Origin of the sequence: Streptomyces brasiliensis (genome assembly GCF_014647875.1) — a bacterium.
Classification (GTDB): domain Bacteria; phylum Actinomycetota; class Actinomycetes; order Streptomycetales; family Streptomycetaceae; genus Streptomyces; species Streptomyces brasiliensis.
In genome coordinates this window covers 1-54,542 of record NZ_BMQA01000045.1, presented here as the reverse complement: position 1 = coordinate 54,542, position 54,542 = coordinate 1, and the positions used below count along the sequence as shown (strand labels likewise).

The following is a 54,542-nucleotide window of genomic DNA, read 5'->3' as shown; positions in this document are numbered from 1 at the left end:
CCAGCCAAAGACCATCACCCTTCTGCCTCGATTGGTTTAGAACTCAAGCAACGGCATTGGGGCGCCCCCTCTCGGAAGGGGCGCCCTCATAGTCGTACGCGCGCTGTCAGCCCATGAACTTCTTGAACTCGTCCGGCAGTTCGAAGTCCTGCCCGCCCTGCTGCGGCAGCCCGAAGGCGCCGCCCTGGGCCGCGGCCTCGCGGCGCTGGGCCTCCTCCAGCTCCTGCTGCTTGCGCTTCATCGGGTTGCCGGAGCGCTGCTTGCCCTTGGCCTTCTTGGGCTGCTTCTTGGTGCGGCCGGGACCACCACCCATCCCCGGCATACCAGGCATCCCCGGCATGCCGCCGCCCTGGGCCATGCGGGACATCATCTTGCGGGCCTCGAAGAACCGCTCGACCAGGCCCTTCACTGCGCTGACCTCGACACCGGAACCCTTGGCGATACGGGCGCGGCGGGAGCCGTTGATGATCGTCGGGTCCTGGCGCTCGCCGGGGGTCATCGACTTGATGATCGCGGCCGTGCGGTCGACGTCGCGCTCGTCGAGGTTGTTGATCTGGTCCTTGATCTGACCCATGCCGGGCAGCATGCCGAGCAGCTTGCTGATGCTGCCCATCTTCCTGACCTGCTCCATCTGGGCCAGGAAGTCGTCCAGGGTGAAGTCCTGGCCCTTCTTGGACGCCAGCTTGGAGGCCATCTTCTCGGCCTCTTCCTGGCTGAACGTCTTCTCCGCCTGCTCGATCAGAGTGAGCAGGTCACCCATGTCGAGGATGCGGGAGGCCATCCGGTCCGGGTGGAAGGCGTCGAAGTCGTCGAGCTTCTCGCCGTTCGACGCGAACATGATCGGCTTGCCGGTGATCTGCCGGATCGACAGGGCGGCACCACCGCGGGCGTCGCCGTCGAGCTTGGAGAGCACCACGCCGTCGAAGCCGACGCCGTCACGGAAGGCCTCGGCGGTGTTGACCGCGTCCTGACCGATCATCGCGTCGACGACGAACAGGATCTCGTCCGGCGAGACCGCGTCCCGGATGTCCGCGGCCTGCTGCATCATCTCCTGGTCGATGCCCAGGCGGCCGGCGGTGTCCACGATCACGATGTCGTGGACCTTGGTCTTGGCGTGGTCGATGGAGTCCTTGGCGACCTTGACCGGGTCACCGACGCCGTTGCCCCGCTCGGGCGCGTAGACCGCGATGCCGGCACGCTCGGCGACGACGCTCAGCTGGTTGACGGCGTTCGGGCGCTGGAGGTCGGCGGCGACCAGGAGCGGCGAGTGGCCCTGCTCCTTGAGCCAGTGGCCGAGCTTGCCCGCGAGGGTGGTCTTACCGGCACCCTGCAGACCCGCCAGCATGATCACGGTGGGGGGCTGCTTGGCGAAGCGCAGCCGCCGGGTCTCGCCACCGAGGATCGTGACCAGCTCGTCGTTGACGATCTTCAGGACCTGCTGGGCCGGGTTGAGCGCCCGGGACACCTCGGCGCCGAGGGCGCGCTCCTTGACGTTCTTGATGAAGGTCCGGACGACAGGCAGCGCCACGTCCGCTTCGAGGAGGGCGATGCGGATCTCGCGGGCCGTGGCGTCGATGTCCGCCTCGGACAACCGCCCCTTGCCGCGCAGGCTTTTGAAAGTCGCTGAGAGGCGATCGGAGAGAGTATCGAACACGGCGGCGTCGGTCCTCGGGGTCGGAGATGGCTGAAGGAATCGCCCTCCAGGGTATCCCGGCCGCGCGAAACCGGGTCACGGTCGTCCGCGTGACGTCATCGCGCCGTCCGCGAGACGCCGTCGGTGCCGTCCACGCCCCCGTAGGGGGCTGTCTTGACACGCTTGGCTTCAAGCGCCCTGAAGAGGCGCGGGGAACTGCGCGGTCAGCCACGACGTCGCCGCAGACGGTCGACGGCCCGGCGCGGCACTTCCAGCGGAGCGCAACGTCACGGCGCTCACCCCCGCAACGTCTCCTCCAGCTTGCGCGCCACCCCCGCCGCGTCGTCGCCGGGCAGCGGGGAGCCCTCCGTGCCGGTGACGTAGAAGGCGTCCACGGCGTTGGCGCCGAGCGTGCTCACATGGGCGCTGCGGACGCGTACGCTCGCGTCCTCCAGCGCCCGGCCGATCCGGAACAGCAGCCCGGGGGCGTCCTGGGCGCGGACCTCGATCACCGTGGCGTGCCGGGACGCGGCCGGGGCGACGGTCACCCGGGGCGGCGGGGCCACGACACCCCGGCGGCGCGGGTAGGCGGCGTCGCGTTCGGCCAGGCGGGCTGCGATGTCCAGGGAGCCGTCCAGCGCCCGCACCAGGTCGGCGCGCAGCCGGGCCGCCTGGGGCAGCGAGCCGTACTCCGCCGCGACGCGCCAGTCCAGCAGTAGGACCGAGCCGTCGTCGACGTCGTCCGGGAGCCGCAGGGCCCGCAGCTCGGCCGTGCGGACCGTGAGGCGGTGCACGGCCAGGACGCCGGCGACCGCGGGCAGCACGCCGGGCTGGTCGGGTACGGCGATCAGCAGCTCGACGCCGAGCGGTTCGGGCTCGTCGGACGCTTCCTCCGTCGGCGGCTCGGTCTGGGCGCGCAGGGCGAGCACCGGGCCGCCCGTGCGGAACGCCTCGATGGCGAGACGTTCCTGTTCGGCGGTGGGTGCGCCGGGCTCGGGCTCGTCGGGGGCGTCGCCGGCGAGGACCGCTGATACACGTTTGACCAGGTCGGCAACGAGGGAGCCTCGCCACGAGGACCAGGCGGCGGGGCCGGTGGCCAGCGCGTCCGCCTCGGTCAGGGCGTGCAGCAGCTCCAGCGTGCTCTGCGTGCCGACTGCCTCGGCGACCGAGCGCACGGTGGCGGGGTCGTCCAGGTCACGACGGGTGGCCGTCTCGATGAGCAGCAGGTGATGGCGTACGAGCGTGGAGAGCACGCCCACGTCCGCGCGGTCGAAGCCGATGCGGGCGGCCACGTCCTTGGCGATGATTTCGCCGGCCACGGAGTGGTCGCCGGGCCAGCCCTTGCCGATGTCGTGCAGCAGGGCGGAGACGAGGAGGAGGTCGGGGCGGCTGACGTGCCGGGTCAGCTCGGAGGCGCGGACCGCCGTCTCGATCAGATGCCGGTCGACGGTCCAGATGTGGACGGCGTTGCGCTGCGGACGGCAGCGCACGCGCTCCCAGTCGGGCAGCAGCCGGGTGATCAGGCCCTCCGCCTCCAGCGCTTCCCAGACCTCCACGGTCGGGCGGCCGGAGCCCAGCAGGGTCACCAGCTGTTCGCGGGCCTCGGCGGGCCAGGGCGTGGGCAGGGGGCGCACGCCGGCGGCCATGCGCCGTACGGCGTGCAGGGAGAGCGGGAGGCCGGCCTGGGCGGCGGCGGCCGCTGCGCGCAGGGGGAGCACGGGGTCGCGTTCGGGGCGCGCCGCGCGGGCGAGCACCACCTCGCCGTCCTGCTCCACCACGCCCTCGGCGAGAGGCGAGCGCTCGGCGACCGGTTTCCCGCCGCCGAGCATGGCGCGCAGCCTCGTCCGCACGGCGCGCGATCGCAACACGCGCCCCACCTCGCGCCAGGTGACGTCACTGGCGTACGAGATCACGCGCGCGGCCTCGTACGCCTGCCGCAGGAGCGTGTCGGCGTCCAGCAGGCCCAGCTCGGCCGCGACCTGGTCCTGTTCCTGGAGGGAGAGGCGGTCGGTGGCGCGGCCGGTGGTCAGATGCAGGGCGTCGCGCACGTCGAGCAGGCGTCGGCGGGCGTCGGCCAGGCCCTCGCGCGGGGCGTCCGCCAGCCAGGAGGCGGCGACGGCGCGCAGGGCGGTGGCGTCGCGCAGGCCGCCGCGGGCCTCCTTGAGGTCGGGTTCCAGGAGGTACTGCAGCTCGCCGTGCCGCTCGGCGCGCTCGGCGCACAGCTCCTGGAGTTCGGGCAGGCGCTTGGGCGCCTGGTTGCGCCAGTCGGCGAGGACCGCCGTGCGCAGTCCGGTCGTGAGGCCGAGGTCGCCCGCGATGTGGCGGGCGTCGAGGAGGCCGAGCTGGACCTTGAGGTCCTCGCCGGCCGTCCTGCGGGCCTCGGCCGGGCTGCGCACCGAGTGGTCGAGGGCGAGGCCGAGGTCCCAGACGGGGTACCAGATGCGGTCGGCGAGGGCGGTGATCGCCGCAGAGTCGCCGCCGTCGTGCAGGAGCAGGAGGTCGAGGTCGCTGCGGGGGGACAGTTCGCCGCGTCCGTAGCCGCCGACGGCGACGAGGGAGACACCGCGCATACCGTCGGCCGCCGCGTCGAACAGACCGGACAGCCAGCCGTCGGTCAGTTCGGCGAGGGCCGCACGGCGCGGCGGCCCGGACCGCGCCCCCTCACCGAGGAGGCGCAGCCGGGCCGCCGCGTAGCCGCTGGGTCCCGAGTCCTCTGCGCCGTTCCGAACTTCCGTGCTCGTCACCCAGCGACTCCTGTCCTTCTTCTGTTCACCGGCGCCCCGGTCAGAGCGCGTCGGGGCCGCGCTCGCCGGTGCGGACCCGTACGGCCGTCTCTACGGGCAGGGACCAGACCTTGCCGTCACCGATCTTGCCGGTCCGGGCGGCCTTGACGATGACGTCGATCAGCTGCTCGGCGTCGTCGTCCTCGGCCAGCACCTCGATACGGATCTTGGGGACCAGGTCGACCGTGTACTCGGCGCCGCGGTAGACCTCGGTGTGTCCCCTCTGACGACCGTAACCGCTCGCCTCGGTGACCGTCAGGCCGTGTACGCCGAAGGCCTGCAGGGCCTCCTTGATCTCGTCGAGCCGGTGGGGCTTGACGACGGCGGTGATGAGCTTCATGCGTCCACCTTCTTGCTCTCCGCGGCCAGGGCCGGCGCGGCGGAGCCGACGAGGCCGCCGCCGGTGCCGCTGAAGTCGTATGCGGTCTCGGCGTGCTGCGCCTGGTCGATGCCGGACACTTCCTCGTCCTCGGGAACCCGCATGCCGATGGTCTTGTCGAGGAGGAAGGCGAGGACCGCGGAGGCCACCAGTGAGTAGCCGAGGACCGCGAAGACACCGGCGCACTGCTTCCAGAACTGGTCGAGGCCGCCGCCGTAGAAGAGGCCCTCGACGTCGGACTGGCCCTTGCCGCTGGCGAAGAAGCCGATGAGCAGGGAGCCGGCGATACCGCCGACCATGTGGACACCGACGACGTCGAGCGAGTCGTCGAAGCCGAACTTGTACTTGAGTCCTACGGCCATGGCGCACAGGACACCGGCGATGACGCCGACGGCGATCGCGCCGAGCGGGGAGACCGCACCACCGGACGGGGTGATCGCGACGAGGCCCGCGACGGCACCGGAGGCGGCGCCCAGCGTGGTGAACGCGCCGTGGCGGATCTTCTCGTAGACGAGCCAGGCCAGCATGGCGGCCGCGGTGGCGATCTGGGTGTTGACGAACATCAGCGGGCCGACGCCGTCGTCGTTGCCGAGCCACGAGCCGGCGTTGAAGCCGAACCAGCCGAACCACAGGAGACCTGCGCCGAGCATGACCAGCGGGAGGCTGTGCGGACGCATCGGGTCCCTCTTGAAGCCGACGCGCTTGCCGATGACGAGGATCACGCCGAGCGCCGCGGCACCCGCGTTGATGTGGACCGCCGTACCACCGGCGAAGTCGATCACACCGAGGTCGAAGGCCCAGCCTCCGGTGCCCCAGACCCAGTGGGCGACCGGGAAGTACACGACCGTGACCCACAGGATCAGGAAGAGCGACCATGCCGAGAACTTCACGCGGTCCGCGAGGGCGCCGCTTATCAGGGCCGGCGTGATGATCGCGAACATCAGCTGGAAGACGGCGAAGACGAAGACCGGGATGGTGTACCCGGGCCACAGGTCTTCCTTGCCGATCCCGCCGAAGCCCACGAAGTCCGAGGTCCAGCCGACGATCGAGCCGTGGTCGGTGCCGAAGGCCATCGAGAAGCCGTAGAGCACCCACAGGATGGTGACGATGCCCAGGCTGATGAAGCTCATCATCAGCATGTTCAGGGTGCTCTTGACGCGGACCATGCCTCCGTAGAAGAAAGCCAGGCCCGGTGTCATGAGCATCACCAGGGCGGAACAGATCAGCATGAAGCCTGTGTTGGCGGACGACAGCTTGGGTGCGTCCGCCGCAAGCATGATGGCTGGTGCCATCGGCGTCTCCTCGTCGGTTGGTACGGCCCCGTGCGGGCGAAGCCTGAGAGGTCCGGTCAGTGAGGGGTGGGCCGGTTATGCGCCATGAGATTGGCGCAGCGCGGTTTCGGTCGACGCCCCTCGTTGTTTCGCCGGAGTGACGAAGGCACCCTGCGTGTTACGCGTGGATGAATTGCCGGATGTACGCCTGCGGCATCGTTTTCGTGGCGCAACCTTCTCGGGAGGAGAGTATCCGGCCGCGGCAGGCCTTCCGATGACCTGGCATGGGGGGAGCCGAGTCGGGCAGTTCGGGAGGGCCGGCCGCGGCCGGGGCTTCGCGGGTCAGACCGCTTCGGCGGTCTCCGGGAGGTCCACGGCGAGCTGGTCGGTGAGGTCGACGACCGCCGCGAGATCACCGAAATCGCGTACGGCCGTGTCGACGGTCCTGCGGATGCGTGTGTTGACCCGCTCGGAGCGGACCTTCTTCGCGATGCCCATCGCCTGGGAGACGAGGACCGTACTCTGCTCGGGCTCGCGGCGCAGCAGATGCACGGTGGCCAGGCCGATGAGGTTCAGCGCGTACGACCGCTGGTACTCGGCCTCGTTCGCGAACAGCTCCACGGCCCGCCGCATCAGGGGCTCGGCCATGGAGGCGTAGGTGGGGCTGCGGCCGGCGACGTAGGCGAGGTCGCGGAAGGAGTGGGAGTTCTCGCCGTACAGCTCCGCCTCGGAGAAGAAGCGGATCCAGTCGGGGTCCGGCTCGTCCCACTCGTCGGCCTCGGCGAAGGTGTCCTCGGCCATCCGCACCGCCCGCTTGCACCGGCCGGGCTGGCCCATGTTCGCGTACGCCCGGGCCTCCATCGCATACAGCATGGACTGGGTGCGGGGGCTCGCGCAGTCACGGCTGCCGTACTGCGCGAGGTGGATCAGCTCCAGGGCGTCGTCGGGCCGGCCGAGGTGGATCATCTGCCGGCTCATGCTGGAGAGGACGTACGAGCCGAGCGGCTTGTCGCACGCCTCCTTGGCGGCGTGCACGGCCAGGACGAAGTACTTCTGGGCGGTCGGCTGGAGCCCCACGTCGTAGCTCATCCAGCCCGCCAGCTCGGCGAGTTCGGCGGCGACCTTGAAGAGCTTGACCGCGGTGGCCGCGGGCTGCGACTCCTGGAGGAGGTCGGTGACCTCGTGCAGCTGGCCGACGACCGCCTTGCGGCGCAGGCCACCGCCGCACTGGGCGTCCCACTGGCGGAACATCCGCGTGGTGGACTCGAGCAGGTCCAGCTCGGGCTTGGACAGCCTGCCGGGGCGGGGCTCGGCGGGCTCGGGCTCCGGCTGCGGGGCGGCGGGCGCGGGGACGAGCCAGCGCTGCATCGGCTCGATGAGGGACGGGCCCGCGGACAGGGTCAGCGAGGTCCCGAGGAAGCCGCGCCGCGCCAGCATCAGGTCGCTGCGCGAGAACTCGCTGAGCAGGGCCACCGTCTGCGGACCCGTCCAGGGCAGGTCGACGCCGGACACGGAGGGTGACTGGCGGGCGGCCCGCAGACCGAGGTCCTCGACCGAGACGACACAGCCGAACCGCTCGGAGAACAGCTCGGACAGGATCCGGGGGATCGGCTCGCGCGGGTTCTCGCCGTCCAGCCAGCGGCGCACGCGCGAGGTGTCCGTGGAGATGTGGTTGGCCCCCAACTGGCGGGCCCGGCGGTTGACTTGGCGGGCCAGCTCGCCCTTGGACCAGCCGCTGCGCACGAACCACGAGCCGAGCAGCTCATTGGGGCGCTTGTCAGCGTTCGCTCCGCTGCCGCCGTTGTCGCCCACTGGAACGCCCCCATCCCTGAGACCACTTGTCGCCGAGTGCGCCAAGCCTTATCAGAATGCCGGTAAGTACGGCCGCCCGTCCGGTACTTCTCACCCTTCGAACGGGATACCGAGTTGCCCACGGCATATCCGAGAGTGCATGTGCCCCCAGGACTCGTGCACTCAAAGTAATCCTACGATCACCCGCCCAGCCACGACGATCCCGGAAACGCCACCATTCGCCACCCCTTCGAATGAACTCACGGTTGCCCGGGCGCGATTCACTTGACATAGGACGGCCGGAAGTGGGCGGAGCGGTGCACTCAGGGGCGCGCGCCGCCGGGCGCACCACCCGTGGCACTCCAGGGCGCTGCCCGGACCTTGCGAGCGTGGGGTAGGGCAGAGCCGTGAGGGTCACGTTCCGCTTCTGCCTCGTTCCGCGTCGTAACCACCGGCGTGCTGGACCCGTTGGAGGGGGCATGGGCTTCACGATCGGCGGCATTCGCGAGATCCGCTCCGGCACGCGCCGGCGCGGCCGTTCGTCGGAGTGCACTGCCGTCGCCGAGTTCACCGGCCTGTGGGGCTGGGACGTGGTGCCGGGCGCGCGTGCCGTTGCGGGCGTATGTTCCTGCGGCCGGGCGGACTGCCGTGCGCCGGGCGCGCATCCGCTGGACTTCGCGCCCCAGATCTCCGGCGGCGCCACGCTCGACGAAGTCACCAAGGCCTGGGGCGAGTCCCCGGGGGCCGCGGTGATGCTGCCGGTCGGCCGGGCGTTCGACGTGATCGAGGTCGCCGAGCCCGCCGGGCGCCGTGCGCTGGTCCGCCTGGAGCGCATGGGCCTCCCCCTCGGCCCGGTCACCGCGACCCCCGACGGCCGGGCGCAGTTCCTGGTCGCCCCGGGGGCCGCCGTCGAACTCCCCGCACTGCTCTACCGCATGGGCTGGGACGACCCGACCTCCCTGGACCTGCGCGGCCTCGGCCCCGGCGCGTACATCACGGCTCCGCCCTCGGACCGCGGCGGCCGCGGCCCGGTGCGCTGGCTGCGGCCGCCGGCCCTGGACTCGGTGTCGAGGCCGCCGGCGGCAAGGCTCCTGCTGGGCACGCTGGCCTACGTGGCACACCGCTCGCGCGCCTAGTGCTGCGACCGGGAAGGTTCACCGGCTCGCGACGCCCGGCAAACCTTCCCGGCCACAGCACTAGCCGCCCACAGCGAAGCGCCCGCCCCCCAACTGCACCTTGGGGTACGGGCGCTTCTTCACGCGCACGCGCGGGCGGTGCTCAATCCCCGATAAGGGCGTCAACGAACGCCTCCGGCTCGAACGGTGCCAGGTCGTCGGCGCCCTCGCCGAGACCGACCAGCTTGACCGGGACGCCCAGTTCGCGCTGGACCGCGATCACGATGCCACCCTTGGCCGTGCCGTCCAGCTTGGTGAGCACGATGCCGGTGATGTCGACGACCTCGGCGAAGACGCGGGCCTGCACCAGGCCGTTCTGGCCGGTGGTGGCGTCGAGGACGAGCAGCACCTCGTCGAGCGGGGCGTGCTTCTCGACGACGCGCTTGACCTTGCCCAGCTCGTCCATGAGGCCGGTCTTGGTGTGCAGGCGCCCGGCGGTGTCGATGAGCACCACGTCGACGCCCATCTCCTTGCCCTCCTTCACCGCGTCGAAGGCGACGGAGGCGGGGTCGCCTGCCTCCGGACCACGCACGGTGTAGGCGCCGACACGCTCCCCCCAGGTCTGCAACTGGTCGGCGGCGGCGGCACGGAAGGTGTCGGCCGCGCCCAGCACGACGGTGCGGCCGTCGGCCACCAGGACGCGGGCGAGCTTGCCGGTGGTGGTGGTCTTGCCGGTGCCGTTGACGCCGACGACCATCACGATGCCCGGCTTGCGGTCCTCGGGCTCGGTCTTCACGGTGCGATCGACGTCGGTACCGACCAGCTTGAGCAGCTCCCCGCGCAGCAGGCCGCGCAGCTCCTCCGGCGTGCGGGTACCGAGCACCTTGACGCGCTCGCGCAGGCCCTCGACCAGCTCCTGGGTGGGCTGCACACCGACGTCGGCGGTGAGCAGCGTGTCCTCGATCTCCTCCCAGGTGTCGTCGTCGAGGTGCTCGCGCGACAGCAGCGTGAGCAGGCCCTTGCCGAGGGCGTTCTGGGAGCGGGAGAGGCGGGCGCGCAGGCGGACCAGGCGTCCCGCGGTGGGCTCCGGGATCTCGATCCCGGGGGCCTCGACGGCTTCGGCGGTGGGGGGTTCCTCGACGGCCGTGGGGGCCGGGCCACCGGGGAGGTCCACCTCCTCGATCGTGCGGCGCGGTTCGTCGCGCGGCGTCTCGGCCTCGTCGCCGACGTGCGGCTCGGCCGGGGGCGCGGTGATGTCGGGCGCGGCGGGGGGCGGCGGGGGCAGCGACTTCTTGCGCCGCGTACCGACGACGAGCCCGCCGAGCGCGCCGAGCACGACCACGGCGATGACTACAGCAAGGATGACGGTTTCCATAACCCGTCCAGTATCCATCCCTGCCCCGCCGCGGCTTTGTCGCTGCGGGGCGGATTTTCTGTAGCTTCCTCCAGGAAACGTGGGGAGTTTTGGGGTGATTCGTTGTATCAAAGTACGATGATGCCCTATGAGCACCACCGGCCGCCACGATGGCGCCCTCGAGACTCGCGGCATAGAACCGGTCCCCCACCCCGAGCGCACCGCGCGAACCCGCGGACTGCTGCCGACCTGGATCGCCGCCAACATCAGTGTCCTGCTGCTGACCATGGGCGCGAGCCTGGCCGTGACGTACGGGCTGAACTTCTGGCAGGCCCTGGTGGTCGGTGTCACGGCGCCCATCGTGTCGTACGGCCTGGTGGGGATCGTCGGCATCGCCGGCAAGCGTGGCGGAGCCCCCGGCATGGCGCTGTCCCGGGCGGTGTTCGGCCAGCGCGGCAATCTGCTGCCGGGCTCGCTGATCTGGATCGCCCGCTGGGGCTGGGAGACGATCAACGCGGTGACCGGCGCCTATGCGGTGCTGACGGTGCTGGACATCCTTTTCGGCGTGCGGAGCAACACCGTCCTGATCGTCGTCACGCTGCTGTTCTTCGTGGTCGCCACATTCGCGATCTCGGGCCTGGGCATCGGTGCGGTGCGGCGCTGCAACACGTGGGCGACCTGGTTGTTCGGCGCCTTCTCCGTGCTGGTCCTCGGTTATCTGGTGGTGGAGACGGACTGGGGGAAGGTCTTCGAGCGGGGCGCCGGGTCCACGGCGGCGATGATCACCGGCATCGGTCTGGTCGCCGCGGGCGGCATCAGCTGGGCGCCGACCGCGCCGGACTTCACGCGCTATCTGCCGCGTACGGCGTCGTCGGCGGCGATCGTGCGCAACACGGTCGGCGGTGCGGGTGTCGTCGTCCTGCCGATGGTCCTGATGGGCGCGGTGATGGCGACGTCGACCCCCGACCTCGCCACCGCGAACGATCCGGTGTCCTTCCTGGGCGAGATCCTCCCGCTGTGGCTGGCGGTCCCCTACCTCCTGATCGCGTTGATCGGCATGCTGCTGATCAACGCCATGTCGATGTACTCGGCCGGGTTCACCGCGCAGACCCTCGGCATCCGGGTCCCGCGCCACTGGGCGGTCTCGGTCAACGCGGTGATCTCGCTGGTGTTCGGCGGCGTCCTGATGCTGGTGGCGACGTCCTTCATGGGCTCCTTCATCGCCTTCCTGTCGCTGCTCGCGGTGGCCTTCTCGGCCTGGGTCGGCGTCTTCGGCACGGATCTGCTGCGCCGGGGCGGCTACGACGCGCGGGCCCTGCTCGACACCACACGTACCAGCGCCTACTGGTACCGGGGCGGCTTCTCCCCCGCCGCGGTCGCCGCCTGGGCCGTCGGCCTCGGCTCGGGGATGCTGTTCACCACGTCCGACTGGTTCACCGGCCCGCTGGCCACGAACAACCCCGTCGGCGAGTACGGCCTGGGCTGGGTGGCGACGATCGTCGTCTCGGGTCTGCTGTACGCGGCCCTGCCGAAGCCGGCGGTGGCGGTGGCGACGGCCGGCGAGCCGGTATCGGCCGGCGTCGAGGAGCCCGAGGGTATGGCTGTCTGACGCTCCGTCAGCTACCGTCCCCTTCGCATCCACCGTGTGAAGGGGGACATCCCATGCCCGTCACGGTCGTACGTTTCAACCTCGTCGAGCCCGGGGCCACCCCCGCCTCCCTCGCCGCGCGCTACCGGGCGGCCCTGGAGATGGCCGCGTACGCCGACGAGCACGGGATCACCACCGTGCAGACCGAGGAGCACCACGGCGTCGAGAACAACTGGCTGCCCTCGCCGTTCACCTTCGCGGGCGCGGTGTTCGGGGCGACACAAGGAAATTCAGCGGCGCGCGGCGCCTCGTCGAGGGGCGGTGGCCGGGCGACGGGCGGGCGGATCGCCGTCACGGTCCCGGCGGTCATCGGCCCGCTGCACGACCCGCTGAGACTGGCCGAGGACATCGCCGTGCTGGATCTGCTCGGCGGCGGCCGCCTGGTCACCGTGGCCGGGATCGGCTACCGGCCCGAGGAGTACGACCGCTGCGGCGTCGACTGGAAGCGGCGGGGCCGGCTCCAGGACGAACTGCTGGAGACGCTGCTCAAGGGATGGACCGGCGAGGAGTTCGAGTACCGGGGCCATACCGTACGGGTCACCCCTCGCCCGGCCACCGAACCGCACCCCCTCCTCCTGGTCGGCGGCTCCTCCCGGGCCGCGGCCCGGCTCGGCCTGCCCTTCTTCCCGAGCGCGCATCTGCCGGAGCTGGAGGCGTACTACAAGGAACGGCTCGTCGAGTACGGCACCGAGGGCTGGACCATGATGCCCACGGCCGAGACCCCCCTCCTGCACATCGCCGAGGACCCCGACCGCGCCTGGGAGCGCTACGGGCAGCACTTCCTGCACGAGGCGCGCACATACGCCTCCTGGCAGTCCGGCGACATCCGCTCGGCGGTGAGAACGACGGCCACGACGGTGGACGAACTGCGCACGGAGGGCGTGTACCGGATCCTCACACCGGAGGAGTGCGCGGCGCAGGGCCTCGACAACCCCGTGCTGCATCCGCTGGCGGGTGGGATGCCGGTGGAGGAGGGGTGGCGGAGCCTGCGGCTGTCCGCGGAGCAGGTCCTGCCGGTGCTGGACTGCCGACCCGCGTCGTAATCCGCTGGTCCGGCCCCGTCCGGCGGTGCTCCACTGAGGCCATGAGTCTGAACGTGGATGTCGTCGTCCGGGGACCCGCCGGTGGGTTCGACGTGCTCGACACTCCCGAGGGGTGCGACGACTCGGCGGGCTTCGAGGTCTGGCGCCAGAAGGTGTGGGGCTCGGACGTGGTGCGCTCGCTGGGCGCCCGTTACCTCCCTCTGCTCGACGGCGACTGGATGGAGGTCGCCACCGAAGATCTGCCGCTGTTCCTTCAGGAGATCCTGCTGTTGCGGGCCCATCTGGACCTGATCGCCACCACGGTCGGGGTGCACCCGGACGGAATCGAGAGCCGCCTGGACAACATCGAGGCGGCGACCCTGCGCGCCCAGCGGCTCGGTGCCCGCGTTCTCATCTGGTGACCGGCACCCCGACGCACGAAACCGCCGCCCCCGGCTCGGGCAGTGGGCCGAACCGGGGGCGGCGGGAGGTTACGAGGAGGGGGGCAGCGGGGGGCCCGGCCCGTCTCCTCGGGTGCGCGGGCCTCGTACAGAGGCTCAGCCCATCTCCTCCAGCGCCTTGCCCTTCGTCTCCTTGACGAACTTGAGGACGAACGGAACGGAGAGCACCGCGAAGACCGTGTAGATCACGTAGGTCACGGACAGGTTCCAGTCGGCCAGCGACGGGAAGCTCGCCGTAATGGCCCAGTTGGCGATCCACTGCGCCGCGGCGGCCACACCCAGGGCGGCGGCACGGATCTTGTTCGGGAACATCTCGCCGAGCATGACCCAGACGACCACACCCCAGGACAGGGCGAAGAAGAGGACGAAGATGTGGGCGGCGACCAGGGCGATCCAGCCCTCCGCGGCCGGGAGCTTGCCGCCGACCAGGTCGGACGAGAACGCCCAGGCCTCCAGCGCGAGGCCGACCGCCATGCCGATGGAGCCGATGAGCGCGAGCGGCCGGCGGCCGATGCGGTCCACGAAGATCATCGCGATGACGGTGCCGACGATGTTGATGATCGACGTCGTGAACGAGTAGAAGAACGAGTCCGCCGGGTCGACGCCGACCGACTGCCACAGCGTGGACGAGTAGTAGAACGCGACGTTGATGCCGACGAACTGCTGGAAGACCGACAGACCGATGCCGACCCAGACGATCGGCTTGAAGAAGAAGCCGCCGCCGAGCAGGTCCTTGAAGGCGGACTTCTCCTCGCTCTTCATCGCGTGCTCGATCTCGGCGACGCGGGAGTTCAGGTCGATGTCCTCGCCCTCGACCTCGGCGAGGATCTCACGGGCGCGGTCGCGCTGGCCGACGGAGAGCAGGAAGCGCGGGGACTCGGGGATCGCGAAGGAGAGCAGACCGTAGAGCACGGCCGGGATCACCATGACGCCCAGCATGACCTGCCAGGCCTCGAGGCCCATGATCAGACCGCGCTGGTTGCCGTCGGCGGCATTGAGCAGAGCCCAGTTGACCAGCTGCGAGAGGGCGATGCCGAGGACGATCGCGGCCTGCTGGAAGGAGCCCAGTCGACCACGGTAGGCGGCCGGGGCGACCTCGGCGATGTAGGCGGGGCCGATGACCGAGGCCATGCCGATGGCGAACCCGCCGATGATCCGCCAGAAGGCGAGGTCCCACAGCGCGAAGGGCAGCGCGGAGCCGACGGCGCTGATGATGAACAGCACGGCGGCGATCTGCATGCAGCGGATGCGGCCGATCCGGTCGGCTATGCGGCCGGCGGTCGCGGCACCGATGGCACATCCGATCAGGGCGATGGCGATGACCTGGGCCAGCCCCGCGGACCCGACGTCGTACCGGTCCCGGATGGCTTCGACGGCGCCGTTGATCACGGAGCTGTCGTAGCCGAAGAGGAAACCGCCCATGGCGGCCGCCGCCGCGATGAAGATGACGTGCCCGAGATGTTCGGGGTGAGTCGACCTGGCTCCTGACTGCTGTGCCTGCACTGTGCTGGTCACGTGAAACTCCTCGGGCCACCGGCAACATCACCGGGGTGGGGGGGCGAGCCCTTGCAGGTTTCCGGTGGCGCACAGTTCACGGCGCTCACACCTGAAGGTAATAGCAACGTTGCGAGACTATGCCTTCAAGTTTCGAAGTCAATCCATACCAGATGTGACAAATGTGATACAAAGGAGATCGACTGTGTCCAGCTCTTAAATGGTTGGTCACCGCAATCGCTGCGAGATGACCTTCGACACACCGTCCCCCTGCATCGAGACGCCGTACAGAGCGTCGGCGACCTCCATCGTGCGCTTCTGGTGCGTGATCACGATGAGCTGCGAGGACTCCTGCAACTCCTGCATGATACGGATCAGCCGCTGCAGGTTGGTGTCGTCGAGGGCGGCCTCGACCTCGTCCATCACATAGAAGGGGCTCGGTCGGGCCTTGAAGATGGACACGAGCATCGCGACGGCGGTCAGCGACCGTTCGCCGCCGGACAGCAGCGACAGCCGCTTGACCTTCTTGCCCGGCGGGCGGGCCTCGACGTCCACGCCCGTGGTGAGCATGTTGTCGGGGTCGGTCAGGACGAGCCGGCCCTCACCACCCGGGAACAGCCGGCTGAAGACGCCCTCGAACTCCCGGGCCGTGTCCCGGAAGGCCTCGGTGAAGACCTGCTCGACGCGCTCGTCGACCTCCTTGACGACCTGGAGCAGATCCGCGCGGGTCTTCTTCAGGTCCTCGAGCTGCTCGCTGAGGAACTTGTGCCGCTCCTCCAGCGCCGCGAACTCCTCCAGGGCCAGCGGGTTCACCTTGCCGAGCTGCTGGTAGGCGCGCTCGGCGGCCTTGAGCCGCTTCTCCTGCTCGGCGCGCACGAACTTCCTCGGCTGGTTGCGGGGGTGCTCCGGGTCCTCCGGGAGGACCTCGCCCTCGGCGGGCGGGGACGGCGGGACGAGCTGGTGCGGACCGTACTCGGAGACGAGCCCCGCCGGTTCGACGCCCAGTTCCTCCAGCGCCTTCGTCTCCAGCTGCTCGATGCGCATGCGCTTCTCGGCACCGAGTACCTCACCGCGGTGCACCGAGTCCGTCAGCTTGTCGAGTTCGGACTTGAGGTCGCGGCCCGTGGTGCGGGCGGCGGCCAGTTCCTGCTCGCGCTGCGCCTTGGCCGCCTCGGCGGCGGCGCGCTCCTGGTCGGCCCGGCCCAGCGACACCTCGACGTGGGCGAGCAGCTGGCGGGCGCCGGAGGCGACGGCCTCCGCAACGGAGGCCTCGTAACGCATGCGCGCGCGCCGCTGTTCCGCACGCGCGCGTGCCTCGCGCTCGGCGCGGGCGCCCCGGTCGAGCGCGTCGGCCCGTCCCGCGAGGCCCTTGACCCGCTCCTCGTGCGTACGGACCTGGAGGCGGGCCTCCATCTCGGTCTGCCGTGCGTTGGCACCATCGGCCGCGAGCCGGTCGCGCACGGAGGTGTCCGGTTCCTCCTCGACCGGCATCTCCTCGGCGACGGCGAGCCGCTCGGCGAGTTCCTCGGCCTCCTGGACAGCCTTGTCGAGGGCCTCCTGCGCACGGGCCGCCGCCGCGGTGGACCGCTCGGCCTCACCTGCGGCGCCGCGGGCCTGGCCGGCGAGCCGTCCGAGCTGCTGGGCGACGGCCGACTTCTCCCGGTCGGCCGCCCGCCGCCGCTCCCCCAGCTCCTCGACGAGCCCGGCACACTCCTTGCGCCGCTCCCCCGCCGCCTGCTGGGCCTCGGTCAGCGCCGCACACCGTACGGCCAGCTCCTCCAGCTCGGCGGCGGCCTCGTCGACGGACGCCTGCACCTCGAGCAGACTCGGCGCGCCGGCGGATCCGCCGTGCGCGAAGTGAGCGCCGAGCAGGTCGCCCTCGGCGGTCACCGCGGTCAGCTCCGGGCGAGCGTAAACCAGGTCCTCGGCGTCCTCCAGCGTCCCGACGACCACGATCCCGCGCAGCAGCCGGCGTACGGCGGGCATCAGTTCGGCGGGGCCGCGGACGAGGTCGGCCGCGAGGAGGTGTGAGCGGGGTTGTCCATCGGCTGTGGGCTCGTCGTGGCTGGTCGCGTCTGCGCTGCGGAGCCGCATGTCGATACGGTCCGCGCCCACCTGGGGCGTCTCCTCCCCCGCCAGCAGCAGGGCCGCTCGGCCGCCGTCCTGCTTGCGCAACAGGCGGATCGCTTCGGCCGCCGAGGCCGGGGTCGCCACGGCGACGGCGTCGGCCGCCGCGCCGAAGGCCGCGGCGAGGGCGACCTCGTGGCCGGGGGCCACCGTCAGCAGCTCCGCCGCTGGGCCCAGGACCCCGGTGAGCCGATCCCGTGCCCCCAGCAGTATTCCGGTGCCGTCCTTCCGCCTGAGGCCCAGCGCCAGCGCCTCGTGGCGGGCTTGGGTCGCCGCGCGCCGGCGCTCCGCCGCCGTGGTCGCCTCGCGGGCCGCGGACAGGGCGCTCTCGGCCTCGGCGAGCTGCCGCCTGGCCGCCTCGTGCTGCTCACCTAGTTCGGCGTCGCCCGCGTCGAGGCCGTCGACCTCCGCCTTCAGCGCCTCGTACTCCTCCTGCGCGACGACGGCCCGTTCCTGGGCCTCGTCCCGGGCCGCGGCCAGCCGGTCGATCTCGGACTGCGCTGCGGCGGCCCGCGAACGGGCGGCATTGACCTGCCCGTTCAGCCGGGCCAGGCCCTCCCGCCGGTCGGCGATGGCACGCGCCACGTCCTTCAACCGCCGTTCCTCGACGGCGAGTTCACGCTCAAGTTCGGCACGGTGGCCGACAGTGTCGTCGAGCGCACGCTGGGCCGCTTCCAGAGCGGCCTCCAGTTCGGCCTCCTGCTCACGGATGCGGGCGGCCTCGCGCTCCATGTCCTCGGGGTCCCGGCCGCGCCGCTCCTCCAGCGGCGCCGAGGTCGCGCTCTTCACGCGCGCGTCGGCCAGCGAGATCGTGCCCCGGACGCGCTCGGCGAGCTGGGACAGCTCGTACCAGGTCTGCTGGGCGCGCTGCAGCCTGGGCGTGAGCTGCCGTACCTCGTCCTCGAGCAGGGCCTCGCGCTGGAGCGCCTTCTTCAGCTCCTGCTCGGCGGCTTCCTTGCGCTCCTTCAGCGCGGCCTCGTCTGCGACCTCGGCCTTGAGCGCCTCCCGCAGCCGTACGAGATCGTCGGCCAGGAGGCGCAGGCGCGCGTCGCGCAGATCCGCCTGGATCACGGCCGCCCGGCGGGCGACCGCCGCCTGCCGGCCCAGCGGCTTGAGCTGGCGGCGCAGTTCGTCGGTGAGGTCCTGCACGCGCGCGAGGTTGGCCTGCATCGCGTCCAGCTTCCGCAGCGCCTTCTCCTTGCGCTTGCGGTGCTTGAGGACGCCGGCCGCCTCCTCGATGAAGGCGCGGCGGCCCATGGGGTCGGCGTGCAGGACGGAGTCGAGCTGGCCCTGGCCGACGATGACGTGCATCTCGCGGCCGATGCCGGAGTCGGAGAGCAGGTCCTGGATGTCGAGGAGGCGACAGGTGTCGCCGTTGATCTGGTACTCGCTGCCGCCGTTGCGGAACATGATCCGCGTGATGGTGACCTCGGCGTACTCGATGGGCAGGGCACCGTCGGAGTTGTCGATGGTCAGGGACACCTCGGCGCGGCCCAGCGGAGGGCGGCCGGTGGTGCCGGCGAAGATGACGTCCTCCATCTTGCCGCCGCGCAGCGACTTGGCGCCCTGCTCTCCCATGACCCAGCTGAGCGCGTCCACGACATTGGACTTGCCGGAGCCGTTCGGACCGACGACACACGTGATGCCCGGCTCGAACCGGAGCGTGGTCGCCGAGGCGAACGACTTGAACCCGCGGAGGGTCAGGGCCTTGAGGTGCACGCCGCTGGACTCTACCTTCCGCCGCTATCTCACTCCATGAACCCTCGCAACCTCACGGTTTCACGCATGAACATGCAGGGCACACCAGACGTTAAAGAGGGTGAAAGGATGCGCGGGGGCAAGAAAGAAGGGACGCCGAGGCGTCCCTTGCAACTCTGACAACTTAGCGGTTGATACGGGCAGCCCGACCACTGCGTGAGCTGTCGTGGAGCGATGCAGCGATCAGGTGAGCGCAGGCTCCGCCTGGTGTGCGTCGATGCTCTCCATGATCCTGTCGTGAGAAGCGGCAGCCGCCAGCTCATCGTTCTCCGCCTGGATCCGTACGAGCTCGGATTCCAGGTCCTGTACGCGCTGCTGGAGCCGTCGCATCTCGGCGAGGAGTCGAGGGTCGGAGCCGCCGACGTAACCGAGAAGCGCCTTTGCCATGATGGATGGTCCTCCACACTGAGTGACCGACCGAAGCGGTGTGGGTCGTGAGGGATTCGCACCCGCGGTGCTTGACACACTCGAGTGTTTCTCTGCCATTGCTACATGCCAAACAGCTAAGGTGCGCGGGGCTTTCAGCGTCTCACCAAAAAGTTTGACGGTCAACACGATCACGCCCCGTATTGACGGGCAACCCGGTGGCACGCGGCCGACAGACCGCGGCGCTGCGACTTTCGCGGGGCCCCAGGGGCTGAGCGATCACCTGTAAGAGCGGAGCCTGCCACGGCGCGCCGTTCTTGGCAACCACCAGGCCGTTTCTGCCTCCGGCAGCTGCCGGAGGCATGCCCCGCCACTGCCGCCTGCGCGGCTTTACAGAACGGACTCAGCGGATGGCGAAGCCGTCGTAGCCGCCACGGGGTGTGTCCCAGATCTCGGTGACACCGTCCACGCGCCCGGGCGTGTCGCTGCCCTGGAGCCAGTCGAGAAGTCCTTCGCAGCCCTCGCGCGAACCCTCGGCGACCACCTGGACGCGACCGTCCCCCAGATTGACGGCAAACCCGCTCAGGCCCCCGATCTCCAGGGCCTTGGCACGCGTGAACCAGCGGAAACCCACACCTTGGACGCGTCCCCGTACCCAGGCGACCAGTCGCACATCCTCGCTCATGGCTGCAACCTAACCGGGCAATGTCCCTCGAGGCACTTCCTCCCCTCCCGCCATGCGGTAGCGTCCCCACCCAATGAATCTCATATGAAACTCACTCGATCGAGTGAGTTGGGTTGGCCCGCGAGGTCGAACGAGCGCGGTCGCCCGCCGGCACGAGGAAGGCCAGGACATGGGACGCCACCGACGCTCAGCCGCCGGCCGCGCCGCCACGGGCCGCGCCACGGGGATCACGGAGACGCACGGTCCCGCCACGGACAGCCACGACCCCCACGGCTCGTACAGGGGTCGCCCCGCCACCATGGGCATCGCGCCCTATCTGAACCCTGAGGCGTACGCCGACACCAATGCGCGGAGTTCGGCGTACCTGTACGCAACGGACGACGAGTACGGGCCCGTCTCGGACACGATCAGCTTCTCCGCCGACGGGTTCGCCACACAGAGCTTCTACGCGGAGAACTTCGCGACGGACGGCTACGCCACCGACGGATACGCGGACGGGTTCGCACCGGCCGGCGGCGCGGAGCGGAGCCGTGGGCGCCGGCGGAAGAAGAAGGCCGTGACGCCCGTGCGCACGGGGCTGCTCGGGGTCTCCGCCGCCGTCGCCATCGGCACGGTCGCCGTGGCCACGGGCGTGGTGCCCGGCCTCGACAACTACCGGCTCGGCGGCGGCACCAGCGCCTCCGGCGGTGACAACGTGCAGGCCGCGGGCGTGCCGAGCAACTCGGCGAGCGGGCAGGGCGGCACCTCCGGCAGCGCGGAAGCGGGCCGGGACAGCGGCGGCGGCACGACGAGCCGGGACAGCGACCGCTCGGTCTCGCCCACGGCGTCCGCCTCCGCGCCGACGGCGCCCGCGCCGGTCACGACCCCCTCGAAGAAGCCGAAGCAGACCGCCCCGCCCGGGCAGATGAAGCCCAAGCCGAAGCACCCGGCCGCGACGAAGGCGCCCAAGCATCCCTCGGCCCCGGCGAAGGTCTCCGCACAGGCCGCCGCCGAGGCGGAGGTGCTGAAGCTGGTCAACGACGAGCGGGCGAAGGTGGGGTGCAGCCCGGCCTCCGCGAACAGCTCGCTGACCCGGCTGGCCGAGTCCTTCAGTGAGGACATGGCCTCGCGGGACTTCTTCGACCACACCGACCCGGACGGCGCGACCCCGTGGGACCGCGCCGCTGAGGCCGGCATCATCGACCTCGGCGGCGAGAACATAGCCCGGGGTCAGGCAGACGCGGCCGCCGTGATGGAGGCCTGGATGAACAGCCCCGGCCACCGGGCGAACATACTGAACTGCGACTTCAAGACGCTGGGCGTCGGCGTGCACTTCGCCGCCGGCGGCCCCTGGTGGACACAGGACTTCGGCTATTGAGAATTCCGCAGGTCAGCGCCCTATGAGGTCTCTTGGGCCGTCTCGGGGCCGTCATCGGTAGCCGGGCCGTCCCCGAAGACCGCATCCACGACGGCCCGAGTGCGCGTCGCGCTGGTCGGCATCGGGTGCGTGCAGACCGAGGTTGATCCGGTTCATGCGCCTGAGGCGGTGCCCATGATCGGTCCAGCGTCCCCCACTGCTCCTCGGCGAGGACCGTGGTGTGGCCGTAGCCGGAGTGGTAGGCGATGGAGAGCGAAAGCGCCAGCTTTTAGTTAGTGCAACCTATAGGTTAGCGCTGCCTGCGAGTACGCTTGCGGCGTGAACAGCGCCGAGGAGCTCACGGCGGGGCAGAACCTGCGGCACCTCCCGTACAACGTGTTCGCGAAGACCTGCCCGTCGCGCGGCACGCTGGAGCACGTCACGGGCCGCTGGGGCGCGCTCACCCTGGGCGCCCTGCACGAGGGCCCGTTCCGCTTCAACGAGCTGCGCCGCCGCGTGGACGGCGTGAGCGAGAAGATGCTGTCCCAGACCCTGCACGCGCTGGAGCGCGACGGACTGGTCCACCGCGAGGCCCAGCCGACGAACCCGCCGCGCGTGGACTACGAGTTGACCCCGCTGGGCCATGAGGTCGCCGAGCGTCTGCTGTCCCTCATCCGCTTCGTGGAGGGCTCGATGGACGACGTGCTGGCGGCCCGGCAGACGTACGACGCCTGCCGGGACTGAGACCCCGGACAAGAAGCCGTCAGACGGTGTCGAAGCCCTGGAATGTGCCCGACGCGTCGGCCGCGTCCGCGTAGTCGGCGAAGTCCGCGTTCGCGATGCTCAGGTTGGCGGAGATCTCCGGGAACCAGCGGACCGGCACGCGGAACGTCCGCCCGGGCTCGTCGAACAGGTCGACCGCGAGGAGCGGGTGCGCCGCGTCGCTCATGGTGGTCGCGTCGGCGAGGAAGACCTCGCAGACCTTGTCGTCCTCCGCGGCGGCCGCCTCCGCGTCGAGCACCGCCTGGACGCCCGCGTCCGCGAACCGCGGGTCGCTGACGAAGGTGGCTGTGCTCTTGTCGTCGGCCGCCTCGATCTCCTTCCGCACGGCCTCCCACGCGGCGTCGTCGGCGAAGTCGGTGCGCAGGACGAGCGTGGTCAGGTCCGCGGGCTGGGGTAGCGACATGAACATGATGCTCTCACCCCGGGTCCGCGGCCGTGCGGGCGGTACCCCTCACACGACCCGTGCGCTCGGCGGCCGTTGGCACTTCGGGCAGAAGCAGCTGGAGCGGTTCATCCACGGGCGGCGGCGCATCGGGGTGCCACAGCGCTTGCAGGGCAGGCCCTCGCGGCCGTACGCGTCGAGCGAGCGGTCGAAGTACCCCGACTCGCCGTTCACGTTGACGTACAGGCTGTCGAAGCTGGTGCCGCCGACGGAGAGGGCCGCCGTCATCACGTCCCGTACGTGGCCCAGGAGTTCAGCGGTACGTGGGCGGGTGAACGTCGCGGTGGGGCGGTCGTAGTGCAGACGGGCGCGCCAAAGCGCCTCGTCCGCATAGATGTTGCCGACGCCGCTGATCAACGACTGGTCGAGCAGGGCCCGTTTGATGGTGGTGCGCTTGCGCCGCAGGGCCTGGTGGAACGCCTCGTCGTCGAACAGCGGGTCGAGGGGGTCACGGGCGATGTGCGCGATGACGTCGGGCAGTCCGTCGGGGGTGTTGTCGTGCAACGACAGCCCGCCGAAGGTGCGTTGGTCGACGAAGCGGAGTTCCGTGCCGAGAGCGTCGGCGAACCGGACGCGGATGCGCAGGTGCTTCTCGTCCGGCGTCTCGTGCGGCTGCACCAGCAGTTGGCCGCTCATGCCGAGGTGCGCCAGGACCGACTCGTCGGTGTCCTCCAGCGGCAGCCACAGGTACTTGCCGCGCCGGCACGGACTGCCGATGGGGTGGCCCTTGAGCCGCTGCGTGAAGTCGTCCGGTCCGGGCACATGACGCCGTACGGCACGGGGGTGCAGCACCTCGGCGTCGGCGATGGTGCGATGGGCGACCCACCGCGCGAGACCGCGCCGCACGACCTCGACCTCGGGCAATTCGGGCATCACAACCCCCGTACACGAACCGTGGATGAGCCGAGCGCCCGCCCCCTCGCGGGAGCGGGCGCTCGATCTCGCTGTTCTGCTGCGTCAGGCGGAGGCGGAGGACGGGTCGTCGGCCTCTGCGGCCGCCGTGGCACGCTCGTCCGCCGCGGCCCGGATGGACCGCCAGGCGGACTCGGCGGCCTGTTGCTCCGCCTCCTTCTTGCTGCGGCCGGTGCCGGTGCCGTACGAGACGCCTCCGACGCGGGCGGCAGCAGTGAAGGTCTTCTCGTGGTCGGGGCCGGTCTCCGTGACCAGGTACTCGGGCACGCCGAGTCCCTCCGTCGCGGTGAGCTCCTGGAGACTGGTCTTCCAGTCCAGGCCGGCTCCGAGGCTCGAGGACTTCTCGATCAGCGGGTCGAAGAGCCGGTGCACCAGCTCGGACGCCGAGTCGAGGCCCTGGTCGAGATAGACCGCGCCGATCACCGCTTCCAGGGTGTCGGCGAGGATGGACGCCTTGTCCCGGCCGCCCGTGCCCTCTTCACCGCGGCCGAGCCGGATGAAGGAGCCCAGGTCGAGGCCGCGACCCACTTCCGCGAGCGCACGCGAGTTCACCACCGCTGCCCGGAGCTTGGCCAGCTGGCCCTCGGGCAGGTCGGGGTGGGTGCGGTACAGCGTGTCCGTGACGACGAGGCCGAGTACGGAGTCCCCGAGGAACTCCAGCCGCTCGTTCGTCGGCAGACCGCCGTTCTCGTACGCGTAGGAACGATGGGTCAGTGCTCGCACCAGAAGGGCGGACTCGAGCTGGTAGCCGAGCCGCCCTTCCAGAAGCGTGTGGGACGAGGCCGTGTTGTCCGCTTTCTTCTTGGCGGACGGGTCCGCCTTGGCGTCAGCCGCCTTCTTGGGACTGGACACTGTGCCTCTCACCAGCCGCTCAGACCTCGAGGACCTGGCGCTTGTTGTAGGTGCCGCAAGACGGGCACGCGATGTGCTGCTGCTTGGGCTCGTGGCAGCGCTCGCACGCAACCAGGGTGGGGACCGCAGCCTTCCACTGCGACCGGCGGTGGCGCGTGTTGCTGCGCGACATCTTCCGCTTCGGAACAGCCACGGCTACTTCTCCTGCTTCTCGTCGACGCCCGGTTCGGCGCCGCTCATCTCGTCCTTCTCGTCCGACGTGGTGCCGGCGAGTCCCTGCAAAGCCGCCCAACGGATGTCGACGGCGTCATGGTGGTGGTCCGGGTCGTCCGCGAGCCGTACTCCGCACTGAGAGCACAGTCCCGGGCAGTCTTCCTGGCACACCGGCTGCATCGGCAGTGCGAGCACCACCGCATCGCGCAGCACCGGTTCGAGGCCGAACAGGCCGTCCTCGAGGAAGAGCCTGTCCTCGTCGTCCTCGGCGTCGTCGGCCGGTTCCGCCTTCACGCGGCCCCGGTCGTCGGCGTCAGGGTACGAGAACATCTCCTGGAAGTCCGCTTCGACGTCGAGCTGAAGCGGCTCCAGACACCTTACGCACTCCCCCTCGGCCTGTGCACGGGCGGTGCCTGTGACGAGCACACCTTCCATGACCGACTCGAGCCGGAGTTCGAGCTCCACCGAGGCGCCTTCCGGCACTCCGATGACCCCCTCGATGCCGAGATCCTTGGGAGCGTCGATCGTGCGGGTCAGCCGCTGCAGCGCACCGGGCCGCCGCCCGAGCTCGTGAGTGTCGAACACGAGCGGGTTGCGGTGGTCGAGGCGCGTGTGAGGGGCCATTCCTGCTTTCGATCTTCAGAGCTGGGGGACGCCGTCCCGCGATGTTCCCGGGGCAGCGCTGATCGCGGGCGTACACGCGACCGAAGAGCCAGGATACTGGACCTTTCGCTTTCGGCCCAATCCGGTGGTCGCACCCGGCGGCCGGGGCCGCCGGCACCGGCCGCTACAGGCCTCGCCCCTGCTCGTACGCCCGCAGCTGCTCGGCGCTGATCATGCTGGTGTCGAAGAGGCTGGTCTCGTCGAGGTCGTAACCCTGCTGGGCCTCCTCGGCGGGTTGCTGGGGCTGCTGCCGGACGGCGTTGGGGTCGTAGCCGCCCTGCTGTTGCGGGTCGTAGCCCTGGTACGCCGCGTACGGGTCGGCCTGCTGGTAGCCGTACGGGTCCTGCTGCTGGGCGTACTGGTAGCCGTAGGCGTCGGGCTGCTGGTAGCCGTACGCCGTCTGCACGGGCTGCGGCTCGTACGCGGGCTGCCGCGGCAGCTGGGGCTGCTGCTGGGCCGGCTGTTGCCGGGCCGGCTGCGGCTCGTACGCGGGCTGCCGCGGCGGCTGGGGCTGCTGCTGGGCCGGCTGTTGCCGGGCCGGCTGCTGCTCGGCCGGTTCGTCGGACAGGGCCGCCAGGTCGGCGAGGTAGTCGGCGTCGCTGGAGTGCTGGAAGGTCGTGGGGTCGTCGGCGAGGGCACCGAGGTCGTCAGTGGCGATCCTGCCATGCAGCTTCTGCCGGCCGCGGCCTACGGCCTCCAGGGTCTTGGCCAGGACCGCCTCGAAGGCGCCGAGCTTGACGTCGACGTAGTCGTGGGCGTTGCGGCGCAGGGTCTCCGGGTCGTGGCTGCGCTCGGGGGCGTCCTCGTCCTCGTAGCCCTGCTCGTCGAGGCCGGGGCCGGTGCCGAGCAGCTTCTCGCGGCCGCGGCCGACCGAGCCGAGGGTCTTGGTGAGGACTACCTCGAAGTTGGCGAGCTTGGAGTCGACGTAGTCGTCGGCCTCGGCGCGGACCTCCTCGGCCTCCGTGCGGGCCTCGGCGAGGATCCGGTCCGCCTCGGCCTGCGAGCGGCGGGCGACCTCGGTGTCCGAGATGAGCGAGCCGCGCTCGGCGTGGGCGTGCTCGATGATCCGCTCGGCCTCCTGGCGGGCCTGCTCGACCATCTGCTCACGGCCGCCGATCAGCTCCTCGGCCTGGGCGAGGGAGCCAGGCAGCGCCTGGCGCACCTCTTCGAGCATCGCGAGCAGCTCGGCGCGGTTGATCACGCACGACGCCGACATGGGCATGGCCCGGGCACTGGAGACCGTGGTCACGATCTCGTCGAGCTTCTTCTGGACGTCCACCTGTGCTCGCCACTCTCTACCGCTGTGTTGGAGACGGACGGGACGACTGTAGCCCCATCAGTCCTTGCGCAGACGCTTGTTGAGTGCCTCCAGGACGACCGGCGGCACCAGGTGGGCGACGTCGCCGCCCCAGGTCGCGACCTCCTTGACCAAGGAGGACGAGAGGAAGCTGTAGGTCGGGTTGGTCGGCACGAAGAGGGTCTCGACGCCCGTGAGGCCGTTGTTCATCTGGGCCATCTGCAGCTCGTAGTCGAAGTCGCTGACAGCGCGCAGGCCCTTGACGATGGCCGGGATGTCACGCTGCTTGCAGAAGTCGACGAGGAGGCCGTGGAAGGCCTCGACCCGTACGTTCTCGAACTCGGCGGTGGCCTGGCGGATCAGGTCGATTCGCTCCTCGATCTCGAAGAGGCCCTTCTTGGCCTTGTTGATCATCACCGCGACGTACACCTCGTCGTAGAGGCGGGAGGCACGGGAGATGATGTCGAGGTGTCCGTTGGTGATCGGGTCGAACGACCCGGGACAGACGGCGCGGCGCACTTGTGATCCCTCGCTCTCCGGTCCGGTCATCGTGCGTCTTCGCACGTAGAGGCGGCGCGACCGTACCAAAACGTTCCCTCGCCGTAACGACGGGACCGGATCGCCTCGAAGCCGTCCGGCCAGTCGAATTCGCCGCCTCTGGTGCTGCGCTCCACGGTGACGAGAGCTTCCTTCCCGAGCCAGCCCTGCGTGCGGAGTGTGAGCAGAATCTCCCGAAGATCGTCGTCCGTGACGGCGTACGGGGGGTCGAGGAAGACGAGGTCGTACGGCTCGGCCGGCGCCGGTGACTGAACGATCTGTTCGGCTTTGCCCGATCTCACCTCGGCGCCGGGGAGGCCGAGATTCTTGACGTTCTCCCGGATGACCTTGGCCGCGCGGACGTCGGCCTCGACGAGGAGGGTGTGGCTCGCGCCGCGGGACAGCGCCTCCAGGCCGACGGCTCCTGAACCGGCGTACAGGTCGAGGACCCGCTCCCCCTCCAGGGGGCCACCGAGGAGGGACTGCCAGGTGGAGAAGAGGCCTTCGCGTGCGCGGTCGGAGGTGGGGCGGGTTCCGTTCCCGGGCGGAACGGTCAGGCGGCGGCCCCCGGCCTTGCCGGCGATCACGCGGGTCATTTCGGGTCCTTGTTCGAGGGCGGTTACGGATTCAGTTTGGCAGCTGGTCCGTCCTGGTTGCTCGCGCCCGCGCCCCTTTCGGGGCGTTCCACTCACCCCTTCTCCAGGTACTGCTCCCTCTCCTCGTCCAAAAGGGCGTCCAGGGCCGTGCGCAGGCCAGGGAGGCGTTCCAGCTCCGGATCGACCGCCACCACCGCCGTCGCCTCCTCCCTCGCCTCCGCGATGATGTCCTCGTCCTCGATCACCGCCAGGACGCGCAGGCTCGTGCGGGCGCCCGACTGGGCCTGGCCCAGGACGTCGCCCTCGCGCCGTTGTTCGAGGTCGATGCGGGAGAGTTCGAAGCCGTCGAGGGTGGCGGCGACCGCGTCCAGACGTTGGCGGGCCGCGCTGGCCTCGGGCATCTCCGTGACCAGGAGGCAGAGGCCGGGGGCCGCGCCCCGGCCGACGCGGCCGCGCAGCTGATGGAGCTGGGAGACACCGAAGCGATCGGCGTCCATGATCACCATCGCCGTGGCGTTGGGGACGTTGACGCCGACCTCGATGACCGTGGTCGCGACCAGGACGTCCGTCTCCCCGGCCGCGAAGCGGCGCATGACGGCGTCCTTGTCGTCCGGCTGCATACGGCCGTGCAGGACCTCGACCTTCAGTCCCTGGAGCGGGCCTCTGCCCAGCTGGTCGGCCACGTCGAGGACGGCGAGGGGCGGGCGCTTCTCGGCCTCGTCCTCGGGGGACTTCTTCTTGCCCGCCTTCTTGGGGTCGTCCTCCTCGTCGCCGATCCTCGGGCAGACGACGTACGCCTGATGGCCGTTGGCCGCCTCCTCGCGGACCCGCTCCCAGGCGCGCGTCAGGAAGTGGGGCTTGTCGGCGGCCGGGACGACATGGCTGGCGATGGGTGAGCGGCCTGCGGGGAGCTGGTCGAGGACCGAGGTCTCCAGGTCTCCGAAGACCGTCATCGCGACCGTGCGCGGGATCGGCGTGGCCGTCATGACCAGGAGGTGCGGGGGCTGCTTGCCCTTGCCGCGCAGGGCGTCACGCTGCTCGACACCGAAGCGGTGCTGTTCGTCCACGACCACCAGGCCGAGGTCGTGGAACTGGACCTTGTCCTCGATCAGCGCGTGTGTGCCGATCACGATCCCGGCCTCGCCGGTGACGAGGTCGAGCAGGGCCTGGCGGCGGGCGGCCGCTCCCATGGAGCCGGTGAGCAGCACCACCTTGGTGGCCTGCTCGGCGCCGCCCAGCATGCCACCCTCGGCCAGCTCGCCCATCATCTCGGTGATCGACCGGTGGTGCTGCTGGGCGAGCACCTCGGTGGGCGCGAGCATGGCGGCCTGCCCTCCGGCGTCGACGACGGCGAGCATGGCGCGCAGGGCGACCAGGGTCTTGCCGCTGCCGACCTCTCCCTGCAGCAGGCGGTGCATCGGGTGGTCCGTCGCCAGGTCGTCGAAAATCTCCTTCGAGACCTTCTGCTGACCCTCCGTGAGGGTGAAGGGGAGGCGGTCGTCGAAGGCGGTGAGGAGGCCCTCCGGGGCCGGCTGCCGTGGTACCGCCGGCAGCACGGCGTCGGCGTGGCGGCGGCGGGCCAGGGCAACCTGGAGGACGAAGGCCTCGTCCCACTTGAGGCGAGCGCGGGCGTCGGCGATGTCGGCCTTGGTGTGCGGGCGGTGGATCTTGTGGAGGGCCTCGGGGAGAGTGACCAGGCCGCGGCCCGTGCGGAGGGAGCCGGGGAGCGGGTCGAGGGCCTCGTCGGCGGTCGGGAGGATCTGCTGGACCGCCTTGCCGATCTTCCAGGACTCCATCTTGCCGGTGGCCGGGTAGATGGGGATCAGGGCGCCGGCCCAGGTCTCGGCCGTCTCCGCGGCGGCGTCGTCACCGTGCAGCAATTCGTACGCCGGATGCGCCAGTTGCAGGCGGCGGTTGAACACGGAGACCTTGCCCGCGAACATCGCGCGGGTGCCGGGGAGCAGTTCCTTGTGCGGCTTGTGAACGCCGTTGCCGAAGAAGACCAGTTGGAGGCGTCCGCTGCCGTCCGTGATGGTGACCTCCAGGCGCTGGCCCTTGCCGCGGGGCGCCTTGGCGGAGGCGAAGGTGTGCAGGCGGGCGTCGGCGACCTGGGCGACCACCGTGACGTGCTCGTCCATGGGGAGGTCGGCGAGGCGGGTGAGCTGGCCCCGCTCCTCGTACCTGCGGGGGTAATGGTGCAGGAGGTCGCCGACGGTGTGCAGGCCGAGGTGCTCGGCCATCACCTTGCCGGTGGCGGGGCCGAACTCCTTCTCCAGTGGTTTTTCCAGTGCGGACACGAGATCCATTGCACACCACACCACCGACATTGCCGTACACGTGTTGGGAAACCCCTGGTCAGGCGGGCTGGCGGGACCCTGCGCGTTCAGAGCTCCGGCGTCGGGCCCACCGAGCCGGACGTGCACACCCTGCTGGCGACGATCGGTGGCAGCTCCAAGCGGCCGGAGGGCTGCAGGAGGCCGTTCGGAGTTCCTGGGCCGGTTCGGCGTCGGGCTGCCCGCCTGCTTCGTGGTCGCCGAGCGGATCCGCGTCGCCAGCCGCAGCGCACGGACGCCCGGCGCCGCGCCAGTGGAGTGGACGGCGAGCGACGCCGGCTCGTACACCGTGCGCACCCTGCCCGATGAGGCCCGGACCGAACCGGGCACCACCGTGCACCTGGTGGCACGGGCCGGTGCCGGCGCGTGGCTCGCGCCCGAGCGTGTCCTCACCCTGGCCCGGGACTTGGGCTCACTGCTGCCGTACGACGTCCGGGTGGGCGACGGTGGTCACCGACCTGCCAGCGCCCTGGGACCGCCCGTACCCCTCCCCGCCGATCGCCGAGCTGGCCCGCTCGGTGCCCGAGGACGCCGGGATCCGGGCCGCGTACGGTCGGGCGCCGGCCGAGATGACGAAGGCCGCGACGGTGTCGGCCTCGCTCGGCGACGCCGCGCTGCACAGCCGTACCGGAGCGGAACCGGCCGCGGCGGTCGCACGCGCGCGTGCGGTCCTCGAGGCGTACGAGGGAGCCGACGACGAGGACGAGGCTGTGGCGTCGTGCCGGGCGGAGGCGGCGCAGATGCTCAACCTCGAGGAGGAGTGAACGGGGCGGGCCTCACGCGCGCCGGAGCGAGTCGAGAACAGGCGAGGGCCTCTCCGGAAGCCGCGCTCGCTCCACGCGCGTGTGCGCGGGTCCCGAGCGTCACTCCACGCCGATCAGCAGCAGTGCTCCCTGGCGGCCGCCCCGGTACACCACCGTGTCGACGGCGAGGTACGACTCGCGTACGCGTGCCTCGAGGCGGTCGGCGATGGTGGTCGGGGCCTCGTCGCCGAGGACCAGGGTGACGAGTTCGCCGCCGGCCTGGAGCATGCGGTCCAGGACCGACTCGGCGGTGGCCGTGACGTCCGTGCCGATGACGGCCACGTCCCCGTCGATCAGGCCCAGGACGTCACCGGCCTGGCAGATGCCGGCCATGGTCCAGGACTGGCGCTCGGCGACGACGACCTCGGCGTGACGGGTGGCGCCGGCCGCCGATGTCATCGACACCACGTCCTCGTCGAAACGGCGCTCCGGCTCGTGCACGGCGAGCGCGGCGATCCCCTGGACCGCGGAGCGCGTCGGGATGAGGGCGACGCGGATGCCCTCGGTGCGGGCCTGCTCGGCCGCGGCGGCCGCGGTGTGACGCAGCTCGGCGTCGTTGGGCAGCAGCACGACCTCGCGCGCGTGGGCGCGCCGTACGGCGTCGACCAGCTCCCCGCTGGCGGGCGGCTCCCCGGGGCGCGCGAGCACGGTGGTCGCGCCGGCCTCGGTGTACAGCCCGGCCAGGCCCTCCCCGGGGACGACCGCGACCACGGCCCGCTGCACGCGCTCCCGCGGCGGCAGGGCACCGCCCCGGGTGTGGACGTCGCCGAGCCCGAAGTGGGTGATCCGGATCCGGTACGGCCGCCCGGCCTCGACGCCCGCCTCCACGGCGGCGCCCGCGTCGTCGACGTGCACATGCACGTTCCACAGCCCGTCCCCGCCGACGACGACCAGTGAGTCTCCGAGGGCGTCCAGCCGCGTCCGCAGCCGGTCCACGGCGCTGTCCCCGGCCTCCAACAGGTAGATCACCTCGAAGGCGGGCCCGCCCGGCTCGGCCCCGTCGTCACAGCCTCCGCCGGCGGCAGCGGCCACCCCGCGCGCGTGCGCCTCGGCGAGGGCCGCCGCGTGCGTGTGCACCCCGCGCACCGGCACCGGCGCCCCCGGCGCCTCCCCCGTGAACGTCTCCACCAGGGCCGCCAGCACCGCGACCAGGCCGCGTCCGCCGGCGTCGACCACCCCGGCCCGCTCCAGCACGGCCAGCTGGCCCGGGGTCACCGCCAGGGCCGCGCGCGCCCCCTCGTAGGCCGCCCGGGCGACGGTCCCGCAGTCGCCCTCGGCCCCGTCGGCGGCGTCGGCAGCGGCCGAGGCGACGGTCAGGACGGTGCCCTCGACCGGGTGTGCCACGGCCAGGCGGGCGGCGTCGGCGGCGTGCCGCAGGGCGAGCCGCAGGCCCTGTCCGTCCGTATGGGTCGTCTCACCGTCGGCGGCGAACACCTGGGCCATGCCGCGCAGCAGCTGCGCGAGGATCGTCCCGGAGTTCCCGCGCGCCCCGATGAGCGCGCCGTGCGCCATCGCGCGCACCGCCTCCGCCAGCGAGGGCCCGGCTCCCTGGGCGGCGCCCACCTCGTACCCGGAGAACACGGCCTCGACCGCGCCCACGGCCGACTCCAGCGTCAGATACAGGTTCGTACCGGTGTCCCCGTCCGCCACCGGGTAGACGTTGATGGCGTCGATCTCCTCGCGCGCCTGTCCCAGCGCACGGAGCGCATGACCGCACCAGGTGCGCACCGCGAGAGCATCGAAGAATGTCTGCGGCACCTGCGCCACCTGCGCCTCCTTGAGCTGCTGGACGGGACGCAGCGTAGACCCCGGGTCGGTGTGCACCGGAACAGGGCCGGGAGCGGGGCCCCGAGCTGCCATGGTAGTTTCGTTGTACGGACGCAGCCGTTGTATGCTGCTCCGGTTGCCCGATCTCGATCGGGCCATTCCCCTGGCAACGCCACTCAAGATCTCGGATCCTCGGATCCCGGTCCCGGCATGCTGGGATCAACCGTAAGTGCATCTGAAGTCTTTGGAGTGACCCGTGGCTGCCAACTGCGACGTCTGCGGCAAGGGGCCGAGCTTCGGCAACACCATCTCGCACTCGCACCGCCGTACGTCCCGCCGCTGGAACCCGAACATCCAGCGTGTGCGTACCGTGGTGGGCGGGACGCCGAAGCGCGTGAACGCTTGCACCTCGTGCATCAAGGCCGGCAAGGTCTCGCGCTGACGCACAGCGCGGCCACTGCTGGTCCGACGCAAAAAGCCGGTCCACCTCGCGGTGGACCGGCTTTTTGCGGTACCCCGAAGATCAGGGCCGTACCCGAAGATCGCCGTTCCACGGAACGGCCCCGGGCCTCAGTCCCGGAACCGCCACCCGTGATCCACCGGCCCGATGCCCGCGCCGAGCGCGAACCCGCGGGCGATCGCCCCGGTGACGTACTCCTTCGCCTCCGTCACCGCCTCCGGCACGGAGCGCCCCTTCGCCAGTCCCGCCGCGATCGCGGACGCGAGCGTGCAGCCCGTGCCGTGGGTGTGCCGGTTGTCGTGCCGGGGTGCGCGCAGCCAGTGCTCCTCGGACCCGTCGGTCAGCAAGTCCACGGCGTCCCCGGGCAGATGCCCGCCCTTGATCAGCACCCAGCGCGGCCCGTACGCCAGGACGGCCGCCGCCGCGTCCCGCAGTTGCTTCTCCGACTCGACGCGCATCCCCGCGAGTTGGGCCACCTCGTCGAGGTTCGGGGTCGCGACGGTCGCCACCGGCAGCAGCTTCGTGCGCACCGAGTCCAGCGCGGAGGCCGCGAGCAGCGGGTCCCCGTGCTTGGAGACGCCGACCGGGTCCACGACCGCCGGCGCGTCCGTGCCGCCGAGCAACTCCGCCACCGTCTCGACGAGTTCGGCGGAGGGAAGCATGCCGGTCTTCACGGCCCGTACGCCGATGTCGTCGACGACGCTGCGGTACTGCGCGCGCACCGCCTCCACCGGAAGTTCCCAAGCGCCCTGCACGCCCAGGGAGTTCTGCGCGGTCACCGCGGTGATCACGCTCATCCCGTGCACGCCGAGCGCCAGCATCGTCTTCAGGTCGGCCTGGATCCCGGCCCCGCCACCGGAGTCGGAGCCCGCCACGGTCAGCACGGTGGGGATCACGACTCGGCGTCCCCGAAGTGGTCCCAGCCGCCCTTGCTGGTCCAGGGCGCCCCGTCGACCGTCACCAGGGGCAGCGCCGAGGGGTTGAGGACCTCGCCGATGACCTTCCAGCGGGCCGGCAGTTTCACGTCGGGCGGGAAGGTCGCCACGATCGCGTGGTCCTCTCCGCCGGTCAGCACCCACTGGAGCGGGTCGACGCCGACGGCCTGACCGATGTCGCTCATCTGGGACGGGATGTCGATCACGCCGGAGCGGATGTCGATGCGCACCTTGCTGGCCTCGGCGATGTGCCCGAGGTCGGCGATCAGCCCGTCGCTCACGTCGCACATCGCGGTCGCCCCGAGCCCGGCCGCCGCCGGACCCGCGTGGTACGGCGGTTCGGGGCGCCGGTGGGCCTCGACGAAGGCGCGCGGCGAGCGGAAGCCGCGGGAGAGCACCGCGTACCCGGCCGCGGACCAGCCCAGCCAGCCGGTCACCGCGACGAGGTCGCCGGGCTGCGCGCCGCCGCGGGTCACCGGCTCCTGGTTGCGCAGATCACCGAGTGCAGTGATCGACACCATGATCGTGTCGCCCCGTACGACGTCCCCGCCGACCACGGACGCGCCCGCGACTTGGCACTCGTCGCGCAGGCCGTCCATCAGCTCGGTGGGCCAGGTGACCGGGAGTTCGGCGGGCACGACCAGGCCGAGCAGCAGCGCGGTCGGTACGGCGCCCATGGCCGCGATGTCGGCGAGGTTCTGCGCCGCCGCCTTGCGCCCCACGTCGTACGCCGTGGACCAGTCGCGGCGGAAGTGCCGCCCCTCCAGGAGGATGTCGGTGCTCGCCACCACCCGGCGGTCGGGCGCGGCAACCACCGCGGCGTCGTCGCCGGGGCCGACCCGGACCGCCGGGGTGGTCGTCAGACGGGAGGTGAGCTCCCTGATGAGCCCGAACTCCCCGAGCTCACCAACAGTGCCCTTCATTACCCTTTCGCCCCTTCTGTGACTTTCCGTACCCGCTCGCGCACCATCGTCGTCCTCGATACGGTCGAGGCGACCGTCAACTTCCGTCGTGCCCGAACCCCGGCGCGGGGACCGCCGTCCTCGCAGGTCTCCCCGTGACGAGCGGCGACGCGATACCGTGGCGTTCCTTTTCCCCACATGATCCTCGTGGCCGCCCTGGAGGTTCCGTGGTACAGGCGTACATCCTGATCCAGACGGAGGTCGGCAAAGCGTCGACCGTCGCCGAGACGATCAGCAAGCTCCCTGGAGTCATCCAGGCCGAGGACGTGACGGGACCCTACGACGTCATCGTGCGCGCGCAAGCCGACACCGTGGACGACCTCGGCCGCATGGTGGTCGCCAAGGTCCAGCAAGTGGACGGCATCACCCGCACCCTGACCTGCCCGGTCGTGCATCTGTAGCCCCCGTCTACCCTTGGCCGGTGAACATCTTCCGTCACCGGCTCCTCGGCCTGCCCGCGCTGGCCCTGCTGATCTCCGTCGCGGGCTGCTCCTCAGCAGACGACAGCGCCGGCGTCGCGGTTCCCAGCCCCGACGCGGACACCACCGAGCTGTGTCAGAACCTGGACAAGGACCTGCCCGCGAAGGTCGACGGCGCCGGCCGGACCGACCCCGAGCCCCGGTCCGCGCTCACGGCGGGCTGGGGAGGCTCGGCGATCATACTGCGCTGCGGTGTCGCCCGCCCGCCCAAGATGGTGGACCCCAAGGTGGCCGAGGGCGGGGACCGGAACGCGGTCGCGGGCGGGGTGAATGGGGTCGACTGGCTGATGGAGAAGCGGGAGGACGGGTCGTACCGCTTCACGACGGCCAATCGCCGTGCCTATGTCGAGGTCTCCCTGGCGAAGGCGCGGGCCGGTGACAGTTCCGGGGTGCTCGTCGATCTGGCCCCGGCCATCAAGAAGGCGATCCCCGAGGGGATCGCCGACTGAGGCCCTGCTGACTGCGGTCAGCGCAGTCCGGTCGACCGGCGCAGCGCGGCCTGCACGAGGCGGTCGATCAGCTCCGGGTAGCTGATGCCGCTGGCCTGCCACATCTGCGGGTACATCGAGATCGGCGTGAAGCCGGGCAGCGTGTTGATCTCGTTGATCACGAACTCCCCGTCCTCGGTGAGGAAGAAGTCCGCGCGTACCAGCCCCTCGCAGGACGCCGCCTCGAAGGCCTCCACCGCGAGCCGGCGCACCTCGGCGGTCTCGTCGTCGGTGAGCGGCGCGGGGACGATGCCGGGCGTGGAGTCGATGTACTTGGCCTCGAAGTCGTAGTACGCGTGCGCGTCCGCCGGCGGGATCTCGGCCGGTACGGAGGCGCGCGGGCCGTCCTCGAACTCCAGCACCCCGCACTCGATCTCGCGGCCCCGGAGCGCGGCCTCGACCAGGATCTTCGGGTCGTGCTGCTGCGCCAGGGCGATGGCCTCGTCGAGGCCGGAGAGGTCGTCGACCTTGCTGATGCCGATCGACGAACCGGCGCGCGCGGGCTTCACGAACAGCGGCCAGCCGTGCTCGCCCGCGAAGTCGATGATCTTCTTGCGGGCGGCGGACTCGTCCTGCGCCCACTCGCGGGGCCGGATCACCACGTACGGGCCGACCTTGAGCCCGAAGGAGGTGAACACCCGCTTCATGTACTCCTTGTCCTGGCCGACCGCCGAGGCGAGCACGCCCGCGCCGACGTACGGCACGCCGGACAGCTCAAGGAGGCCCTGCAGGGTGCCGTCCTCGCCGTACGGACCGTGCAGGACGGGGAAGACGACGTCGACCTCGCCGAGCGCCTTGGGCACGGAGCCGGGCTCGCTGTAGACGACCTCGCGGTTGGAGGGGTCGACAGGGAGCACCACGCCGCCCTCGCTCGACTCCGCGAGGTCCTCGACGCTGGGCGTGCGCCGGTCGGCGATGGCCATGCGGTCGGGTTCGTCGGCGGTGAGCGCCCAACGGCCGTCCCGGGTGATGCCGATCGGCAGGACGTCGTACTTGGTCCGGTCGATGGCTCGCAGGACGGCGCCGGCGGTGACCACGGAGATCCCGTGTTCGGAGCTGCGCCCGCCGAACACGACGGCCACACGCGGCTTGCGGGACGGCTGCTCAGGGCTCTGGGGGAGGTTCTCGGTGCTCATATCGCGATGAGCGTACCCGCCCGTAGGGCCCGGATACAGCGTTGGACCGGCGGGTTCGCTCAGCGTCGTTCGGGCTTCGCGCTGCGCGACATCAGTTCCTTGAGGGCGACGACGGGCGGCTTGCCCTCGTGCACGATGCCGACGACGGTCTCCGTGATGGGCATGTCGACACCGTGCCGGCGGGCCAGATCGAGCACTGACTCGCAGGACTTGACGCCCTCGGCGGTCTGCTTGGTGACCGCGATGGTCTCCTCCAGCGTCATGCCCCTGCCGAGGTTGGTGCCGAAGGTGTGGTTGCGCGACAGCGGCGAGGAGCAGGTGGCCACCAGGTCACCCAGACCTGCGAGTCCGGAGAACGTCAGCGGGTCGGCGCCGAGCGCGAAGCCGAGCCGGGTGGTCTCGGCGAGCCCGCGCGTGATGAGCGAGCCCTTGGCGTTGTCGCCGAGCCCCATGCCGTCGGCGATGCCGACCGCGAGCCCGATCACGTTCTTGACGGCGCCGCCGAGTTCGCAGCCGACGACGTCGGTGTTGGTGTACGGCCGGAAGTACGGCGTGTGGCAGTACGTCTGGAGCCGCCGGGCCACCGTCTCGTCGGTGCAGGCGACCACGCCCGCCGCCGGCATCCGCGCGGCGATCTCACGGGCGAGGTTGGGCCCGGTGACGACGGCGATGCGGTCCCGGCCGACCTTGGCGACGTCCTCGATCACCTCGCTCATCCGCATCGTGGAGCCGAGTTCGACGCCCTTCATCAGGGAGACGAGGACGGTGTCCGGGGCGAGCAGCGGCACCCACTCGGCGAGGTTGGCGCGCAGCGTCTGCGAGGGCACCGACAGGACCGTGAAGTCGGCGCCGGCCGCGGCCTCGGCGGGGTCCGTGGTGGCCCGGAGATTGTCCGGGAGCTCGACACCGGGCAGGTAGTCGGGGTTGGTCCGGGCGGAGTTGATCGCCGCGGCGACCTCCGGGCGCCGGGCCCACAGGGTGACCTCGCACCCCGCGTCGGCCAGCACCATCCCGAACGCCGTGCCCCACGAACCGGCGCTGAAGACCGCCGCCTTGACAGCCTCGCTCACTTGCCGCTTGCCCCTTCCGCTTCCTGCCCGGTCTGCGCCTTGGTCTTGCGCCGCTGCTCGATCCGCTCGCGGCGCGGGTCGTACGGCGTCGTGGGGGCCTTCGCGCCGCGGATCTCCTCCAGCTGGCGGGTGATGGCGGCCATGATGACCTCGGTGGCCTCCTTGAGGACCTCCGCGGTCATCTCCTTGTCGTAGAAGCGCGACAGGTCCACCGGCGGGCCGGCGAGCACGTGGTGCGTCTTGCGCGGCAGGAAGTCCGGCTTCTTGCTGTACGGCGGCAGCAGTGCGTTGGCGCCCCACTGGGCGACCGGGATCACCGGGCACTTGGTCTGCAGGGCGACGCGCGCGGCACCGGTCTTGGCGGTCATGGGCCAGCCGTCGGGGTCCCGGGTGATGGTGCCCTCGGGGTAGAAGGCGACGCACTCGCCGCGCTCCACCGCGTCGATGGCGGCCCGGAACGCGCTGAGCGCGTCGGTGCTCTCGCGGTAGACGGGGATCTGTCCGGTGCCGCGCATCGCGGCACCGACGATTCCCTTCTTGAAAAGCCCGCTCTTCGCGAGGAATCGCGGAACCCGTCCGGTGTTGTACTGATAGTGCGCGTACGCGAAGGGGTCCACATGGGAATTGTGGTTCACCGCGGTGATAAATCCGCCCTCGGCCGGAATGTGCTCCATTCCACGCCAGTCCCGCTTGATCAGAACCACCAGTGGCGGTTTGCAGATCACCGCGGCGAAGCGGTACCAGAAGCCGATTCTGCGGCGGGGCACGCGGACACCTTCCTCTAGAGCCTGGGGGGCCGCACAAGTGTCGCCCCAGGCCGCCTGTCTGTCGAGCACACCGTACGCCCCGCCGCCGCGACCGCCAGATGGTCCAGGTGACAATGTCCGCAACGAGAGAGGGACGGTACGTCGGTGCAGTGGACCTTGGTCATCCCCGTGAAGCCCTTGGCGCGCGCCAAGAGCAGGCTCTCGGACACCGCCGCCGACGGGCTGCGGCCGGGCCTCGCGCTCGCGTTCGCACAGGACACGGTGGCCGCCGCGCTGGTCTGTTCCGCGGTGCTGGATGTGGCGGTAGTCACGGACGACGCCGTGGCCGGACGCGAGCTGGCCGCGCTGGGCGCCCGTGTCGTCGCGGACGAACCGGGAGGCGGCCTGAACTCCGCGCTGGCGCACGGGGCGGCGGTCGTTCGCACCACGCGGCCCGAAGCCCCGGTGGCCGCCCTCAACGCCGACCTGCCCGCGCTGCGCCCGCTGGAATTGTCCCGGGTACTGGACGCGGCGGCGGAATTCCCCCGTGCTTTTCTCCCCGATGCGGCAGGAATCGGCACCACCCTGCTGGCGGCGACTCCCGGCCATGAATTGCGCCCGGCTTTCGGCACCGATTCCCGCGCCCGGCACCGCGCGTCGGGGGCGGTCGAACTCCGACCTGACGCGGTGGATTCGGTACGGCAGGACGTGGACACCGGCGAGGACCTGCGGGTGGCGCTGGCGCTCGGGGTGGGCCCGCGTACGGCTGCCGCGGCCGCGCGGTTGCTGATACCGGGGCAGTAGGCTGCCGTCATGCAGGCGACCGCATACACGTACGACCCCGAAACCCGCAGCGGGCAGGTATTGCTGGACGACGGCACTCCGGTGCCGTTCGACGCCCCGGCGTTCGACGCGGGCGGGCTGCGCCTGCTGCGGCCCGGGCAGCGGGTGCGGATCGAGACGGAGCCCGCACAGGGCGAAGGAGCGGGCCTGCGGATCACGCTGGTGACGCTGCAGACGCTGTGACCCCTGTTACCCCTGTGCTTTTTGTGAGTTCTGTGAGCGCGTGACGTTCCCCCGGACACGCCGCGGGCCGGGCTCCCCTGGGGAGTCCGGCCCGGCGTGTGAGTGCTCCTGCCCTTGCGGCTAACGGGCGGTGGCCTTCTTGGCGGTGGTCTTGCGCGCCGTCGACCTCTTGGCCGGGGCCTTCTTCGCGGTGACCTTCTTCGCCGGGGCCTTCTTGGCCGTCGTCTTCTTGGCGGTGGCCTTCTTCGCGGTGGCCTTCTTGGCGGCCGTCGTCTTCTTGGCGGTCGCCTTCTTGGCCGCGGCGGTGGTCTTCTTCGCCGGGGCCTTCTTGGCCGTCGTCTTCTTGGCGGTGACCTTCTTCGCCGTGACCTTCTTGGCGGTCTTCTTGGCGGCGGCCTTCTTGACCGTCGCGGCAGCGCCGCCGGTCAGGCTGCCCTTGGGCGCCTTCTTGACGGCGACCTCGCCACCGCGCGGGAGCTTCTTCGTGCCGCTCACCAGGTCCTTGAAGCCCTGACCTGCGCGGAAGCGCGGCACGGAGGTCTTCTTGACCCGTACCCGCTCGCCCGTCTGGGGGTTGCGGGCGTAGCGGGCGGGACGGTCCACCTTCTCGAAGGAACCGAAACCGGTGACCGAGACCCGGTCCCCGGCGACCGTCGCGCGGACGATCGCGTCCAGGACCGCGTCGACAGCGTCGGCGGCCTGCTGGCGGCCGCCCAGCTTGTCGGCAATCGCTTCTACGAGCTGCGCCTTGTTCACGTCTTCCCCTTCGGAGACATCGCCAGAACGAAAGTGTTCAAGCTTTTTCGCACGTTAGGCAGATATATACCGCAAATCAAACACGAAACGGGCTAATCACCCTTGTGCCGCAACGGACTCGGCTCTCTCGGACTTGTTCAGCGTTCCTCTTCGGGGATTCGTCCCTCGTCGAGGTCGGCGATGAACCGCTCGAGACGCTTTGCCGCGTCGGCGAGATCGTGCTTGGCCGCGGCCGTAATGACCAGCAGCTTCCGGGTCAGCGCCATCCGTACGCCCTCCGGGACTTGCAGTGCGCGCACTCTTGCGTGCGCTTCCTTCAGTTGGCCCGCGACCGCCGCATACAGCTCGAGTTGGCCGTCGTGTTCCATGCACAGATTGTGCCATCTGGGGCGAGTTGTCGCCTGCGCAGGGGGTAACTGCCGCCTCCGACGGCCTTCCGGAAGAGATCGCGAGCCGCCTTCCGGTCATTCGCATACCCCGACAACCACCGCCGTAACGTGGGAAGTTGAGCGCTCGCGCGGATCATGGCGGGGCCGTTCGGGTACAGACATGGCTGTACCCCCAATCGTGGCGATCGGGGGTACAGCGGGGGTGTTGGGGTGGCCGAAAGTGGACGTGTTCGGCCCCGCCGGCTCAGACCTTCAGTGTCCGCGGCTTGTACGACGGACGCTTGGCCTCGTACGCGGCGATGTCAGCCTCGTTCTGGAGGGTGATGGAGATGTCGTCGAGCCCGTTCAGCAGCCGCCAGCGGGAGTTCTCGTCCAGCTCGAAGGCGGCGGTGATGCCCTCGGCGCGCACCTCGCGGTTCTCCAGGTCGACGGTGATCTCGGCCTGCGGGTCCTGCTCCGTGAGCTCCCACAGGGCGTCCACGATCTTCTGCTCCAGCACCACTGTGAGCAGGCCGTTCTTCAGCGAGTTGCCCCGGAAGATGTCGGCGAAGCGGGACGAGATCACCGTCTTGAAGCCGTAGTTCTGCAGCGCCCAGACGGCGTGCTCACGGGAGGAGCCGGTGCCGAAGTCGGGACCGGCGACCAGCACGGTCGCGCCCTGCCGCTCGTGCCGGTTGAGGATGAAGGACTCGTCCGTGCGCCAGGCCTCGAACAGCCCGTCCTCGAAACCGTCCCGGGTCACCTTCTTGAGCCAGTGAGCAGGGATGATCTGGTCGGTGTCGACGTTGCTGCGGCGCAGCGGGACGGCCCGGCCGGTGTGCGTGGTGAATGCTTCCATGACTCTCAGACTCCAGCGGGCGTACGGGTGTCGGCGTCGGACAGGTCGGCGGGGGACGCGAGGTGGCCCAGGACCGCCGTAGCGGCCGCGACCTGCGGCGACACCAGGTGCGTACGGCCGCCCTTGCCCTGCCGGCCCTCGAAGTTGCGGTTGGAGGTGGACGCGGAGCGCTCACCTGGGGCCAGCTGGTCGGGGTTCATGCCCAGGCACATCGAGCAGCCCGCGTGCCGCCATTCGGCGCCGGCCTCCTTGAACACGACGTCCAGACCCTCGGAGACGGCCTGCAGACCCACGCGCGCGGAGCCCGGGACGACCAGCATCCGTACACCGTCGGCGACTTTGCGGTCCTTGAGGATGCTCGCGGCGGCACGCAGGTCCTCGATGCGGCCGTTGGTGCAGGAACCTACGAAGACAGTGTCCACGTTGATGTCGCGCAGCGGCTGGCCGACGGTCAACCCCATGTATTCCAGGGCCTTTTCGGCGGCCAGGCGCTCCGAAGCGTCTTCGTACGAAGCCGGGTCGGGGACGGCGCTCGAAAGCGGCGCGCCCTGGCCCGGGTTGGTGCCCCAGGTGACGAACGGCGAGAGCTCGGCGGCGTCGATGACGACCTCGGCGTCGAAGACCGCGTCGTCGTCGGTGCGCAGGGTCTTCCAGTACTCCACCGCGGCGTCCCAGTCGGCGCCCTCGGGGGCGTGGGCACGCCCCTTGATGTAGTCGAAGGTCGTCTCGTCGGGGGCGATCATGCCCGCGCGGGCGCCGGCCTCGATCGACATGTTGCAGATGGTCATCCGGGCCTCCATCGAGAGCTTCTCGATGGCGGAGCCGCGGTACTCCAGGATGTAGCCCTGGCCGCCGCCCGTACCGATCCTGGCGATGATCGCCAGGATCAGGTCCTTGGCGGTGACGCCCCCGGGCAGTTCGCCGTCGACCGTGATGGCCATGGTCTTGGGGCGGGCCAGCGGCAGCGTCTGGGTGGCCAGCACGTGCTCGACCTGCGAGGTGCCGATACCGAACGCCAGCGCGCCGAAGGCGCCGTGCGTGGAGGTGTGGGAGTCGCCGCAGACAACGGTCGTACCCGGCTGCGTCAGACCCAGCTGGGGGCCGACGACGTGGACGACGCCCTGCTCGACGTCGCCCAGCGGGTGCAGGCGCACGCCGAACTCGGCGCAGTTCTTGCGCAGCGTCTCCAGCTGGGCGCGCGAGACCGGGTCGGCGATGGGCTTGTCGATGTCGAGGGTCGGGGTGTTGTGGTCCTCGGTGGCGATGGTGAGGTCGAGCCGGCGCACCTGGCGACCGGTCTTGCGCAGCCCGTCGAAGGCCTGCGGACTGGTCACCTCGTGCAGCAGGTGCAGATCGATGAAGAGGAGGTCGGGCTCGCCCTCGGCGCGCCGGACGACATGGTCGTCCCAGACCTTCTCCGCGAGTGTCCTACCCATCGCTGTTCCCTTCGGCCGGCACGAGAGCACCGGCCCATCTAGAGATCGTGAGGCAGCGCCCGCGCCCCTTGTGTACGGGCGTCCGCCGCCAGGCCCTTTGGTCCACGGGCCGCTGTGTGATTCCAGGGTGGCGCGTCCCACGGAAATTTGAACTTGCGTTTCACAGAGTGAGACGTGAATATCGTTGCATGGACAACAGTAGCGGCGTCGGCGTCCTGGACAAGGCAGCCCTTGTTCTGAGCGCCCTGGAGTCCGGTCCGGCCACCCTCGCGGGTCTGGTCGGCGCCACCGGACTGGCACGACCCACGGCTCACCGGCTGGCCGTGGCTCTGGAACACCACCGCATGGTGGCACGTGACATGCAGGGCCGGTTCATCCTCGGCCCGCGTCTGGCCGAACTGGCCGCGGCGGCGGGCGAGGATCGCCTGCTCGCGACGGCGGGCCCGGTGCTCACCCACCTCCGGGACGTCACCGGCGAGAGCGCCCAGCTCTACCGCCGCCAGGGTGACATGCGGATCTGCGTCGCCGCCGCGGAACGCCTGTCCGGCCTGCGGGACACGGTCCCGGTGGGCTCGACGCTCACGATGAAGGCGGGCTCCTCGGCACAGATCCTGATGGCCTGGGAGGAACCCGAGCGCCTGCACCGCGGCCTGCAGGGCGCCCGCTTCACGGCGACGGCCCTGTCGGGCGTACGGCGACGCGGCTGGGCCCAGTCGATCGGCGAACGCGAGCCGGGCGTGGCGTCGGTCTCCGCACCCGTCCGCGGCCCGTCGAACCGCGTAGTGGCCGCGGTCTCCGTCTCCGGCCCCATCGAACGCCTGACCCGCCACCCGGGCCGCATGCACGCCCAGGCAGTGATCGACGCGGCAGCCCGACTGTCAGAGGCACTGCGCCGCTCGGGCTGAGGATCACGGGAATGTCGTAGCCCCGTCGGAAAGGAGCCGCCTCAACGCCGCGGCAGTTCCGAACCGACGGGGAGATCGCCGGCCTCAGGGGCGCGGGGCTGTATCGGTATGCGGCTTCGCCGCGTGGGCGCGACAAGCCACGACGCACCCGCACTCACCGGACAACAGAAATGGCCCCCCACCTCAAGCGCATCGGCTGAGGCGAAGAGCCATCGTCCCGTACCCCCGACCGGATTCGAACCGGCGCTACCGCCTTGAGAGGGCGGCGTGCTAGGCCGCTACACAACGGGGGCGTGGAGCCTGCGTTTCCGCAGGTCCGAGCTGGTCTACCTGGACTCGAACCAAGACTAACTGAACCAGAATCAGTCGTGCTGCCAATTACACCATAGACCAATGTGGTTTAGACCAGTTCGTACCCCCGACCGGATTCGAACCGGCGCTACCGCCTTGAGAGGGCGGCGTGCTAGGCCGCTACACAACGGGGGCCTTGATCCCTGAGGATCCGTACCCCCGACCGGATTCGAACCGGCGCTACTGCCTTGAGAGGGCAGCGTGCTAGGCCGCTACACAACGGGGGCTTTGCAGATGAGCTCTGCGAGCTGGCCTACCTGGACTCGAACCAAGACTAACTGAACCAGAATCAGTCGTGCTGCCAATTACACCATAGGCCACTGGAACGCAAGCCCCTGAGGGGATCTTGTTCTAGTTCGCTCCTCCGGTTCCCGGCCTCTCGGCCCGCTCCCCGGCGGCGCAGGAAGAACATTACCTGAAGGTGGACGGCGCTCCAAAACGGGTATCCGAGCCGAGAAGCACGGGGAGTTCGGCCAGGGACGCGATCCGGTGCGGTCCGGAGGGCGCGTCGGAGGTCTCGTACGGCCCGCCGCGGTCGATCCACACGGACCACAGCCCGGCGTCGGCCGCGCCCCGCCCATCGATCTCCGGATGGTCACCGACGTACGCCACCTCGTGCGGGGCCAGTGCCAGGGCGTCGCAGGCCGCGAGGAACGCCCCGGCCTCTGGCTTGGAGACGCCCAGCTCCGCCGCGCACAGCACGGCCTCGAAGCGGTGGTGGACACCGAGCGTGCGCAGCTTGCGCTCCTGCACCCGGATGCTCGAGTTGGACAGCACGGCGTGCCGGTGGCTGGCGGCGAGCGCGTCGAGGGCGGGCAGGACGTCCGGGAAGAGACTCCAGGCGGCCTCGTAGTGACCGATGTACCGGTGGAACCAGGCCTCGGCCTCGTCATCGGTCAGCTCCGCGGCCAGGAACTCCCGCACCCGGTCGCGGCGCTGCTCCTCGAAGCCGACCTCACCCGCCCCGAACCGCGCCCACTGCCGGTCGGTGACCTCGCGCCAGTGCGCGAGCGCCTCGTCCGCGCCGCCGTACCGCTCCAGCAGCCCCTCCGCCGCCAGATGCGCCCGCATGCCGGCCCGGTCCGCGGAGGTGTAGTCGAAGAGGGTGTCGTCCACGTCCCATACGACAGCTCTGATCACCATGACCCGACAGTACCGCCGGATCGGCTGGGGGCCCGGGGGTTATCCCCCGAGGAATGCAGCGTCGAAGAGGGTGTCGTCCACGTCCCATACGACAGCTCTGATCACCATGACCCGACACCGCCGGGCGGTGCCCCGGAAACGCGCTTCGCGGCCGGTCAGGCCTCGGCCGTCGTAGGGGCCGGGGCGACGAAGAAGTCCGTGACGAAGCAGGTGACCTCACCGGTGGCGTTGCGGCCGATCCACGTGGGGTACGCGCCGTCGCCCCAGCCTGAGCTGAAGGCGACCAGGGTGTGGCCGGTGTCGGGGGACGTGATCGGGTGGGGGCCGTGGCTCCAGCCGCTCTTCTCGAAGGCGTCCCACAACGGCCCCTCGTCGCCCTCGCATTCGGGGAACGAACCGTCGGCCGCCGCGTCGTAGAAGCAGCCGGTGCCGGCGTCGACGCCGTAGCCGTAGAACTCGTCCTCGCCGAGTTCCGCGGGGTCCTGGCCGGGCTGGAGGGCGAGTTCCCAGGTGGTGGTGGGTTCGTCGCGGACGACGAGGCGGGCCGCCGCCACCCGGTGGTGCGGTGCGCCGGACGGGGGCTCCCCGGGCTTCGCGAGCCGTGCCACGGCCACCTCCACGCGGTAGCTGCCCGGCTCGACCGTGACCGTGAAGGGCTCGATGTCGCCTCTGCCCAGGTACACGAACGGGTCGCACGCGACGACGCGGCCGGTGGGCAGGGTGAGTTCCCCGCCCTCGGCGAGCTGGATCACGCCGGTGGTTCCGGAGTCGTAGGTGAACGTGCTTCCCGGTGTGAACAGCCACGTGAAGTCGGGAGCGGGCATGGGCATGACGGCACGCCTTCCTGGGAGTCGGACGGCGGAACAGTAGCCCGCCGCACCGACACCTCCGTGCCGGGCACAGACGCGAAGGGGCGGCAGCCGATGCGGCTGCCGCCCCTCACGCCCGCGTCTGTCTTACGCGGCCAGCTTCGCCAGCGCCGCGTCGATCCGCGCCAGCGTCCTCTCCTTGCCCAGAACCTCGAGGGACTCGAAGAGGGGCAGGCCGACGGTGCGGCCGGTGACCGCGACGCGGACCGGGGCCTGAGCCTTGCCGAGCTTGAGGCCGTGGGTCTCGCCGGCGGCCAGGACGGCCTCCTTCAGGGCTTCAGCCGAGGTCCAGTCGGCCGGCTCCAGCTTCTCGCGGGCCGTACGGAGCAACGCGTCGGAGCCCTCCTTCATCGCCTTCTGCCAGCTCGCCTCGTCCTCGACCGGCTCGGCCAGGAAAAGGAAGTCGACGTTCTCGGTGATCTCGGAGAGCACCTTGAGACGGCTCTGCGCGTGCGGGGCGATCGCCTGCCACTTCGTCTCGTCGAAGGCCTCGGGCGCCCAGGGCGCGAAGGGGGGCTGCAGCCACGGGCGGCAGCGCTCCGTGAAGTCCTTCACGTCCAGCATCCGGATGTGGTCGCCGTTGATCGCCTCGCACTTCTTCAGGTCGAAGCGGGCCGGGTTGGGGTTCACGTCGGCGATGTCGAAGGCCGCGACCATCTCGTCGATGCCGAAGATGTCCTGGTCGGCGGAGAGCGACCAGCCGAGCAGGGAGAGGTAGTTGAGCAGGCCCTCGGGCAGGAAGCCGCGCTCGCGGTAGAGGTTGAGCGACGACTGCGGGTCGCGCTTCGACAGCTTCTTGTTGCCCTCGCCCATCACGTACGGCAGATGGCCGAACTCGGGGATGCCCTTGGCGACGCCCACCTCGATCAGCGCCTTGTACAGGGCGATCTGGCGCGGGGTGGAGGAGAGCAGGTCCTCGCCGCGCAGGACGTGGGTGATCTCCATCAGGGCGTCGTCGACGGGGTTGACGAGCGTGTAGAGCGGGGCGCCGTTGGCGCGGACGATGCCGTAGTCCGGGACGTTCTCGGGGAGGTACGTGATCTCGCCGCGGACCAGGTCCGTGAAGGTGATCGTCTCGTCGGGCATGCGGAAGCGGACGATCGGCACGCGGCCCTGCGCCTCGTACTCCTCGACCTGCTCGGCGGTGAGGTCCCGGCAGTGGCCGTCGTAGCCGGAGGGCTTGCCCGCGGCGCGGGCTGCCTCGCGGCGGCTGTCCAGCTCCTCCTGGGAGCAGTAGCAGTGGTAGGCGTGGCCGGAGTCCAGGAGCTTCCGCGCGACGTCGGCGTAGATGTCCATGCGCTGCGACTGGCGGTACGGCGCGTGCGGGCCGCCCACCTCGGGGCCCTCGTCCCAGTCGAAGCCGAGCCAGCGCATCGCCTCGAGCAGTTGGCCGTACGACTCCTCGGAGTCGCGGGCGGCGTCGGTGTCCTCGATTCGGAAGACCAGAGTGCCCTGGTGGTGGCGCGCGTACGCCCAGTTGAACAGTGCGGTGCGGACCAGGCCCACATGGGGGTTACCGGTGGGCGAGGGACAGAAACGAACGCGAACGGGAGTACCGGGTGCGCTAGCCACGCTTGACAACCTTGTTGGTGAGAGTGCCGATGCCTTCGATGGTGACGGCGACCTCGTCGCCGACGTTGAGGGGGCCGACCCCGGCCGGGGTTCCGGTGAGGATCACGTCGCCCGGGAGCAGCGTCATGGCCTCGGTGATGTTGACGATCAGATCCTCGATCGAGTGGATCATCTCGCTCGTGCGGCCGAGCTGACGCTGTTCGCCGTTGACCGTGAGCTGGATCGTCAGATCGGACGCGGTGGCGAGGTCCAGGTCCGTCTCCACCCAGGGGCCGAGCGGACAGGACGTGTCGAAGCCCTTGGCGCGCGCCCACTGCTTCTCGCGCTTCTGGACGTCGCGGGCGGTGATGTCGTTCGCACACGTGTACCCGAAGATCACGTCCTGGACGCGCTCGCGCGGGACCTCTCGGCACAGCCGGCCGATGACGACGGCCAGCTCGGCCTCGTGGTGCAGGTCCTGGGAGAAGGACGGGTACTGGATCTCGTCGCCGGGGCCGATCACCGAGGTGGAGGGCTTGAAGAAGGCGAACGGGGCGTCGGGCACCTCGTTGCCCAGCTCCTTCGCGTGCTCCGCGTAGTTGCGGCCGAAGGCCACGACCTTGTTGGGGAGCACGGGCGGGAGCAGCCTGACCTTGCTCAGCGGCACCTTCGTACCGGAAAGTTCGAAGTCCGCGAACGGGATGCCCTTGATGATGTCCAGGACGAGTTCGTCCTGCTTGTCGCCCTCGACCGCGCCGAAGGCGACGTTCCCGTCGATGGAGAACCTGGCGATGCGCACGGGATCCTTGCGCCCCTTAACTGAGTGAACCGAGCCGGCTGGAGTCTGACGCTCCAGGCTAACGCGGCGGGGGCCCGCGGCCTCGCGCATTACGGCGCACGACGAGGGGCGCCGCTGCGGTGAGGGCGCCCCTGGCGTCGGTGCGGGCGGCGTCGGAAGCGCGGCCGCCGTGGTGCGGGCTACTCGGCGGCGGAGGCGCCGGCCGGGATCTCCATGAGGACGGTGCGCCGGGGGTTGGCCGTCTGCGCCGGGAGGTCGAGGGAGTGCTCCGGCTGTTCCGGGGTCTGCAGCTCTTCGGCGTCCTCGAGGTGCGCCAGAGTCGTGCGCCGGGGGTTGGCTATGTTGCGGAACATCATCGTCGTCTTCACGGTTGTACTAAACCCGTTCCTGAGTGGGTTGACAGAGACTTCCCTCTTGTAAAGCGTCAGGCTAAACATCCGATTCCCCGGCTCAGCCGTGAAGTGCCCATGATCTCCGTGTGAGTTTGCTCACGAAGCCGAGTCCAAACCGGTCAATTCAGGCTCTCAACTCACCACAACGAAACGGACATTGAACCCCTGAAGCCATCATTCCGCTCCTGATCATGGCGACTGGGACACCACTCACGCGCCGCCGACTCGCTGGGGTAAGTCCGTAATGTACGAGATCACTTTCCACGTCTCGTAACTCTTCACTCACGCGCTGTCACAGAAGTCACAGCTCGGCCCACGGGCCTTGTTGGAGATCCGGCACTGTGCTGGAATTCCACGGACCGCCGCGGGATCGAGCCGGCGCACAGGGGGCGCGAAGCAGCGCCGAGCGGCGGTGAGACGGGGGGAGCCAGCGCCGGTCACTCACGACCACCACGGGGGGCGTTTTCAGGGCGCTCCCCACAACGCCGACACCGTGTCCTTCCGTTCACGCGGAGGGGCGCCTGGTCCAGAGGTTGCGACGCTAGTGCAGGGACGTTTCAAGAGGGATGGCAGCGCTTCGGCCGAGCCGGAGCCGCACGGTGGGACCGACCGCGGTTCCTCGCCCCAGCACGCCCAGAACCCGGGCCCGGCCCCGTCCGGCGACGGTGCCGACCGCTCCGGGCGCGGCGCCGTGCCGTCCGCGACGCCGCGTCCGGCGCCTGCGGTCAGGCCGCCCAGGGGTCAGACCGGACCCGGACCGCGCATAGCCCTGCGCAACTGGCGCATCTCCACGCGCCTGGTGTCGCTGCTCGCGCTCCCGGTGGTCGCGGCCACCTCGCTGGGCGCGCTGCGCATCAATCAGTCCCTGGACGACATCCAGCAGCTCGACAACATGAAGCTGCTGACCCTTATGACAAAGCAGGCGACCGAGCTGGCCGCCGCGCTCCAGGAGGAGCGCGACCAGTCCGCCGGCCCGCTGGCGCACAACGGCAACCGGTACGCGGTCAAGGGCCTGCAGGACAAGACGGACCGCGCCCGCGACAACTTCCTCAACGCCTCCGAGGCAATCGACACCGCGAGCAAGAAGGGCCAGCTCCAGGGCGTCCGCGACAGCCTCGTCGGCCTGGCCGGCCAGCTCGAGGGCCTGGCCAAGATCCGCCGGGCGGCGTACCAGTCGCCGAACAACTCGACACAGACGGTCGAGGCGTACCACCGGCTGATCACCCAGCTGGTCGACCTCTCCCAGGACATGGCCGAGGCGTCCAGCAACCCGGAGATGATCCAGCGCACTCGCGCCCTGGCGGCGTTCTCCACCGCCAAGGAGTACGCGTCGGTGCAGCGCGCCGTCATCGCCGCGGCCCTGCCCGAGGGGAACAAGGTCGCCGGCAACCTCTCCGAGAACGACCGGTTGTACGCCGAGTCGGCGCTCGAGAGCGAGGGGTCCGAGCTCAGCATCTTCCGGAAGATCTACTCGGACCAGGGTGCCGAGGAACTTCTGAAGCCCATCGACGAGGGCAACCCGACGATCGAGTCGGCCGACACCTATGCCAAGCGTGCGCTCGAGCGGCAGGGCGGCATCGACCAGCTCAACAAGCGGTCGTACCGCGACTGGGTGGACGACAGCTCCACCAAGATCGAGCAGATGAAGAAGATCGAGCACACGCTGCTCGAGGACATGGAGCAGAAGGCCCGCGAGCTGAAGAGCGCCTCGCAGCGCGAGGCGATCATCTCCGGTGCGCTGATCCTGCTGGTGCTCGGCGTGTCGCTGGTCGGCGCCTTCGTCGTGGCCCGCTCCATGATCCGCTCGCTGCGCCGCCTGCAGGAGACCGCCACCAAGGTCGCCCAGGACCGGCTGCCCGAGCTGGTCAAGCAGCTGTCCGAGTCCGACCCGCAGGACGTCGACACCTCCGTCGAGTCGGTCGGTGTGCACTCCCGGGACGAGATCGGCCAGGTGGCCGCGGCCTTCGACGACGTGCACCGCGAGGCGGTCCGCCTCGCGGCCGAGCAGGCCCTGCTGCGGGGCAACGTCAACGCGATGTTCACCAACCTCTCGCGCCGCTCCCAGGGCCTCATCCAGCGTCAGTTGTCGCTCATCTCCGAACTGGAGTCCCGCGAGGCCGACCCGGACCAGCTGTCCTCGCTGTTCAAGCTCGACCACCTCGCGACGCGTATGCGCCGTAACGGTGAAAACCTGCTCGTTCTCGCCGGTGAGGAGCCGGGCCGCCGCTGGACCCGCCCGGTCCCGCTGGTCGACGTGCTCCGCGCCGCCGCCTCCGAGGTGGAGCAGTACGAGCGCATCGAGCTGGCCGCCGTACCGACCACCGAAGTGGCCGGCCGCGTGGTCAACGACCTCGTGCACCTCCTCGCCGAGCTGCTCGAGAACGCGACCTCCTTCTCCTCGCCGCAGACCAAGGTCAAGGTCACCGGTCACGCGCTGCCCGACGGCCGCGTGCTGATCGAGATCCACGACACCGGTATCGGCCTCTCCCCGGAGGACCTGGCGGCGATCAACGAGCGGCTCGCCTCGCCGCCCACGGTGGACGTCTCCGTCTCCCGCCGCATGGGCCTCTTCGTGGTCGGTCGTCTGTCGCAGCGCCACGGCATCCGCATCCAGCTGCGCCCGTCCGACTCCGGTGGCACGACCGCGCTGGTCATGCTCCCCGTCGACGTCGCCCAGGGCGGCAAGAAGCCTGCTCCGGGCAAGTCCGGCGCGCCCGCCGCGGGCGGTCCGGCCGCCGTGCAGGCGGCCGCGGGTGCGGCTGCCGCCCGGCGCAACGCCGGTCAGGGCGGCGGTGCCCTCGGCGCCGCGGCCTCCGGTGGCGCCCTCGGCGCGGGTGCGGCCGCCGGTGCCGGCCGTCTCGGTGCCGGTCAGGGTCCGCGCGGTCAGGTCGGTGCCGGTCAGGGTCCCCGGGCCGCGCTGCCCGGCACGGGCCAGGGCGGCGGCCGTCCGGGTGCTCCGGGCGGAGCGCGCGGGCAGCAGGGCCGGCCGGCTCCGGCGGGCGCCGGTGCCTTCAACGGCCAGGCGCCGGGCGGCCAGCAGGACACCTTCGGCGGTCAGCAGGACGCCTTCGGCAACCGTGGCCAGGTCGCCCCGCAACGGGGTGACAACGACGGCGGCCGGCAGCAGATGCCGCCGCGCGGTGGACCGCGTGCGGAGCTGCCGGGCGGCAACTCGCAGCCGCGCACGCCGAGTTGGAGCGACGAGAACGCGCAGCCGCCGCTGTCCCGCGCCTCGCTGGACGCCCCGCGCGGCCACGACGAGCAGGACCCGGCGCACACCGCGCGGATGCCGCGGATCGACGACCGGCAAGGTCCGGGCTCGACCGCGGAGATACCCCGGATCGACGCCTACCAGGGTCCGACCGGCACGGGCGAGTTCCCCCGCCCCGACTTCAACGGCGTGAACGGCGCCCAGAACACGGGCCAGTTCGCCCGCCCCGGCGTCGACAGCCAGCAGAACACCGGCCAGTTCACGCGTCCCACGGCGAACGGCCAGCAGGACACGGGCTCCTACGTCCGCTCCGACGTCTTCGGTGCGCCGGCCGGACAGCAGGACCCCTCCTCCACCGGCCAGTTCGCCACTCCGCAGGCCTACGACGCAGGCTCCACCGGGCAGTTCGTGACGCAGGGCTACGACGGCAGCTCCACCGGGCAGCACTCCCTGCCCGGCCGGCCGAACAACGCCCCGTACGGCGCGCAGAACACGGGTCAGTTCGAGCGGCCGCAGGCAGGCGGCCGCGGCGCCGACTACGGTGCGCCCCGGCAGCCCGCCCCGCCGCAGCGCCCGATCCACCAGGAGCCGGACGACAGGGGCGCCGCGCAGCGGCCCGATGACGGGCGGCGGCCGGGTGACGGATGGGCGCTGCCGCCGGCAAGCAGTCCGGGTGACGGCCGTACGCCGCTGTACGACACGCTGGAGACGAACTGGTTCCGCGGCGGTCAGCAGCAGGGCAACGGCTCGGCTCCGGCTCCGCAGCAGCCACAGGCTCCCGCTCCCGCCGCCTCCGCGGCCCCCAAGCGTCCTGCCCCGGCCGCCTGGCGCAGTTCTCCGAACGACGAACTGGTCCGGCAGGCGGAGCGGGTACGGCAGCCACAGGCGGGCGGTGTCACCACCTCCGGTCTGCCGCGCCGGGTGCCCCGGGCGAACCTCGTCCCGGGCACCGCTCAGCAGAACCAGCACCAAGCCGGTCCGCAGGTCTCGCGTGCGCCCGACGACGTACGCGGCCGGCTGACCAATCTCCGTCGGGGTATCGCGCAGGGTCGTCAGGCAGGCACCGGCCAGACCGGCAGCTACCCGAGCCCCACTCACCAGCAGGAGCGTTAGTTGAGCCAGATGAGCCAGGCGGCACAGAATCTCAACTGGTTGATCACCAACTTCGTGGACAACACCCCCGGGGTGTCCCACACCGTCGTCGTGTCCGCCGACGGCCTCCTTCTGGCGATGTCGGAAGGCTTCCCACGGGACCGTGCCGACCAGCTGGCGGCCGTCGCGTCCGGGCTCACCTCGCTGACGGCCGGGGCCTCTCGGATCTTCGAGGGCGGCAACGTGGCGCAGACCGTCGTCGAGATGGAGCGCGGCTTCCTCTTCCTCATGTCCGTCTCGGACGGCTCGTCCCTCGCCGTGCTCGCGCACCCCGAGTGCGACATCGGCCTCGTCGGCTACGAGATGGCGCTGCTCGTCGACCGCGCGGGGGCGGTGCTCACCCCGGACCTGCGCGCCGAACTACAAGGCAGTCTGCTCCACTGAACGGCCTCGGATCCACCCAGCTCACCAAATCACCGTCCGGCCGCCACAATCCCCCCACCGGCCTCGTCCGACGGCACGACTGACCAACCTGCTGTCCCGCCCGGAGGATTCATGACCCCGCCCACCGCCTCTCATGATCCGTACGCGGAGCCGTACGGGGACGAGGGCGACCAGCCGCTGGTACGTCCCTATGCGATGACCGGTGGCCGGACCCGGCCGCGCTATCAGCTCGCCATCGAGGCGCTGATCAGCACGACGGCCGACCCGGCAGCACTCATGGGACTGCTCCCGGAGCACCAGCGCATCTGCCACCTCTGCCGCGAAGTGAAGTCCGTGGCAGAGGTGTCCGCGCTTCTGACCATGCCCCTGGGCGTGGCCCGGATTCTGGTGGCCGACCTCGCCGAGGCCGGCCTGGTCGCCGTCCACCAGCCGGGCGGCGACGAGAACAACGGCGGTGCACCGGACGTGACACTGCTCGAAAGGGTGCTCAGTGGACTTCGCAAGCTCTGACGGAAGCCGGGCCACCACCTCCGCGAAGATCGTGGTGGCGGGCGGCTTCGGCGTCGGTAAGACCACGTTCGTGGGTGCCGTCTCGGAGATCAACCCGCTGCGCACAGAGGCCGTCATGACGTCCGCGAGCGCG

The 54,542-nt window shown here is 70.6% G+C and carries 49 protein-coding genes, 5 tRNA genes and 2 pseudogenes; 17 read left to right on the top strand and 39 right to left on the bottom strand.

All coding sequences use genetic code 11. The features are described 5' to 3' along the window. Positions 1-106: 106 nt before the first annotated feature. The 5 genes from ffh to nsdA all read right to left on the bottom strand — a co-directional run bounded on the left by ffh (position 107) and on the right by nsdA (position 7,878). The gene (ffh, locus tag IEZ19_RS37745) at positions 107-1,654 is read right to left on the bottom strand and encodes a signal recognition particle protein (RefSeq protein ID WP_189315903.1); all 1,548 of its coding nucleotides are present in this window, start codon (positions 1,652-1,654) and stop codon (positions 107-109) included. 275 nt (positions 1,655-1,929) lie between these two features. Beyond that, a complete protein-coding gene (locus IEZ19_RS37740) occupies positions 1,930-4,377 on the bottom strand; it encodes a [protein-PII] uridylyltransferase (protein WP_189315902.1) in 2,448 nt (815 codons plus the stop codon). Between the two features lie 40 nt (positions 4,378-4,417). After that, positions 4,418-4,756: a P-II family nitrogen regulator gene (locus IEZ19_RS37735; RefSeq protein WP_003997576.1), complete on the bottom strand. Its 339-nt coding sequence runs from the start codon at positions 4,754-4,756 to the stop codon at positions 4,418-4,420. Next, positions 4,753-6,087, bottom strand: coding sequence for an ammonium transporter (locus IEZ19_RS37730; RefSeq protein WP_189315901.1), 1,335 nt, complete (start codon positions 6,085-6,087; stop codon positions 4,753-4,755). The genes IEZ19_RS37735 and IEZ19_RS37730 overlap by 4 nt, the downstream gene beginning before the upstream one ends. 321 nt (positions 6,088-6,408) lie before the next feature. Beyond that, a complete protein-coding gene (gene nsdA, locus IEZ19_RS37725) occupies positions 6,409-7,878 on the bottom strand; it encodes a transcriptional repressor NsdA (protein ID WP_189315900.1) in 1,470 nt (489 codons plus the stop codon). A 458-nt stretch (positions 7,879-8,336) separates the two neighbouring features. Here nsdA and IEZ19_RS37720 point away from each other — a divergent pair, with 458 nt between their 5' ends. Further along, the gene (locus IEZ19_RS37720) at positions 8,337-8,993 is read left to right on the top strand and encodes a bifunctional DNA primase/polymerase (protein ID WP_189315899.1); all 657 of its coding nucleotides are present in this window, start codon (positions 8,337-8,339) and stop codon (positions 8,991-8,993) included. Between the two features lie 142 nt (positions 8,994-9,135). Here IEZ19_RS37720 and ftsY read toward each other — a convergent pair whose 3' ends face one another. After that, positions 9,136-10,347, bottom strand: coding sequence for a signal recognition particle-docking protein FtsY (gene ftsY / locus IEZ19_RS37715; protein WP_189315898.1), 1,212 nt, complete (start codon positions 10,345-10,347; stop codon positions 9,136-9,138). A 127-nt stretch (positions 10,348-10,474) separates the two neighbouring features. Here ftsY and IEZ19_RS37710 point away from each other — a divergent pair, with 127 nt between their 5' ends. Genes IEZ19_RS37710 through IEZ19_RS37700 form a run of 3 tightly spaced genes read left to right on the top strand, consistent with a single transcriptional unit; the run spans position 10,475 to position 13,418 of the window. Beyond that, on the top strand, positions 10,475-11,935 hold the full coding sequence (locus tag IEZ19_RS37710; RefSeq protein ID WP_189315897.1) for a cytosine permease: 1,461 nt from the start codon (positions 10,475-10,477) through the stop codon (positions 11,933-11,935). 53 nt (positions 11,936-11,988) lie between these two features. Further along, positions 11,989-13,017 carry an LLM class flavin-dependent oxidoreductase gene (locus IEZ19_RS37705; protein WP_189315896.1) on the top strand — a complete coding sequence of 343 codons (1,029 nt, stop codon included), beginning with the start codon at positions 11,989-11,991 and terminating at the stop codon, positions 13,015-13,017. A 41-nt stretch (positions 13,018-13,058) separates the two neighbouring features. Next, positions 13,059-13,418, top strand: a complete 360-nt coding sequence (locus tag IEZ19_RS37700) for a hypothetical protein (protein WP_189315895.1) — start codon at positions 13,059-13,061, stop codon at positions 13,416-13,418. Between the two features lie 135 nt (positions 13,419-13,553). Here IEZ19_RS37700 and IEZ19_RS37695 read toward each other — a convergent pair whose 3' ends face one another. The 4 genes from IEZ19_RS37695 to IEZ19_RS37680 form a co-directional block, all read right to left on the bottom strand. Continuing rightward, positions 13,554-14,972, bottom strand: coding sequence for a sugar porter family MFS transporter (locus IEZ19_RS37695; RefSeq protein WP_189315894.1), 1,419 nt, complete (start codon positions 14,970-14,972; stop codon positions 13,554-13,556). 207 nt (positions 14,973-15,179) lie between these two features. Continuing rightward, on the bottom strand, positions 15,180-18,797 hold the full coding sequence (gene smc / locus IEZ19_RS37690; RefSeq protein ID WP_189315893.1) for a chromosome segregation protein SMC: 3,618 nt from the start codon (positions 18,795-18,797) through the stop codon (positions 15,180-15,182). Between the two features lie 222 nt (positions 18,798-19,019). After that, positions 19,020-19,223 carry a hypothetical protein gene (locus IEZ19_RS37685; protein WP_007384948.1) on the bottom strand — a complete coding sequence of 68 codons (204 nt, stop codon included), beginning with the start codon at positions 19,221-19,223 and terminating at the stop codon, positions 19,020-19,022. Between the two features lie 382 nt (positions 19,224-19,605). Beyond that, positions 19,606-19,887, bottom strand: coding sequence for an acylphosphatase (locus tag IEZ19_RS37680; RefSeq protein WP_189315892.1), 282 nt, complete (start codon positions 19,885-19,887; stop codon positions 19,606-19,608). 169 nt (positions 19,888-20,056) lie between these two features. Between IEZ19_RS37680 and IEZ19_RS37675 the strand changes: the two genes are divergently transcribed. Together IEZ19_RS37675 and IEZ19_RS37670 are read left to right on the top strand one after the other, a co-directional pair. Continuing rightward, complete coding sequence (locus tag IEZ19_RS37675; RefSeq protein ID WP_189315891.1) at positions 20,057-21,244, top strand: CAP domain-containing protein; 1,188 nt, start codon at positions 20,057-20,059, stop codon at positions 21,242-21,244. A 318-nt stretch (positions 21,245-21,562) separates the two neighbouring features. After that, a complete protein-coding gene (locus IEZ19_RS37670) occupies positions 21,563-21,967 on the top strand; it encodes a winged helix-turn-helix transcriptional regulator (protein ID WP_189315890.1) in 405 nt (134 codons plus the stop codon). A 19-nt stretch (positions 21,968-21,986) separates the two neighbouring features. Here IEZ19_RS37670 and IEZ19_RS37665 read toward each other — a convergent pair whose 3' ends face one another. The 9 genes from IEZ19_RS37665 to recG form a co-directional block, all read right to left on the bottom strand. Further along, positions 21,987-22,409: a DUF6924 domain-containing protein gene (locus IEZ19_RS37665; RefSeq protein WP_189315889.1), complete on the bottom strand. Its 423-nt coding sequence runs from the start codon at positions 22,407-22,409 to the stop codon at positions 21,987-21,989. Positions 22,410-22,457: 48 nt separating this feature from the next. Continuing rightward, positions 22,458-23,321 carry a bifunctional DNA-formamidopyrimidine glycosylase/DNA-(apurinic or apyrimidinic site) lyase gene (gene mutM, locus IEZ19_RS37660; RefSeq protein ID WP_189315888.1) on the bottom strand — a complete coding sequence of 288 codons (864 nt, stop codon included), beginning with the start codon at positions 23,319-23,321 and terminating at the stop codon, positions 22,458-22,460. Positions 23,322-23,405: 84 nt separating this feature from the next. Next, positions 23,406-24,224, bottom strand: a complete 819-nt coding sequence (gene rnc / locus IEZ19_RS37655; RefSeq protein WP_189315887.1) for a ribonuclease III — start codon at positions 24,222-24,224, stop codon at positions 23,406-23,408. A gap of 7 nt (positions 24,225-24,231) precedes the next feature. Then, a complete protein-coding gene (rpmF, locus tag IEZ19_RS37650) occupies positions 24,232-24,405 on the bottom strand; it encodes a 50S ribosomal protein L32 (RefSeq protein WP_003951102.1) in 174 nt (57 codons plus the stop codon). Between the two features lie 2 nt (positions 24,406-24,407). Next, positions 24,408-25,049, bottom strand: a complete 642-nt coding sequence (locus IEZ19_RS37645; RefSeq protein ID WP_189315886.1) for a YceD family protein — start codon at positions 25,047-25,049, stop codon at positions 24,408-24,410. A 163-nt stretch (positions 25,050-25,212) separates the two neighbouring features. After that, a complete protein-coding gene (locus IEZ19_RS37640) occupies positions 25,213-26,367 on the bottom strand; it encodes a cell division initiation protein (protein WP_189315885.1) in 1,155 nt (384 codons plus the stop codon). Between the two features lie 57 nt (positions 26,368-26,424). Then, positions 26,425-26,904 (bottom strand): pantetheine-phosphate adenylyltransferase, encoded by a 480-nt coding sequence (coaD, locus tag IEZ19_RS37635; RefSeq protein ID WP_189315884.1) that lies wholly within the window; start codon positions 26,902-26,904, stop codon positions 26,425-26,427. Between the two features lie 26 nt (positions 26,905-26,930). Further along, complete coding sequence (gene rsmD / locus IEZ19_RS37630; protein ID WP_189315883.1) at positions 26,931-27,518, bottom strand: 16S rRNA (guanine(966)-N(2))-methyltransferase RsmD; 588 nt, start codon at positions 27,516-27,518, stop codon at positions 26,931-26,933. A 92-nt stretch (positions 27,519-27,610) separates the two neighbouring features. Then, on the bottom strand, positions 27,611-29,824 hold the full coding sequence (gene recG, locus IEZ19_RS37625) for an ATP-dependent DNA helicase RecG (RefSeq protein WP_189315882.1): 2,214 nt from the start codon (positions 29,822-29,824) through the stop codon (positions 27,611-27,613). 60 nt (positions 29,825-29,884) lie between these two features. Here recG and IEZ19_RS37620 point away from each other — a divergent pair. After that, positions 29,885-30,348: pseudogene (locus IEZ19_RS37620) on the top strand (HSP90 family protein); the annotation flags it as partial. A gap of 366 nt (positions 30,349-30,714) precedes the next feature. Here the strand turns inward: IEZ19_RS37620 and fakA are convergent. Then, positions 30,715-32,421 carry a DAK2 domain-containing protein gene (gene fakA, locus IEZ19_RS37615; RefSeq protein ID WP_189315904.1) on the bottom strand — a complete coding sequence of 569 codons (1,707 nt, stop codon included), beginning with the start codon at positions 32,419-32,421 and terminating at the stop codon, positions 30,715-30,717. A gap of 256 nt (positions 32,422-32,677) precedes the next feature. On the opposite strand from fakA, the gene rpmB reads away from it, so the two are divergent. Next, positions 32,678-32,863, top strand: coding sequence for a 50S ribosomal protein L28 (rpmB, locus tag IEZ19_RS37610; protein ID WP_189315881.1), 186 nt, complete (start codon positions 32,678-32,680; stop codon positions 32,861-32,863). Between the two features lie 128 nt (positions 32,864-32,991). Here the strand turns inward: rpmB and thiD are convergent, their stop codons facing one another. Continuing rightward, positions 32,992-33,777 carry a bifunctional hydroxymethylpyrimidine kinase/phosphomethylpyrimidine kinase gene (gene thiD, locus IEZ19_RS37605; protein WP_189315880.1) on the bottom strand — a complete coding sequence of 262 codons (786 nt, stop codon included), beginning with the start codon at positions 33,775-33,777 and terminating at the stop codon, positions 32,992-32,994. Next, positions 33,774-34,739, bottom strand: coding sequence for a thiamine-phosphate kinase (locus IEZ19_RS37600; RefSeq protein WP_189315879.1), 966 nt, complete (start codon positions 34,737-34,739; stop codon positions 33,774-33,776). Before IEZ19_RS37600 ends, thiD begins: the two co-directional genes overlap by 4 nt. 206 nt (positions 34,740-34,945) lie before the next feature. Here IEZ19_RS37600 and IEZ19_RS37595 point away from each other — a divergent pair, with 206 nt between their 5' ends. Next, a complete protein-coding gene (locus IEZ19_RS37595) occupies positions 34,946-35,179 on the top strand; it encodes an Lrp/AsnC family transcriptional regulator (protein ID WP_030952852.1) in 234 nt (77 codons plus the stop codon). Positions 35,180-35,199: 20 nt separating this feature from the next. Then, complete coding sequence (locus IEZ19_RS37590; RefSeq protein ID WP_189315878.1) at positions 35,200-35,706, top strand: DUF3515 domain-containing protein; 507 nt, start codon at positions 35,200-35,202, stop codon at positions 35,704-35,706. 17 nt (positions 35,707-35,723) lie between these two features. Here the strand turns inward: IEZ19_RS37590 and IEZ19_RS37585 are convergent, their stop codons facing one another. From IEZ19_RS37585 to IEZ19_RS37575, 3 genes are read right to left on the bottom strand one after another with little or no spacing between them, the layout of a single operon-like run. Continuing rightward, positions 35,724-36,881, bottom strand: a complete 1,158-nt coding sequence (locus IEZ19_RS37585) for a D-alanine--D-alanine ligase family protein (protein WP_189315877.1) — start codon at positions 36,879-36,881, stop codon at positions 35,724-35,726. A 59-nt stretch (positions 36,882-36,940) separates the two neighbouring features. Next, positions 36,941-37,951: an NAD(P)H-dependent glycerol-3-phosphate dehydrogenase gene (locus IEZ19_RS37580; protein ID WP_189315876.1), complete on the bottom strand. Its 1,011-nt coding sequence runs from the start codon at positions 37,949-37,951 to the stop codon at positions 36,941-36,943. Beyond that, positions 37,948-38,718, bottom strand: a complete 771-nt coding sequence (locus tag IEZ19_RS37575) for a lysophospholipid acyltransferase family protein (protein ID WP_189315875.1) — start codon at positions 38,716-38,718, stop codon at positions 37,948-37,950. Before IEZ19_RS37575 ends, IEZ19_RS37580 begins: the two co-directional genes overlap by 4 nt. 144 nt (positions 38,719-38,862) lie before the next feature. Between IEZ19_RS37575 and cofC the strand changes: the two genes are divergently transcribed. Both cofC and IEZ19_RS37565 read left to right on the top strand, forming a co-directional pair. After that, a complete protein-coding gene (gene cofC, locus IEZ19_RS37570) occupies positions 38,863-39,501 on the top strand; it encodes a 2-phospho-L-lactate guanylyltransferase (protein WP_189315874.1) in 639 nt (212 codons plus the stop codon). Between the two features lie 9 nt (positions 39,502-39,510). Further along, positions 39,511-39,723: a hypothetical protein gene (locus IEZ19_RS37565; protein WP_189315873.1), complete on the top strand. Its 213-nt coding sequence runs from the start codon at positions 39,511-39,513 to the stop codon at positions 39,721-39,723. 120 nt (positions 39,724-39,843) lie between these two features. Here the strand turns inward: IEZ19_RS37565 and IEZ19_RS37560 are convergent, their stop codons facing one another. The 4 genes from IEZ19_RS37560 to leuC form a co-directional block, all read right to left on the bottom strand. Then, a complete protein-coding gene (locus tag IEZ19_RS37560; RefSeq protein WP_189315872.1) occupies positions 39,844-40,479 on the bottom strand; it encodes an HU family DNA-binding protein in 636 nt (211 codons plus the stop codon). A 137-nt stretch (positions 40,480-40,616) separates the two neighbouring features. Beyond that, positions 40,617-40,847: an SCO5555 family protein gene (locus IEZ19_RS37555; RefSeq protein WP_189315871.1), complete on the bottom strand. Its 231-nt coding sequence runs from the start codon at positions 40,845-40,847 to the stop codon at positions 40,617-40,619. A gap of 265 nt (positions 40,848-41,112) precedes the next feature. Next, the gene (leuD, locus tag IEZ19_RS37550) at positions 41,113-41,706 is read right to left on the bottom strand and encodes a 3-isopropylmalate dehydratase small subunit (protein WP_189315870.1); all 594 of its coding nucleotides are present in this window, start codon (positions 41,704-41,706) and stop codon (positions 41,113-41,115) included. Between the two features lie 5 nt (positions 41,707-41,711). Further along, positions 41,712-43,142 (bottom strand): 3-isopropylmalate dehydratase large subunit, encoded by a 1,431-nt coding sequence (gene leuC / locus IEZ19_RS37545; RefSeq protein ID WP_189315869.1) that lies wholly within the window; start codon positions 43,140-43,142, stop codon positions 41,712-41,714. 188 nt (positions 43,143-43,330) lie between these two features. On the opposite strand from leuC, the gene ndgR reads away from it, so the two are divergent. Then, positions 43,331-44,047, top strand: a complete 717-nt coding sequence (gene ndgR / locus IEZ19_RS37540) for an IclR family transcriptional regulator NdgR (protein ID WP_009320373.1) — start codon at positions 43,331-43,333, stop codon at positions 44,045-44,047. A 220-nt stretch (positions 44,048-44,267) separates the two neighbouring features. Here ndgR and IEZ19_RS37535 read toward each other — a convergent pair. The 10 genes from IEZ19_RS37535 to IEZ19_RS37490 form a co-directional block, all read right to left on the bottom strand. Next, positions 44,268-44,340, bottom strand: a tRNA-Glu gene (locus IEZ19_RS37535). Between the two features lie 28 nt (positions 44,341-44,368). Continuing rightward, positions 44,369-44,440, bottom strand: a tRNA-Gln gene (locus tag IEZ19_RS37530). A 20-nt stretch (positions 44,441-44,460) separates the two neighbouring features. Beyond that, a tRNA-Glu gene (locus IEZ19_RS37525) sits at positions 44,461-44,533 on the bottom strand. 19 nt (positions 44,534-44,552) lie between these two features. After that, positions 44,553-44,625: transfer RNA gene (locus tag IEZ19_RS37520), tRNA-Glu, on the bottom strand. 21 nt (positions 44,626-44,646) lie between these two features. Then, positions 44,647-44,718: transfer RNA gene (locus tag IEZ19_RS37515), tRNA-Gln, on the bottom strand. A gap of 91 nt (positions 44,719-44,809) precedes the next feature. Continuing rightward, positions 44,810-45,541, bottom strand: coding sequence for an HAD family hydrolase (locus IEZ19_RS37510; protein WP_189315868.1), 732 nt, complete (start codon positions 45,539-45,541; stop codon positions 44,810-44,812). 155 nt (positions 45,542-45,696) lie between these two features. Next, positions 45,697-46,371 carry a DUF4241 domain-containing protein gene (locus tag IEZ19_RS37505; protein WP_189315867.1) on the bottom strand — a complete coding sequence of 225 codons (675 nt, stop codon included), beginning with the start codon at positions 46,369-46,371 and terminating at the stop codon, positions 45,697-45,699. Positions 46,372-46,497: 126 nt separating this feature from the next. After that, positions 46,498-47,982: a glutamate--tRNA ligase gene (gene gltX, locus IEZ19_RS37500; protein WP_189315866.1), complete on the bottom strand. Its 1,485-nt coding sequence runs from the start codon at positions 47,980-47,982 to the stop codon at positions 46,498-46,500. Next, positions 47,975-48,760, bottom strand: a complete 786-nt coding sequence (locus tag IEZ19_RS37495; protein ID WP_189315865.1) for a fumarylacetoacetate hydrolase family protein — start codon at positions 48,758-48,760, stop codon at positions 47,975-47,977. Before IEZ19_RS37495 ends, gltX begins: the two co-directional genes overlap by 8 nt. A gap of 179 nt (positions 48,761-48,939) precedes the next feature. Next, the gene (locus tag IEZ19_RS37490; protein ID WP_189315864.1) at positions 48,940-49,128 is read right to left on the bottom strand and encodes a hypothetical protein; all 189 of its coding nucleotides are present in this window, start codon (positions 49,126-49,128) and stop codon (positions 48,940-48,942) included. A gap of 568 nt (positions 49,129-49,696) precedes the next feature. Here IEZ19_RS37490 and IEZ19_RS37485 point away from each other — a divergent pair. The 4 genes and pseudogenes from IEZ19_RS37485 to IEZ19_RS37470 form a co-directional block, all read left to right on the top strand. Then, positions 49,697-53,476: a sensor histidine kinase gene (locus IEZ19_RS37485; RefSeq protein ID WP_189315863.1), complete on the top strand. Its 3,780-nt coding sequence runs from the start codon at positions 49,697-49,699 to the stop codon at positions 53,474-53,476. A 9-nt stretch (positions 53,477-53,485) separates the two neighbouring features. After that, positions 53,486-53,899, top strand: a complete 414-nt coding sequence (locus IEZ19_RS37480; protein ID WP_003973453.1) for a roadblock/LC7 domain-containing protein — start codon at positions 53,486-53,488, stop codon at positions 53,897-53,899. A 111-nt stretch (positions 53,900-54,010) separates the two neighbouring features. After that, the gene (locus IEZ19_RS37475; protein WP_189315862.1) at positions 54,011-54,409 is read left to right on the top strand and encodes a DUF742 domain-containing protein; all 399 of its coding nucleotides are present in this window, start codon (positions 54,011-54,013) and stop codon (positions 54,407-54,409) included. Continuing rightward, positions 54,390-54,542, top strand: a pseudogene (locus IEZ19_RS37470) (ATP/GTP-binding protein); the annotation flags it as partial. The gene IEZ19_RS37475 and the pseudogene IEZ19_RS37470, both read left to right, overlap by 20 nt.

Excerpts from the sequence above, each read along its gene's own strand:
- IEZ19_RS37735 (WP_003997576.1), bottom strand. The coding sequence starts at position 4,756 with ATGAAGCTCATCACCGCCGTCGTCAAGCCCCACCGGCTCGACGAGATC.
- IEZ19_RS37730 (WP_189315901.1), bottom strand. The coding sequence starts at position 6,087 with ATGGCACCAGCCATCATGCTTGCGGCGGACGCACCCAAGCTGTCGTCC.
- IEZ19_RS37720 (WP_189315899.1), top strand. The coding sequence starts at position 8,337 with ATGGGCTTCACGATCGGCGGCATTCGCGAGATCCGCTCCGGCACGCGC.
- ftsY (WP_189315898.1), bottom strand. The coding sequence starts at position 10,347 with ATGGAAACCGTCATCCTTGCTGTAGTCATCGCCGTGGTCGTGCTCGGC.
- IEZ19_RS37710 (WP_189315897.1), top strand. The coding sequence starts at position 10,475 with ATGAGCACCACCGGCCGCCACGATGGCGCCCTCGAGACTCGCGGCATA.
- IEZ19_RS37705 (WP_189315896.1), top strand. The coding sequence starts at position 11,989 with ATGCCCGTCACGGTCGTACGTTTCAACCTCGTCGAGCCCGGGGCCACC.
- IEZ19_RS37700 (WP_189315895.1), top strand. The coding sequence starts at position 13,059 with ATGAGTCTGAACGTGGATGTCGTCGTCCGGGGACCCGCCGGTGGGTTC.
- IEZ19_RS37685 (WP_007384948.1), bottom strand. The coding sequence starts at position 19,223 with ATGGCAAAGGCGCTTCTCGGTTACGTCGGCGGCTCCGACCCTCGACTC.
- IEZ19_RS37680 (WP_189315892.1), bottom strand. The coding sequence starts at position 19,887 with ATGAGCGAGGATGTGCGACTGGTCGCCTGGGTACGGGGACGCGTCCAA.
- IEZ19_RS37675 (WP_189315891.1), top strand. The coding sequence starts at position 20,057 with ATGGGACGCCACCGACGCTCAGCCGCCGGCCGCGCCGCCACGGGCCGC.
- IEZ19_RS37665 (WP_189315889.1), bottom strand. The coding sequence starts at position 22,409 with ATGTCGCTACCCCAGCCCGCGGACCTGACCACGCTCGTCCTGCGCACC.
- mutM (WP_189315888.1), bottom strand. The coding sequence starts at position 23,321 with ATGCCCGAATTGCCCGAGGTCGAGGTCGTGCGGCGCGGTCTCGCGCGG.
- IEZ19_RS37645 (WP_189315886.1), bottom strand. The coding sequence starts at position 25,049 with ATGGCCCCTCACACGCGCCTCGACCACCGCAACCCGCTCGTGTTCGAC.
- rsmD (WP_189315883.1), bottom strand. The coding sequence starts at position 27,518 with ATGACCCGCGTGATCGCCGGCAAGGCCGGGGGCCGCCGCCTGACCGTT.
- recG (WP_189315882.1), bottom strand. The coding sequence starts at position 29,824 with ATGGATCTCGTGTCCGCACTGGAAAAACCACTGGAGAAGGAGTTCGGC.
- IEZ19_RS37600 (WP_189315879.1), bottom strand. The coding sequence starts at position 34,739 with ATGAAGGGCACTGTTGGTGAGCTCGGGGAGTTCGGGCTCATCAGGGAG.
- IEZ19_RS37585 (WP_189315877.1), bottom strand. The coding sequence starts at position 36,881 with ATGAGCACCGAGAACCTCCCCCAGAGCCCTGAGCAGCCGTCCCGCAAG.
- IEZ19_RS37565 (WP_189315873.1), top strand. The coding sequence starts at position 39,511 with ATGCAGGCGACCGCATACACGTACGACCCCGAAACCCGCAGCGGGCAG.
- IEZ19_RS37555 (WP_189315871.1), bottom strand. The coding sequence starts at position 40,847 with ATGGAACACGACGGCCAACTCGAGCTGTATGCGGCGGTCGCGGGCCAA.
- leuD (WP_189315870.1), bottom strand. The coding sequence starts at position 41,706 with ATGGAAGCATTCACCACGCACACCGGCCGGGCCGTCCCGCTGCGCCGC.
- leuC (WP_189315869.1), bottom strand. The coding sequence starts at position 43,142 with ATGGGTAGGACACTCGCGGAGAAGGTCTGGGACGACCATGTCGTCCGG.
- ndgR (WP_009320373.1), top strand. The coding sequence starts at position 43,331 with ATGGACAACAGTAGCGGCGTCGGCGTCCTGGACAAGGCAGCCCTTGTT.
- IEZ19_RS37510 (WP_189315868.1), bottom strand. The coding sequence starts at position 45,541 with ATGGTGATCAGAGCTGTCGTATGGGACGTGGACGACACCCTCTTCGAC.
- IEZ19_RS37505 (WP_189315867.1), bottom strand. The coding sequence starts at position 46,371 with ATGCCCATGCCCGCTCCCGACTTCACGTGGCTGTTCACACCGGGAAGC.
- IEZ19_RS37480 (WP_003973453.1), top strand. The coding sequence starts at position 53,486 with ATGAGCCAGGCGGCACAGAATCTCAACTGGTTGATCACCAACTTCGTG.
- IEZ19_RS37475 (WP_189315862.1), top strand. The coding sequence starts at position 54,011 with ATGACCCCGCCCACCGCCTCTCATGATCCGTACGCGGAGCCGTACGGG.